Genomic DNA, 57,671 nt, shown 5'->3' on the forward strand with positions numbered 1-57,671 from the left:
CGAGCACGGCCAGATCGAAGGCCTGTTCTAAGCCGCATCCGAGTGCGCCGCGGGCCGCCTGCCCGCAGCCACCGCAATCATCAACGCCGCGCGGACATCTCCGCGCGGCGTTTCTTTTTGCTTGGCGACGCATGCGCCTCGCACAGATTTCTCTCTGAGGTCGCGCCGAAACGTCTTCAATATGCCGGCAAGGAGCTCGCGGCCGGGATAATACCCAAGGATCGCCGGAAGACGGGCGTAGTAAGGCCACAATTGCCGATGAATGTGCAGGCCCAGTGGGTGCGGGGGAACTTGCCGAACATCGCAAGCGCACCTTGGTTCGCAGCATGGAATTCCTCGCGAATACGAGTAGGTAAGCGTCGGTTGTTCCAGGCAAGTTTTGTGCGTGGAGTACATCCCTTTGAAAGCTACCAGACTCGCTGATGCCCCCAATGACGCAGGCTCGCTCGAGCAGGAGCTCTGGCTGAGCGTCTCTAATTCGACCAGCCAGCCGACGCCTGCAGCGACGCCGCCCGAAAAGGCCGCCGAGCAGCGCCCGCTAGCGGCGGCGCTCAGCCGCCCGCTCCCCTCGCCTGCCAACCAGAGCACGCCGCCGGTTGCCCCGGCAGCCCAGCAGCCGCAATCCTACCAGCCGCTGTCGCCCCGTCCCGCGATGACGTCCGTCGTCATGCAGACGCTTCCGGCACAGCCGCAGTCCCTGCGCGCCGGGAGCCCGCGTCCAGAACAGCAGGCGCCTCGCGCAGAAGCGCGGCCCCTGCCGCCTTTCCCGCAGCGCCCCGTTGGCGCATCTCCGGCCGCGCAGTCGCCGCAGCTCCGGCAGCCATCTCCTCAGCCGCAGGCGCCTCGTGCCGACGCGTCACGCCCCCTGCCGCCCTTCCCGCAGCGCCCCGCCGGCGCATCCCCGGCCCCGCAAGCGCCCCAGCTTCGTCAGCCATCCGCGCAGCCGCAGATGCCCCGCGCTGACGCCCCGCGCCCGCAGTCGCCTGTCCCGCAGCGTCCCGTAACCGCAGCTCCCGGCTCGCAGGCGCCGCTTGCGCCCCGCCCGCCGGCAACCCCGGCAGCACAGCTGGCCCACAACCTGCCGCAAGGCCCCCGCGCCGAACTCCCGCGCAACCTGCCGCAGACGCCTGCTCAGGAAGCCACGGCTGACAATGCCGTCGCTGCGCGCCATTACGACTGGGATTCTTCCCAGATCATGCCGGCCCCCGAAAAGCCGAAGCTCACGCCTCCGTCCTTCCTCGACAGGGCGTTGGGTGCCACGGAGACGGCGGTGAAGGCGACGCGCGTGATCACCGACAGGACCGCCTTGCTTCGCAACATCACCCCGCGCCGCTGGGCGATCGGTGCTGCCGGTGTCGCCGGCATCGCGATCCTGGTCGGCATCGGCGGCACCCTGATGTTCGACCCGCAGCGTGGCGAGGATCCGGCCCAGGTCGCCGCAGCCGAGCCTGCGACCCCGGCAGCTGAGGCCGCTCCGGAGTCGCAGCAGGTCGCGGAAGCTCCGCAGATGCAGGCCCCAGCCGCCGAGGCACCCCAGGCCGATCAGCCGACCGCAGCCGCACCTCAGGCCGCCGAGCCCGCCACGACGGCACCTGCCGCCCCGCAGTTTCAGGCTGCCACCGACGCTCCGTCGCCCGCTCCTGCAAATGCCGGCACGTCGATGATGGACACTGAGGCATCGCCGCCTGCTTCGGCCCCGGCGACAAACCTGATTGACAGCAACAATGCGCGCTGGACGGGCGCTGGGGCGACCGCCGATGCCTCGCCCTCCCAGCCGGACCAGGCCGCGGCCGACCAGTCGTCTGACCAGGCTAACGCCGCCGCCGACCAGCCCGAGCCGCGAGCGGCCAAGCCGGACTCGTCGACGACGGCCGGCATCGCCCATGCCAAGCCGGCGAAGCCCAAGCCCGCCAAGGCAGCCCCGACGCCGACGCCCAGCGCCGGCAGTGCGGTGACCACGATGGGCGTGAAGATGCGCGCCAGCGAAGACAACAATTCCGACGTCGTGACCGTGCTTCCGGCCAAGGCCTCGGTCCAGGTCATCAGCTGCAAGGGCTGGTGCAAGATCTCCTACGACGGCAAGGAAGGCTACGTCTTCAAGCGCTTCCTCAAGCAGGACTGATCCGTTTCTAAAAGGTAAGGCGCCGTTCCCGCGGCGCCTTACCGCTCATTTTTCCGGCCCGACCGATTCCTTCCTGAAATGCATTGCTGTATTGCGGCATGAGCACTTGTCCGCATCCGCGGATTGTTCAAACATCGCATTTAAATCGTTTTATTTGCCGGATAATCAATGCCACTGCCCATTCTCGCTCTTGCCGTTGCATCCTTCTGCATCGGCACCACTGAATTCGTGATCATGGGCCTCCTGCCGGAAGTCGCGGCGGATCTCGGCGTTTCCATTCCCGCCGCCGGCTTGCTGGTCACCGGCTATGCGCTCGGCGTCGTCTTCGGCGCGCCGGTGATTGCCATCGGCACGGCGCATCTGCCGCGCAAGTCGGTTCTCATTGGCCTCGCCTCGCTCTTCGTGGTGGGCAATCTGCTTTGCGCGATCGCGCCGAACTACTGGCTGCTGATGGCCGCGCGCGTCGTCACCGCGCTGGGGCATGGCGCCTTCTTCGGCATCGGCTCCGTGGTGGCGGCAAGCCTTGTGCCGGTCAACAAGCGGGCCAGCGCGATCGCCCTGATGTTCGCGGGCCTGACTCTGGCCAACATCCTCGGCGTGCCGGGCGGCACCGCGCTCGGCGAAGCGCTGGGCTGGCGTGCAACCTTCTATGCGGTGGTGGGTATCGGCCTGCTTTCGGTCGCGGCCATTGCCTGGCTGGTCCCCTCGGGCGTCGCCCCACCCAGTGCCGGCGGCATCGCCAGCGAGGTGAAGGTGCTGGGCAAGCTGCAGGTGTGGCTCTCCATGATCATCTCGGCGCTGGCCTCGGCCAGCCTGTTTGCCGTCTTCACCTACATCAAGCCTATCCTCACCGACGTCACCGGCATTTCCATACCCGCCGTCACCTGGGTGCTTCTGTTGTTCGGCGCCGGCATGACCGTGGGCAACATCATCGGCGGCAAGCTGGCCGACTGGAAGCTGATGCCCACCGTGCTCGGCACGCTCGCGCTGCTGGCGCTGATGTTCGTCGTCATGGTCAAGATCAGCGACATGCCGTCTGCGATGATCCTCACCGTCTTCTTCTGGGGCGTGCTCACCTTCGTCATCGTGCCGCCCATGCAGATGCGCGTGGTCGAGACCGCGTCGGAGGCACCCAACCTTGCCTCGACCCTCAACCAGGGCGCCTTCAACATGGGCAATGCCGCCGGCGCTTGGTTCGGCGGCCTGGCGATCTCGTTCGGCGTGCCCTACCAGTACCTGCCGCTGGTCGGCACGGCCACTGCGGTGATCGCGCTTGGCGTGGCGTTCGTCTCGGCCCGGCTCGACCGGAGCGGCACGACGCTCGACTATGCCGATCCTCTGCGCAGCACCACCTGAGCGCGAGGAATCCTCTTGCCGACCTGCCTTATCGCCGCTATGTAAACTCCCATGATGACGATGTCGCACACGAAGCGTTGGTGGCGGGCCTGCTAAAAGCGGCCTCGTAAGCGCGTGCGCGCGAAAAACTTGGTGGCCGCAGGAGTAATCCGGGCGGCCATTTGGTTTTTTGGGCTTTCCGGATCCCTGCCGAAAAATGGGAAGGAAACGGGAAATGTCGGTCGAAACCCTGGAAGATGGTTCGGAACGCTACGTCACCGCGAGTGGCATAGCCGTCACTCGCCAACGTCATGACGCGGTCTACCGCGATGCGATTGAAGCCTATATCGATGGGCTGAACACGCGGCGCGGTGCGGTCTTCTCCTCCAATTACGAATATCCCGGCCGCTACACCCGTTGGGACACAGCCATCATCGACCCGCCGATTGCCATCAGCGCGCGCGGCCGCGCCATGCGCATCGAGGCGCTGAATGCACGCGGCGAGGCGCTGCTGGTCGTGATCGCCCCGGCAATCAAGGCGCTGCCGGAGGTCAAGGTCACCGGCGAGACCAAGCGGCTGATAACGCTTGATGTGGCCAAGGCAGACCGCCCCTTCACCGAGGAAGAGCGCTCCCGCGCGCCCTCCGTCTTCACGGTCTTACGCGCCATCACCGCCCTGTTCCGCAGCGAGCACGACAGCAATCTCGGCCTCTACGGTGCCTTCGGCTACGACCTCGCCTTCCAGTTCGATCCCATCGAGCACACGCTGAAGCGGACCGAAAGCCAGCGCGACCTGGTGCTCTATCTGCCCGACGAAATCCTGGTGGTCGACCACCACGCCGCCAAGGCCTGGCACGACCGTTACGACTATTCCGGCGAAGGCTTTTCCACCGAAGGCCTGCCGCGTTATGGCGACATCGAGCCCTTCCGCCCGTCCGACCGCATCCCGCCGCGCGGCGACCATGAGCCGGGCGAATATGCGAAGATCGTCGAGAAGGCCAAGGAAAGCTTTGAACGCGGCGACCTGTTCGAGGTCGTGCCCGGCCAGATGTTTTATGAGCGCTGCGAGACGGCGCCCTCGGAGATCTCGCGCCGGCTGAAGCGGATAAACCCCTCGCCCTATTCCTTCTTCATCAATCTGGGCGAAGGCGAATATCTGGTCGGCGCCTCGCCCGAAATGTTCGTGCGCGTCGTTGGCCGCCGGGTCGAGACCTGCCCGATCTCCGGCACCATCAAGCGCGGCGACGACGCCATTGCCGATGCCGAGCAGATCATCAAGCTGCTCAACTCCAAGAAGGACGAGTCCGAACTCACCATGTGCTCGGACGTCGACCGCAACGACAAGAGCCGCGTCTGCGAGCCGGGCTCGGTGCGCGTCATCGGCCGGCGCCAGATCGAGATGTATTCGCGCCTAATCCATACGGTCGACCACATCGAGGGCCGCCTGCGCGAGGACATGGACCCCTTCGACGCCTTCCTCAGCCATGCCTGGGCCGTTACCGTCACCGGGGCGCCGAAGCTCTGGGCCATGCGCTTCATCGAAAAGCATGAAAAGAGCCCGCGCGCCTGGTATGGCGGGGCCATCGGCATGGTGCACTTCAACGGCGACCTCAACACGGGCCTCACTTTGCGCACGATACGCATAAAGGACGGGATCGCCGAGGTACGCGCCGGTGCTACACTGTTGTTCGATTCCATCCCGGAAGAAGAAGAAGCCGAAACCGAACTGAAAGCATCCGCCATGCTCTCCGCCATCCGCGACGCCAAGGCCGGCAACATAGCCGCCACCGAACGCCAGTCCGCCCGCGTCGGCGACGGGGTGAAAATCCTGCTGGTCGACCACGAGGACTCGTTCGTCCACACGCTGGCCAATTATTTCCGCCAGACGGGCGCGGATGTGTCGACCGTGCGCGCGCCGGTGCCTGACGAGTTGTTCGACCGCCTCCAGCCCGATCTCGTCGTGCTGTCGCCCGGGCCGGGCATGCCGAAGGATTTCGACACCGCCGCCACGATCAGGAAGGCGCGTTCGCGCGACCTGCCGATCTTCGGCGTCTGCCTCGGTCTTCAGGCACTTGCCGAAGCCTATGGCGGCGAGCTGCGGCATCTGCACGTGCCCATGCACGGCAAGCCCTCGCGCATCCGCGTGTCGCAGCCCGGCATCATCTTCTCGGGTCTGCCTTCGGAGGTCACGGTCGGCCGCTATCATTCGATCTTTGCCGATCCGGCCCGACTGCCGCCGGATTTCATCGTTACCGCGGAGACGGATGACGGCGTCATCATGGCCTTCGAGCACAAGAACGAGCCGATCGCGGCGGTGCAGTTCCATCCCGAATCGATTATGACGCTCGGACAGAATGCCGGCATGCGCATGATCGAGAATGTGGTGGCCCACCTGCCGCGCAAGGCGAAGGAAAAAGCCGCCTGAACCCGCGCGGGGTCGACCCGCAAACACAATTGACTTAATGAGGCATGGTGGCTGTCGAAGGCAGCAACCATGCCTCGATTTATTTGGCGGTAGGCCGACTGATGAACGAAGCGAAGCGCACCCTGTCATCCAAGCAGAGGATCGAGCGACTGGCCGCCTGGTCGATCGTGATCGCCTTCGGAGTCATGGGGCTGAAATACGTCGCCTACCACGTGACAGGCTCGGTGGCCCTCTACTCCGACGCGCTGGAGTCGGTAGTCAACGTCATCGCGTCTGCCGCCGCGCTCTGGGCCATCCGCGTCAGCCATAAGCCGGCGGACCAGGACCACCCTTACGGCCACCACAAGGCCGAGTATTTTTCCGCCGTGCTCGAAGGCGTGCTCATCGTTCTGGCGGCGCTGCTCATCCTGCGGGAGGTGTGGTTCGCCTGGCAGGAGCCGCGCCCGCTGGAACAGCCCTGGCTGGGCCTTGCCATCAACGGGGCCGCAACGGTCATCAATGCGGGCTGGGCGATGCTGCTGATCCGCACCGGCCGGCAGCATCGTTCGCCCGCTTTGCTCGCCGATGGCCAGCACATCATGACCGACGTCGTCACCTCGGTCGGCGTCACCATCGGCCTGGTCGCGGCGGTCGTTACCGGCTGGCACTTCCTCGACCCCGCACTCGCCGTCATCGTCGCGCTCAACATCCTCTGGCAGGGCTGGCACGTCATCGGCGCCTCGCTGCAGGGCCTGATGGACGTCGCCGTCGACCACGAGGAGACGCTGCGCATCCGCGACATCATCTCGTCCAACTCCAAGGGCGCGCTGGAGGTGCACGACCTCAAGACGCGCATTGCCGGCCGCGCCGTCTTCATCGAGTTCCATCTGGTGGTCGATTCCGAGATGAGCGTGGGCGACAGCCATGTCATCTGTGACCGCATCGAGGATGCGCTGAAGGCCGAGATCCCTTCCGTGCGCATCACCATCCATGTCGAGCCGGACGACGAGGCCAAGCTGCCCAAGGGTACGGTGGCGGTACCGTTCGCCTGAACTTTACCAATCCTTCTTGAGCCCGCATTCCGAAAGCGCCATCGGGCTCAGCTTGAACATCTTGTCGTCCGAACTGGCGATGTCGAGCTTGGAACACAAATCGAGGCTCGGCAGCCCGTCGCTCGGATTTGCAAGCGTGATCGTGTCCTCGGTGCCCCGGCGCAAGAAAACCTCCCGCGTCAGCATGCTGCAGCCGGCATCGGCCGAAGCCTTGGACGTGCAGCGCCACTGATCACCCTCGGGCGAGCAGCTGTAGCGCTGCTGCACCGCGCCATTGCCGTCCCGCGTCGTCACCGACACCGAGACCGCCGCGCCCTCCGGCCATTCCTGCCGCTTGCCGGTAGCGGCCATCTCGATCGGACCGCGCAACAACCGGATCGACGTCACCTGCTGGTCCGGATGCTGATCGAGATGGGCGGCATCGTAGTCGCTGCCGTAACAGAACGGCTCGTTCTGCTTCAGCCGCTTGTGCAGCGGCTCACCAAGAGCCTTGTCAGGCTCTTCGATCTGGGCGAATTCGGCCTTGCTCAATTGAGAAAAGGCCGCGCGGCCGCCGACGAATACGGCCAGCGCGCAGACAAACGCAGTACAGATCATTGCCCTGCCAAACGACACTGGCACCTCCCAAGGTCGCACTAGGGTCACGAACCTTTCAATATGATCGAAATGGCGTCCTGCCCCTCGCCGCCAAGCCGTTTCATGCTAGAAAAATGCGCGGTGCGCGCGATTTGCGCCGCTTCCGCTTTTGGGCGAAGGAGGTTTTCATGCGTCGCAGGGAAATGTTTCGCGCGATACTGGCCGGCGCCGGCGCTGTTGTCGGCTTGCGCCAGGCAAGTGCAGCGGCAGCACCGGACACCCCGCCGCTCGTGCCAAAAGTCGCCTACCACTTGGCCGATCTCGAGAAGGTCGGCTTCGTGCTCGGCAACATCCGCAACCATTACACAGGCCTCGACGGCCGCGTCGAAATCGCCCTGGTGGTGCATGGCCCTGCATTGGCCGCCTTCCGCGGAGAGGGCCTGTCGTCCGGCCTCTCCAACCGTTTTGCCGGGCTGGTGAAGGACGGCCTGTCTCCCTTCGCCTGCGCCAACACCATGATGTCGATGGGGATGATGCTCACCGACCTCCTGCCGGGCTTTGCCAACGCCGACACCGGCGGCGTGGTGAAGCTCGCCGAGCTGCAATCGCAGGGCTACGCCTATATCAGGCCATAGCGCGGAACCCGAAATCGTGATCGAGCCGCGCGCTCTCACCGTTCGCCTGACGCGAGGAATCGCGTAAGGAGGGGCGACTTCGCGTCCCGCCGGGATGCGCCGTCATGGCGGCCAAAAGGCCGCGCCGGACGAGCTCCTCGCCCGGCCGAAGCACGGAGCATCCATGGAAACGCCAGCGCAACCCACCGCCTCGGAGCCGATGTCCGACCTGGCGCCCGGTCTGCAATGGGGTTTTATCCTGCTGCTTTCCGCCATTCTGGCCGGGGCTCTCGAACTCGGCCACCTGCCCGCAGCACTGCTGATCGGCCCGATGGTCGCGGCGATCGTCGCGGGCATCAACGGCGCCACCGTGCGCCTGCCGCGCCCGATCTTCTTCTCCGCGCAAGCCGTCATCGGCTGCCTGGTCGCCTCCTCCATCGAGTTCGAGATCTTCGTCTCCTTCGCACATGACTGGCCGCTTTTCGTCGGCGCGGTGCTGGCAACGCTGATGGCCTCGAGCTTTCTCGGCTGGCTGATCAGCCGCTGGAAGATCCTCCCCGGCACCACCGCCGTCTGGGGCACCGCACCAGGCGCCTCCACCGCCATGGTGCTGATGGCCGGCGCCTTCGGCGCGGATGCGCGGCTGGTCGCCTTCATGCAATATCTGCGCGTCATCTTCGTCTCGGTCAGCGCCGCCGTCATCGCCCGGCTCTGGGTCGACACTTCCGGCGTCCAGCTGCCGCCCGTGCCCTGGTTTCCGGCAATCCAATGGCTGCCCTTCCTGTCTACAATCGGCGTCGCGATCGTCGGCGGCCTTGTCGGCCGCTGGCTGCGCCTGCCGTCGCCCTTCTTCCTCGGCAGCATGATCTTGGGCGTGGCGCTCCATCTCGGCGGCCTGGTCACCTTCCAGCTGCCGCAATGGCTCTTGGCCATCAGCTACGCGCTGGTCGGCTGGACCGTCGGGCTGAATTTCACGCGCAGCATCCTCATCCACGCCACGCGCGCCCTGCCGCAGATCGTCATGTCGATCCTGGCGCTGATGGTCTTCTGCGGCGGACTGGCCTGGGTGCTCAGCCACTATCTCGGTATCGATCCGCTCACCGCCTATCTGGCGACCAGCCCCGGCGGCATGGACTCGGTAGCGATCATCGCCGCCGCCTCCAGCAACGTGAACCTCTCATTCATCATGGCGCTGCAGACCGCCCGCTTCCTGTTCGTGCTGATTTTCGGACCCTCGGTCGCACGCCTGGTGGCACGGCTGGTGAAGGATTGAGGCGTCAAGCCTCCAGCGCCTGGAACTCGTGCTCCAGCAGCCCCATCATGATGTCGTCGTGCCATGCGCCATTGACGAATGCCGTCTCGCGCTCCCGCCCCTCGATTCTGAAGCCGCATTTCTCATAGGCGCGGATCGCGCGCTCGTTATAGGCCAGCACCCGGATGCCAATGCGATGCAGCCCCATCGTTCCGAAGGCATGGCACAACGCAAGCCTGATTGCCTCGCTGCCCAAGCCTCGCCCGAGCGAAGCCGGATCGAAGATCCCGACCGCTATCGACGCGCGGCGGTCCAGAAAATCGACCCGGTCGAGACGAATTTCGCCGATGAACGTCTGTCCGTTCTCGATGACCCAAGCGTGGGGATGATTGCAAAGCGCCTGGAACCAGCCCAGAACTTCCTCCCTCGTGAGAGGCGAAACATCCCACGTGCTCACGCCGAACATTTCGGCGATTTCTGTATCGCGTCCTAATGCCAGCCGCGCATCGATGTCCGCTTCCTCTGGAGGCCGAAGCCTTACCGAAGCCCCCTCCAGAACTGGCAACCCGCTCATCTGCCCCCTCCAAGCGCAAGACTGCTTGCCCGGGCCACGATAGCCCTGTCGCGGTCCTAGAAAACCCCCGGCACCAACCGCCAGGTCCTGGCAAAATAGGCGTCGTATTCGGCCCCGAACTGGCTGCGCAGCATCGCCTCCTCGGCGTGGATGCGCGCGATCAGCGGCGGCACGAGCAAGATGACCAGCAGAACGCCGACGCCGGAGCGGAACGCCAGCGCCCATCCCAATGAGCTGATCAACATGCCGAGATAGCTGGGGTTGCGGACGATGCGGTAGATGCCCGTCGTCACCAGCTTGTGGTCGTGCTGGATGGCGACCAGCCCGCTGAACCTGCGCCCCAGCACGAAGACCGGCCATAGGCGCAACGCGCCGCCCACGGCAAACAGCACCACTCCCAGCCAGCGCACAGCCTCGCCGTCTATGGTCCAGAAGCCGATCCGGTCGGTATAGGCCGGCAAAAAGCCTGCGGCCACGCTGAGCACCCCAAAGGCGACGAGCACCCAGCGGTTGCCCCGGTCCTCGCGCTCGCCCGAACTGATATTACCCTCGGTGAAAAGCGCAACCCCGCTCATCACAAACGTCACCACCGTCAGCGCGACCAGTGCGGGATTGCCGAAGAAGGCGGCAAAACCGCCCTTCCCCAGGATCGCCAGGCCCAGAAAGGCCAGCGTCCCGACCAAGTTGAACAGCGCCAATCCGAAGGTCATCTTCATCACTGCCTGCCCTCATCCGAGGGTTGTCAGAATAGACCTGAAACGGGCTTCATCCAACATGAGGAAGAGGTGGCGAGCGGCCAATGTCGGTTGCGACCGAAGGACAAGACCGGACGGCCGGCAATGCAAGACGTGGATGAAATTGGGACGCATTCATTTCTAACGCATTGAAATCATTTACTCCGAACGAAATGTTCATCCCCCACCTTTGCGCCTCGCACATAATCCTCCGCATCGGCCTCACCGGGAACACGGGTCATGAACCGGATGAGCGTGGAGGGCGACGATGTCCGGGCTGGTGGCGCTGCTGGGTGATGAACCCCCAAGTCCGGGCCCAGGGTGTGGCTGGCCGCGCGAATGCGGAGGCGAACAAACCCAGGCAAGCGCATCGAACGGGCGGTCGTGGAGACCGCAGATAAATTACTAGATGAGCGCGTTTCCCGACCGCCCGTCTTCCCAGGTTCTTTGAAATGGCCAGACGGTGAAAACCGGGCGTGGCGATGAATAGGTGCGTCCTTCGAGGCTCGCCCTGCGGGCTCGCACCTCAGGATGAGGTAGGTTGGTGCCGGCACCTCAGAATGAGGCAGGTCGGTGCAGCCGCAACCTCGGGAGACGGAGGTGGGCGCCAGCATTAGCCCTCATGGTGAGGTGCGAGCGTAGCGAGCCTCGAACCACGAGGGCGGGATGAAGCGCGCCAACCCTGCCCTCCGCCATTGCTCCGGGCGTTCGTCGTGCGAAAAGCCAAACCGTTGGCTCTTCGTGGCCCCGCCCACCACTCCCCACCCCTTGCAACCGTAGCGCGGCTCCTATATGAAACCCGGCATGACCTCGCGTCCGAACAAGCCCGCTGCCCGTCCGACCGCTTTCGCGGCCGAGACCGCGCGCGCGCTTTCGGCAACGCTTCTTCTTCTCGGCCTTATCGGCGATCGCCGGGCTCGTTGAAGGAGCGTCCGGCGGTCGAAATTGCCGCCAGGCAGTTGCTCCTTTTGCTCTTCACAACCGAACTAAAATTCTGGTTTAAGACCGCCTGACGAAGCGCGCTTGCGCATGGCGGCAGAGAGAACGAGACCGAGATGAACAAGATGACTTCCGAACCTGGTGTATCGATCCGCCACGGCATGCCGACGGCCGGCGCCAAGTACGAGCCCTATCCCAAGGTCGATCTGCCTGACCGCACCTGGCCCTCCAAGACCATCGACAAGGCGCCGATCTGGTGCTCGGTCGACCTGCGCGACGGCAACCAGTCCCTGGTCGACCCGATGGGCCACGACCGCAAGGTGCGCATGTTCAAGCTGCTGCTCGACATGGGCTTCAAGGAAATCGAAGTCGGCTTCCCGTCCGCCTCGCAGACCGATTTCGACTTCAACCGCTGGTGCATCGAGGAAGGCAACGTCCCCGAGGACGTGTCCTTGCAGGTGCTGGTGCAGTGCCGGCCGGAGCTGATCACCCGCACCTTCGAAGCGCTGCAGGGCGCGCATCGGCCGATCGTGCATTTCTACAACTCCACCAGTGAGTTGCAGCGCCGCGTCGTCTTCGCCAAGGATGTCGCCGGCATCAAGCAGATCGCCACTGACGCTGCCAAGATGATCACCGACATGGCCGCCAAGGCAGGCGGCGGCTATCGCTTCCAGTATTCGCCCGAGAGCTTTACCGGCACCGAGCTGGAAGTGGCGCTGGAGATCTGCAACGCGGTCACCGAGATCGTGAAGCCGACGCCGGACAACAAGCTGATCCTCAACTTGCCCTCCACCGTCGAGATGGCGACGCCCAACACCTATGCCGACCGTATCGAGTGGATGATCCGGCATCTCGACAACCGCGAGAACCTGATCATCTCCCTGCATCCGCACAACGACCGCGGCACGGGCGTTGCGGCCACGGAACTGGCGCTGATGGCCGGCGCCGACCGCGTCGAGGGCACGCTGTTCGGCAATGGCGAGCGCACCGGCAATGTCGACATCGTCAACCTGGCGCTGAACATGTACACGCAGGGCGTCGATCCCGAACTGGACTGCTCCGACATCAACCGGATGAAGGACGTCTACGAATACTGCAACCAGCTGAAGATCGCCGAGCGTCACCCTTACGTCGGCGAACTGGTCTACACCGCCTTCTCCGGCTCCCACCAGGACGCCATCAACAAGGGCATGAAGGCGATCAAGACCGCCAACAAGCCGCTGTGGGAAGTGCCCTACCTGCCGATCGACCCGCAGGACGTCGGCCGTTCCTACGAGGCGATCATTCGCATCAACTCGCAGTCCGGCAAGGGCGGCATCGCCTATGTGCTGCAGGCCGACTATGGCCTCAACCTGCCGCGCAGCCTGCAGGTCGAGTTCAGCCAGGACATCCAGGCGATCACCGACTCGGAAGGCAAGGAAGTCTCGCCCAAGCGCATCCATGAGCGTTTCATCGAGCGCTATGTGGAGCAGCCCGGCGCGCGACTGAAGTTCGTCGACCACCACACCTATCCCGATACCGCCAACAAGGGCCAGCGCGTGGTTGAGGGAACCATCATCGACAACGGCAAGGAAGTGACCATCACCGGCACTGGCAACGGCCCGGTCGACGGCTTCGTCGATGCACTTTCGCGCCACATCGGCGTGCCGCTCTCGGTGCTCGACTACTCCGAGCACTCGATCCAGCGCGGCTCGAACGCCTCTGCCGTCTGCTACATGGAGATCGAGCATCCGGGCGGTCGCGCCTTCGGCGTCGGCATCAACACCAATATCGTGGCCGCATCGCTCGAGGCGGTGATCTCTGCCGCCAATCGTATCGTCGGCTAAGCAGTACGCTGTTAACCATATCAGGCCCAGCGCTCAAATTGAGGGCTGGGCCTGTTGACAATCAGGCGTTGACTGCTTGTGCAGGACCGCCGGAGCGTTATGATCGGGCTTCCCTAGGCGCCGCTCTCGAAAGGTCCGACGCTTGCTGCACAACAAGCCTGCCGCCCCCGCAGTGCTAGACACGCTGAAGAGAGTCCTGGCTAGCAGGACCTTTGGCCGGTCCGAACGTGCCCGCAAATTGCTGCGTTATTTGGTCGAGCAGGAGCAGGCCGGACAGGCCGAGCGTCTCAAGGGTTTTACCATTGCAGTAGACGTCTTCGGCCGTGACGCCGACTTCGATTCCTCCGCCGATGCTGTCGTGCGCGTGCAGGCCGGGCGCCTGCGCGAACTTCTGGCCCAATATTTCGCCACCGAGGGCGCTTCCGAGCCGATCCGCATCAGCATTCCGCGCGGCAGCTACATTCCCAGTTACGAATTCGTCGGTGTGACGAACGTCCCGCCTCTGGCCGCGGCAGGTCCGGACGAAATCGTCCTGCCGCTGCAGGAGCAGCCGGCGAGCATCGCGGCGAATGCGCCGGCACCTGCCTCTCCGCTGGTTACAGAGGCGCGAATGATGCGCCACCTGCGGTTTTTCTGGGCGACGATGTTGGTCGTCATTACGATGCTGGGCTTCGTGATCCTCCGCATCCTGACGCCCGGGACGGTCGGCGACGTCACCGATCCTACGGAAGTTTCCGCCAGCTCCAGCGAAACGGTTTCGCCGTCAGCACTTGCGATGCCACCCGTCTATGTGAAGGCCGAAGCGAAGGACGACAACGTCACGCGCGTCGCCGCCGTAATACGGATAGCGCTGTCCGGTTTCGACACCGTCGACCTGATCGCGCGCGAGCCAACGCCGCGAATAAACGCATTCGTCGATCCGTTGCAATTCGTATTCGAAGTGGCTCCCGGACCGGCCGAGGGAACCGTCGCGATCAATCTCACCAACAGCGCCACCGGCAAGGTGCTGGTGTCTCGCGTGCTCCTGCCCAACGATCTCGATACGCAAACGCTGGACGATCGCATTGCCAACCTGCTCAGCTCGACGATCCCGGCTTCTGGCGCGATCTACGGCTATATCGAGCAGAACAAGCTTGCCTCCGGCCTGGTCAACTGCCTGATCCTCAATGACCGATACTATCTCGACCCGACCTCGGAGAAGCATGAGGCCGCCTATCGCTGCTTCGCCGACATGGCAGACCGTGGCGGCAAGTCTCCGCTGATCTTTGCCGAGCTCGCGTCTCTGCACCTCAAAGCCCTCACCGAGGGCCACCCTTACCCGCTCAACCCGAGCGCCGAACAGGCATTGTCGATGGCGTATCGGGCGGTGCTGGCCGGCCCGACCAGCCCTTACGCACACCGCGCCTACGGCTTTCTGAATTCGCGGGTCGGCGACGTGTCCGAATCCATTCGCTTCATGCGCAAGGCCTACGAGCTCAACACCTACGACCTCAGCATGGCGGCCGCATATGGCTACGCACTGATCTTCGCCGGCGACTACGCCACCGGCGCGCCGATCATGGAGCGCGCCGTCGAAGCTTCGAGCGCGCATCCGAGCTGGTGGGACTACGGGCTGTTCGTCGCCAAATTCATGACCGGCGACGAGGATCGCGCCGCGCGCGCTACCGAAGCGCTTGCTTCGACGAAGAAGTCCCACTACCTCGCCGCCCGCTTGATCGTCGCCGACCGCGTCGGCAACCAGGAACTGGCCAAAGCTCTTATCGCCGAGATCGAGCAGGAATTTCCCGCATTCGCAGCCAACCCGCGCGTGGTGTTCGCCCGCTCCAACTATCCGCCGGACATGGTCGACAAGCTGGTGACCGCCCTGCACAAGGCCGGTCTGATACAGCCGATCTGATCAGAGTGCGGCGAAACATGAAGGGTCCCAAGCGCCGGATGAGAAAAGAGGTTGTGAAATGATCTTCGCTCGCGTCCATGGCGGCAGCTCTCCCGCGATCGTGCTTTTGCATGGGTTCGGAGCATTCTCCGGCGTCTGGGACGCAATCGCCGCGGACCTCGGCACGCAGCACCGGGTCATCGCCTACGACCTGCCGGGACATGGGCAATCACTTGACTGGCCGGAGACACCCTCCCCCAAGTCAGCGGCGCGCGCCGTTCTCGCCGACCTCGAGACGCGCGGCGTCGAGAAGGCCCATTTCGTCGGTCATTCGATGGGCGGCGCGATAGCCACGCTCGCAGCACTGTCCAGCCCCGAAAGGGTTGCCTCGCTCATGCTGCTTGCGCCAGGCGGCTTTGGCGAGGAAATCAACGCTCCCCTGCTCCGCCGCTACGGAGCGGCCACTTCGGCGGAAGAGCTTCGCAACTGCCTGGTCGCGATGTCGACACCGGATTTTTCGCCGCCGCCCGAAGCCGTTGACGCGCTCGCTGCGATGCGGGCTCAGGCGGGACAAAAGGAGATGCTGGCGAAGATCGCCGACGCCATCGCCCGGGATGGCAGGCAGGGTGTTATCCCGCAGGACTGGCTGGCCACGCTCTCCATACCGGTGACAGTCGTCTGGGGGACGGAAGATCCGATGCTGCCCTTTTCCCAGACCAGCAACCTGCCGCCGTTTTTCAAATTGCACCCGGTGCCGGCCGCCGGCCACATGCTGGTCGAGGAACGGCCGGGCCTCGTCGCCGACCTGATCCGCCAAGCGATCGGCCCAGCGTAATCGCCACGCGTTTGCGCCGACCGTTGCCTCTAGGGCAGGTGCATTGACGACCCTGCTATGTTAAGAGCTTCTTAACGTACGCATTCGGGTTGGAGTGTCCTGCCATGAGTGATGCAGGTGAAAATGTAACGCCGATAGATCCGTCGCGACGCTTGGCCGATGCCATTCGCGACGTGAAGAACGCAGTGGCGGACCGTGACGATGTGGTGGTGGAACTGCGCGAAGCCAGCCGCATGCGGCTCGATCTCCTGGCGCAGGAGCTGGCTCCCGTATTCGCCGAAGTGCCGGCCGACATCGACATGTTCGATTTTGCGGTCTCCTCGGGCCTGCAGCCGCGCCTCTGGATCGACGCCATCAGCCACGTTTCGCTGGGGCGCGACCGTCGCACCTACCGCTTCCTGAAGGACACCCGCATTGGCCGCGTGGTCCTGGCAGAATCCACCGACATAAAGCCGGTGGCCGATCAGGTCACCCGCTACATCGCCGAGCGCATCGTGGAGCGCCAGCGCATGATGGATGGCGGCGTCGACCGCGCCTTCGGGCGCGAGACTGCGGTTCCGGAAGCCGTCGCAGCCCTCCAGGCACCGCACTCCAATGGCTGGCAAAGCTTCTTTGCCGGTTTCGGCCTCTTTGCAGCCGGTGCGATCGTTGGCTTTGCCCTGACGATGGCATGGCTGCGCGACGGCCTGTCCGCGCTGAAATTATTCGATTTCTGATCAGCCCGCTGCTTGCGAAACCCGCGCCGAATAGGGCGTCAGGTCCATCTCGATGAGCTTGGACGGCGGTGCGTTGACCTTCGTCAGGCCGTACCGCGCCAGATGAATCTGCCAGGCACCGGCCTGCCCGCTGATCTCCAGAAGATTGTATTGGGCCGCCGGATTGCGGCCGCCTATGCCCTGCCCTGCCGCAGAGACCCCCACAGCCGGTACCGGCTTTTTAGCCGTGCCGATCCAGAAAAGCGAGGGCAGGTGCGAATGCCCGTGCAGGATCAGTTCCGCGCCGTGGCGTTCGATCACGCGCTGGAAGCGGCTGATGCCGAACAGGCGCTTGTGCTGGGCAACCGCGCCGCGCACCGGCGGATGATGGATCATGATCACCCGGCAATGGCCCCGCTCGGCCGTCTCGTCGAGCAATCGGCCAAGGCGCCGTGCCTGGCCCTCGAGGAAAAAGCCGTTGGCCATGAATGGAGCGGTGGCGCGCGCCGTGGAAACGCCGATCAGCGCCACATCGCCGCGAACCCTGAGATAGGGAAAGGAATGGCGACCAACGGGAATGGTTTGTTCATCGCCCTTCATCCAGGCCGCCCAGGCCATGCAGATCTTGTCGAAAGCGCCGGGCACATAGGCGTCGTGATTTCCGGGCACGACCGAAACATCAGCGGGATTGCCGAGCGATTCCAGCCAGAGCCGCGCCAGTTCGATCTCGCCGTTAAGTGCCAGATTGACCAGATCCCCAGTCACTGCGAGGTGATCGGGCTTGGCCGCCTGCAGGTCGGCCACGATCGTGTCGAGGGCGCCTTCATGCAGGAAATGCCGCCGGTTGCGCTGCCAGTTGACATACCCCGTGACACGCTTGGAGGCGAGTTCGCGATAGGTTACAGGAGGCAGGGGCCCCAGATGGACGTCGGAAATATGCGCAAGCCTGAACATGGTTCTCTTGTAGGACACGCGACCTCGGCTTTCCACCCATCGGCTGCTGTCATATGAGCGCGGGCAGCACACGTGACCGCTTTCGCCAGAACGGCTGGCCGTGGCTGCGGTCCAAGCTTTTCCATGCCTATTTCCTGCTGCAACGGCCGATGACGCTTGGCGTGCGCGGGCTCGTCTACGACAGGGCGAACAATTCCGTCTTCCTCATCCGCCACACCTATGTTCCCGGCTGGCAGATTCCAGGCGGCGGGGTCGAAACCGGCGAGACTGTGCTGGAGGCCCTCGAGCATGAGATGCTTGAAGAAGGCAACATCACCTTCACCGCGCCGCCGCAGCTCAAATCCATCCATTTCAACCGGCAGGCCAGCCGCCGCGACCACGTTGCATTTTACCTGATCGAGGCGTTCCAGCAGACGTCACCGAAACAGCCGGATCATGAAATCGCCGAATCCGGCTTCTTTCCGCTGGATACACTCCCGAAGGATACCACACCCGCAACGTTGAGGCGCATTGCCGAAGCACTCGACGGCGTGCCGCCCTCGCCAGACTGGTAATCAGGCGGCCTTCTTGAAGCGGTCGCGGTCATGCGACGCCGAATAGTTCAGCTGGGGGCCGACCGGCACGATGCGCGTCGGATTGATGGTGACGTGGCTGCCGTAATAGTGCGACTTGATGTGCAGCATGTTCACCGTGCCTGCAACGCCCGGTATCTGGTAGAGCTCGCGCAGATAGTTCGACAGGTTCGGGTAGTCGGCAATCCGCCTGAGGTTGCACTTGAAGTGCCCCACATAGACGGGGTCGAAGCGCACCAGCGTCGTGAACAGGCGCCAGTCGGCCTCCGTCAGCCTGTCGCCCACCAGATAGCGCTGCCGCGACAGGCGGTCCTCCAGCGTATCGAGCGCACCGAAAAGCTCCTTGAAAGCCTCCTCATAGGCCGCCTGCGTGGTGGCGAAACCGGCGCGGTAAACGCCGTTGTTGATCGACGGATAGACCATCTCGTTGACCGCATCGATTTCCTGCCGCAACCCCTCGGGATAGAAATCCAACGATGCGTCGCCCCATTCGTCGAAGGCCGAATTCAGCATGCGGATGATTTCGGACGATTCGTTGGAAACGATCGTCTGCTCCTTCTTGTCCCACAGCACCGGCACCGTCACACGGCCGGAATAGTGCGGATCGGCCTTGGTGTAGATCTGGTGGAGATAGTCGCGGCCGTAGAGCGTATCGCCCGTGGCGCCGTCCTCCTGGAGGAAGGTCCAGCCGTTCTCGCCCATGTAGTGGTGCACGACAGACACCGAGATTATGCCTTCGAGCTTCTTCAAGGCCCGGAAGATCAAGGTGCGGTGCGCCCAGGGACATGCCCAGGAAACATAGAGATGATAGCGCCCCGGCTCGGCCCTGAAGCCGCGCGTCTTGCCCGGCGCCGGCGTGCCGTCGGGGCTGACCCAGTCGCGCCACTGCGACTGCGAGCGAACGAAACGGCCACCCGTATCCTTTGTGTCGTACCAGCGATCCACCCACTTACCGTCGACCAGCAATCCCATGGCAGGCTCCTTCGTGTTTCACCTTATTTAGGCGTGGAGAGGCGCAAGCGGAAACCCCAAAGGGCTGAACACTTCGTCAATCTGCCGTCACCAGCGAAATGCATGATGGACGCCGCACCAAAACGATGCTAGCGGGGTGATCAATGGCAACTGTCTTTGCACATATCCGGTTCGACCGACGACGAATCAGCGACCGCGCCTAAGCTGCGCGGACCGCCACCGTTGCGCCATGCGCAGCGGTTAGTCTTTCTCGACCGGAATACAAAGACGATGACCCTTGCCGTGACCTATCTGCCGGAAATGCCGGCGCATGACTCCGAAATCGAGCTGATCAACGAAGAGGCCTTCGGCCCCGGACGGTTCACGCGTGCGGCCTACAAGATCCGCGAAGGCGGACCGCATGATCGCAAGCTTTCCTTCGTCGCCACGCATGACGGCATCGTCATCGCCTCGGTGCGGATGACCTGGATCGCCGCCGGCCAGGGTCGCGCCTTGCTGCTCGGGCCGCTGGCCGTTCGCCCCGCCTTCAAGAACCTCGGCATCGGCCGCAAGCTGGTAGCAATGGCCATCGATGCGTCCCGGCAGGCAGGCGCCGCTTCCGTGGTTCTGGTGGGCGACGAGCCCTATTACGGCCCCCTTGGCTTCAAGAAGATTCCGCATGGCCAGATCACCATGCCCCGTCCGGTCGACCCCAACCGCCTGCTCGCCGTTGAACTGAAGGCCGGCGGCGTGGCCTCGCTTACCGGCGATGTCCACCACGCCTACCAGGTGGACGGCAAGCTCAGCCAAGAGCCAGGTTGCGAACCCGCGCAAGCATCCGTAGCATGACGTAAACAGCCCGGGAGAAGCGCCATGAACCCCAAGGACCAGATCGCAATCGTTACTGGCGGCGGCTCGGGCCTGGGTGAGGCCACCGCGCGCGCGCTGGCCGCCCGCGGCGTCAAAGTCGGCGTTCTCGACATCGGCATCGACCGCGCCCACAAGGTGGCGGACGATATCGGCGGCGTGGCCGTCAAATGCGACGTGGCGAGTGCCGAAGGCGCCGAAAGCGCGATCGCCGAGGTGGTCGAGAAGCTCGGAACGCCGCGCATCCTCGTCAATTGCGCAGGCATTGCCGTCGGCATGAAGACCATCGGCAAGGATGGACCCCACCCGCTCGACGTCTACCGCACGGTAATCGAGGTCAACCTCCTCGGCACCTTCAACATGATCCGCCTTGCGGCCGACCGCATGGCCAAGCTCGACCCGCTGGAAGGCGGAGAGCGTGGCGTCATCGTCAACACGGCTTCGGTTGCGGCTTTCGACGGACAGATCGGCCAGGCCGCCTATTCGGCTTCCAAGGGCGGCGTAGTGGGCATGACGCTTCCCATCGCCCGCGACCTCGCCCGTTCCGGCATCCGCGTGATGACGATCGCACCCGGCATCTTCAAGACGCCGATGATGTCGGCCATGCCGCAGGAGGTGCAGGATTCGCTCGGCGCTGCGGTGCCCTTCCCGCCGCGACTGGGCGAGCCCTCGGAATATGCCGCGCTGGCCCTGCATATCGTCGAGAACCAGATGCTGAACGGCGAGACAATCCGCCTCGACGGCGCGATCCGCATGGCGCCGAAATAGGCTTCGCGCCATGACTATCGCACCGGCCGGCAACCCCGGAAAGGGTCCGCTCGTCGGGCTGACGGTCGTGGAAATGGCCGGCCTTGGGCCGGTGCCGCTTGCGGGCCTCATGCTGGCCGAGATGGGCGCGCGGGTCGTCCGGATCGAACGGCCGAGCAACGACCGCGTCTTCATGCGCGTATCACCGCAATATGATCTCGACCGCCATGGTCGCGAAATCCTCACCATCGATTTGAAACGCCCCGAAGGGGCCGAACTCGTGCTGCGCCTGCTCGATCGGGCGGACGTGCTGATTGAAGGTTTTCGCCCCGGCGTCATGGAACGCCTTGGCCTCGGGCCTGATGTCGCCTGCTCGGGCAATCCCGCCCTGATCTACGGCCGCCTGACCGGCTACGGCCAGACGGGGCCGCTTGCAGAGCGCGCGGGGCACGACCTGACCTATCTGGCCTATACCGGCGCCCTCAACGCCATCGGCCACAAGGGCGACCGGCCGGTGCCGCCGCTCAATCTCGTTGCCGACTATGGCGGCGGCACGATGATGCTGATGACCGGCCTGCTCGCCGCGCTGTTCGAGCGCTCTCGCTCGGGTAAGGGGCAAGTGATCGACGCCTCGATGGTCGAAGGCGCCTCGATGCTGGCCGCCCCCTATTTCAGCTTCCTGGCGGATGGAACGTGGAACGAGCAGCGCGGCGACAATCTGCTCGATTCGGGCACGCCGTTCTACGACACCTACGAGACCGCCGATGGCAGGTACATCGTGGTCGCATGCCTCGAGCCCCGCTTCTTCGCCGAGCTCGCGCGCCTGCTGCCGCTCGACGCACGCTTCGCAGCGGCGCAGTATGACCGCAGCACCTGGGACGACATGCGGGCAGCGATAGCTGAACGGGTGCGTCAGAAGAGCCGGGATGAGTGGACCGCCCTCTTTGAAGGCACGGAGGCCTGCGTCGCGCCGGTCCTGTCCTTCAGTGAGGCTGCGGCGCATCCGCACAACCGGGAGAGGCAAAGCCACGTCAACGCAGGCGGCTTTACCCGCCCTCGCCCGGCGCCGCGTTTTTCGCGGACCGAGTCTGCGCTCGTGGGCGTACCGTCTGCAGTAGCCTGCGACCCGGCGTCTATCCTGGCCCGCTTCGGTTTCTCGGAGGCCGAGGCGGAAGCCCTTGCAAAGGACGGAATAGTCGGGCGATAAGCTGACAATCTTAATCATGATTTTGTGAGGCCGCGTCGTGGAAAAGGTTGAAAAGAAGAAGGACGGCGTCCTGGAGACCACGCAGGATGCAATCACGCTCGGCAAGACGCTGCTGCGCACCGCGCGCTATGCCGCGATAGCCGTTCTCGAGCCGCAGACCGGCGCGCCGCTGGCAAGCCGGGTCGGCACGGCCACCGATATCGACGGCACCCCGCTGATCCTGATTTCCATGTTGGCGGCTCACACGCCGGCACTGCTTGCCGATCCGCGCTGCTCGCTACTTCTGGGTGATCCAGGTAAGGGCGATCCGTTGGCACACCCCCGCCTCTCCCTCGCTTGCCGAGCGGCAAAACTTGAACGCGACACGCCCGAGCACGCGCGCGCCCAGCGCCGCTATCTCAACCGCAATCCGAAGGCCCAGCTCTATGTCGGCCTGGGCGATTTCTCCTTCTTCCGCCTCGAAATTCAGGGCGCCAGCCTGAACGGCGGCTTCGGCCGCGCCTACAATCTGACCCGCAACGACCTGATTTCGGAGGGTCCGGCGTTGGAAGCGTTGGCAGAGAGCGAGCAGTCGGCGCTTGACCACATGAACGCCGATCACCGCGACGCCATTGCCGTCTACGCACATCACTTTGCCAAGGCCGAAGGCAACGACTGGACCCTGACCGGCCTCGACCTCGAAGGCATGGATCTCGCCTCTGGCGACACAATCAGGCGTATATTTTTCCCGCGCAAGTTGACGGATGCCGGGGAATTTAGAAAAATACTAATAGAAATGGCCAGAATCGGAAAAACAGCGGAATAGGCCCAGGCCAAGCTCCGCTGGTTTCCCCTGGTGCAGGATGCGGGCGTTAACGGGGATGCTCCGGCTGAGTCCGAGCTGAACGCAAGCTTCCTGCGCGTGCCATGTGGGTGCAGGCGGACCGCACGACGTTATTTGCCCCCATAACGTCTGCGGAGCGAATTTGTAGGGGACCAATGGTTTCGCGGCCAATCATTCGGAATGCCAACGCAGCAGCAACATTGCTGTCTCTGTTGGGCAATGAAAAGCGGCTGGTCATAGTCAGCCATCTGCTGGAAGGTGAGATGTCGGTCGGCGCTATTGCCGAGAAGGTGGATCTCAGCCAATCGGCACTGTCGCAGCATCTGGCAAAGCTGCGCAGCGTCGATCTTGTCGAGACGCGTCGTGATCGGCAGATGATCTACTATTCCTGCAACTCCGACGCAGTGCGGCAGCTGCTCGGCACGCTGGATGGTATCTTCACGGCTGCTTGACGCCAGCCGCCGGCTACAAGCTGATCTGATGTGATGGTACCGAACGTGACCGTCAGCGATGTGTCGGCAGTTCCGATGGATGACGACCTGCTGCGGTCTTGACCGCGGCACAGGCTCCGTCCTTTAACGGAGTCTGACGATCACCGATTTCAGGCGCCTTGCAGTGCAACCCATTCGCATCGACGATGCGGCCGACCCGCGCGTCGCCGCCTATATGGATATCCGCGAACGCGACCTCGCGGGGCGGCAGGGGCGCTTCGTCGCCGAGGGCAAGGTAGTTCTCAACGTGCTGTTTTCGGCGCGGCGCTTCGAGGTCGAATCCGTGCTGCTGCTTGAAAACCGCCTTGCCGGCATGGCTGATACGCTCAGCCTCGCCCCGGCAGGCGTCCCGGTCTATGTCACTTCGGGTGAGGCGCTGGATCGGATTTCCGGTTTCCACATGCACCGCGGCGTGCTGGCGATTGGTCGCAAGCGTCCCGCCGAGGACGTCGAGACTTTGCTAGCCGCCCTCCCCCAGCACGCACTGGTGGTTGTGCTGGTCGGCATCTCCAACCACGACAATATGGGTTCGATCTTCCGCAATGCTGCAGCCTTCGGCGCCGATGCCGTGCTGCTGGACGAAACCTGCTGCGACCCGCTCTATCGCAAGGCGATCCGCGTTTCGGTGGGCGCGGCGCTGAAAGTGCCATTCGTGACCGCCGGCGGGGCGGCCGGACTAGTCGAGACGCTTGCGGCGCATGGCTTCGACCAGATCGCCTTGTCGCCCGGAGGCGCCATGGACTGTCGCGACATGGCGCGGCCGGAACGGCTGGCCCTCTATTTCGGAACGGAAGGTGATGGCCTGCCCGACGCATTGCTCGGCCGGTTGAAGACGGTGCGAATTGCGATGGCCGAAGGTTTTGACAGCCTGAATGTCGCCGCGGCTTCGGCGATCACCCTGCACCACTTTTCCAATCGGATTTCCTCAGTCGGTTGAGGAAGCCTTCTGCAAGGCCCGTATCCTGTCGGCCAGGCTGAGGGCCTTGCCGGCGTGCTCGCCATCGACGCCCATTTCGGCCAGCACCTTGTGGATCGGCGAGTTCGGGCCGTCGAGCATGGCCGCAAGGTTCACCACTTCGGCCGCCAATTCGTTCATCTGTTCGCGCAGCTGCGCATCACCGCCATTTGCGGCGGGGCCTCCTGCGGCGGCCTTTTCCTTGAGGCGTTTGTTTTCGCGGGCAAGCGCGGTCAACCGCTCTTCAAGCCGCTCGCGATCGGCCGAGAGCTTTGCCAGCGCCTCGTCGATACTGGCCTGTGCCGCAACGACCTTGGGCGCCGAGGTGATCGGTCCAGACCTTTCCGCCTGGGCCACAGGTGCCCCGCGCAACCGCTCGATCTCCGCGTTCCGGCGCTCGATAAGATCTTCGCGGTCGGCCAACTTCGAGGTGGCCTGCGCAAGCTTCCGTTCGGCCTCGTTTGCCCGCTTCCGCTCGGCCTTGGTCTCGTCCCGGACGGCTCTTGCCTCCAGCGACAGGGCCTGGGCGCGCGCATCGGCGTCCTTGCGCTTCGATTTCAATTGGGTCACCTCATTGGCGAGCTTTTCGAGCTCGCTTTCGCGCGCCACCAGTTCGATCTGCCGGCTGCTGGCAGAGAAGCTGGCCTCGTCATACATGGCGCCAAGCTTTTCCATTTCCTTGGCATGGACCGCCTTGGCGCCTTCGGTCTCTTCGAGGCGTTCGGAAACGCGCTGCAGCTCTTCCTCGCACCTGGCAAGGTCGGCGCTCAGCGTGCCGACCTGCGCTTCCAGCATCGCGATCGTCTTGGCCTTGGCATCACCGTCGGCGCCGAGCGCCTTGATCTGCTCCAGCCCCCGGCTGATATCGATCAGCTGGGTCGTCGCCTTCTCGCGCAGCGCCGAAGCGTTCACCTCCAGCTTTCGGATCGACATGGCCGCCTCGGCGCGGATCCGGTCCTTGTCTGCTTCGATCTCGGCCCGCGTGAGTGGCATCGATGCCTCGACCCGCCGCCGCGCCAGATTGGCTGCCCGCCGCAAGACGGCAGGCGCGACCAGCAGCGCGATGAAGCCTGCAACGAGAAAGCCGAGGGCAAAGAACAGGATGGACTGGATCACGTCACACTATCCGTTGCGGGATCGGCCCGCCTACCCGCTCTTCTCTGCCACAGCCCCGCAAGCGGGACAATGTTCGATGCCAGACGCAGTAAACGAGAGCGGGTGCGGCGGCCGATATAACGGCCCAGAACGCCGCACCCCGTGTGCTAGTTCCGAAACAACGATTGAGGCCGCCGCCGGCCGACCTCAGAACGGGTTCCAGGTCGGTTGCTGCGTGAGCTTCAGATAGCCGAGATTGACGCCCAACCGCGCGCCAACGCCCGTCCGCACCGGCACGAGCAACATATTGCCGTTTCTCATCACGTTGAAGCCGACGCCCGCGATCACATAGGCAGAACCCGAAACGCCGCCGAACCGGTCATAGAGATTGGACACGTCGTCCAGATTGTAGACCAGCATCATGGTGCGCGAGCCCTGGCCGCCGAAATCCCAGCCAAGCGACGGCCCCTGCCAGAAGACTTTGTGGTCGCCGGCGTTCTTCGTGTAGAGCGTGCCTTCGCCGTAGGTCAGGCCGCCGATCAGGGCGCCGGAGCCTTCCTCGCCGAGAATGTAGCCGTTCGGCAGCCCATAAGAGGAGAAGATCTTCTCTATCGCCGAGGCCAGCCCACCGGAGGTGGCGCCAAAGAAGCGATGGCCGGAATCGACAATCTCCTGTGCGGTATATTCCTGCGCCCGCAGCGCCGATGATGAGAATGCCATGATGCTCGACACGGCAAACATCACTGCGATCATCCGGAAAAGGGTCCGGTCCAAAAGTCGGAAAAGCATACTTCCAATTTCTCCGTCCGCGAGCACACCCGCCGACGCCTCTGCCCTTCGCGGCTCTTGTTCGGCCGCTTCTAAGGCGTTTCCTGCAAACTATGTCGTAATCCTTTTTCAACCATTAAGCTCTCACATGAAGATGGCCGATCGAAGGCTGGCAGAGACCCTTGCCGCTGGTTTTTCGGGCTTGCGACCTGGTTGAGGGATGGTCGGGAAATACCGCCATCCCGGTTCAGGCTGTATCATGGCGGCGAAATGATTCGTCAGGACCGGGCGACAAACCGACCGGCCCGTTTTTTGATTTTGGGGACTAAATTCCATGGCTGAAACTTTTGCCCTGTCAGCGCCCGACCTTGCCGCCCTTCTGTGCAGCCGGGTTTGCCACGACATCATCTCGCCCGTCGGCGCGATCAACAACGGCCTGGAATTGCTCGACGAAGGCGGCGCCGACGAAGACGCCATGAACCTGATCCGCACCAGCGCCCGCAATGCCTCGGCGAGGCTGCAATTCGCCCGCATCGCTTTCGGCGCGGCGGGTTCGGCCGGCATGCTGATCGACACCGGCGACGCCGAGGCGGTCGCCACCGCTTTCCTCAAGAATGAAAAGCCGGAACTCGTCTGGAACGGACGCCGTGCGCTGCTGCCCAAGAACAAGGTGAAGCTGCTGCTGAACATGGTTCTGGTGGCCAATGCCGCCATTCCGCGCGGCGGCAAGATCGACGTGACGCTTGATGACGTTGACACCGAGCCCAAGTTCCTGATCCGGAGCAGCGGCCCGATGCTCCGCGTCCCGCCAAAGTTCCTCGAGCTCCACTCCGGGAACAAGCCGGAGGAAGCCATCGACGCGCATGCCATCCAGCCTTACTACACGCTGCTTCTGGCGCGCGAGGCCGGCATGACCATCTCGATCCACGCAACGCCCGAGGAAATCACTTTCACTGCTGCAACGGCCAGCACCGAATCCGCTAGCACTGAATCCGCCGGCACCGAATCCGCCAACTGATTCCTCGCTTCCAAGCCGGCTAAGACCGCGTCTGACAAGAAGAGCCCCTGTTTTTCAGGGGCTTTTTTATGCGCTTGCTTTCGCCAGAACGGCCTGGTCGGCGTACGAGACGCCCCCAAACTCAGTATTTTACTGAAACTTTACCTAACCGGTTTCCCGGTTTTTTACGTCACCCGGCTAAAGTGCAGTCAATACCACCCGACACTCTCGGCTCAGGCAGGGAAGGCAAGGAGAACGGGACATGAAACGCTGCATGTTCGTCGATGATTCAAGCGTCGTACGTAAAGTCGCCAAGCGCATACTTGGCGGCCCGGACATGGTCGTGATCGAAGCCGCGAGCGGCGCCGAAGCGATCGACATGTGCAGCATCCAGATGCCGGAGATCATCGTGATCGACGGTGCCCTGCCCGACATGCCCACCGAAGACGTGATTCGGCGCATTCGTTCCATTCCGAGCCTGATCAAGCCGCGGATCGCGATCTGTCTGATCGAGTTTGATCTTGGTGCCATCATGCGCGCCAAGCGCGCCGGTGCGCAGGACTATCTGCTGAAGCCGTTCGACCGTTCCCAGCTTCTCGCCCGTTTCCGGAACCTCGACGCCGCCTGAGGCAGCCCCAAAAGCAAAAGACCCGGCAAAGCCGGGTCTTTAAAAGGGGAAAATCTGTTTTTGTGCGAAGCGTTAGGCGCTTTCGCGGATTTCCTCGGGCTCGCGCAGCACATAGCCGCGGCCCCAAACCGTCTCGATGTAGTTCTGGCCGCCGGAGGCAACGTCGAGCTTCTTGCGCAGCTTGCAGATGAAGACGTCGATGATCTTCAGCTCCGGCTCGTCCATGCCACCGTAGAGGTGGTTGAGGAACATTTCCTTGGTCAGAGTGGTGCCCTTGCGCAGCGAGAGCAGCTCCAGCATCTGGTATTCCTTGCCGGTCAGGTGCACGCGCTGGCCGCCGACCTCTACCGTCTTGGCGTCGAGATTGACGATCAGGTCGCCCGTCGAGATGACCGACTGGGCATGGCCCTTGGAACGGCGAACGATTGCGTGGATGCGGGCAACCAACTCATCCTTGTGGAAGGGCTTGGTCATGTAGTCGTCGGCGCCGAAGCCGAGACCGCGCACCTTGTCCTCGATGCCGGCCATGCCGGACAGGATCAGGATCGGCGTCTTCACCTTGGACAGGCGCAGCGTCCGCAGAACCTCGTAACCCGACATATCGGGGAGGTTCAGGTCCAGGAGGATGATGTCGTAGTCGTAGAGTTTGCCGAGATCGACGCCCTCTTCGCCGAGATCCGTCGTGTAGACGTTAAAACTTTCAGACTTAAGCATCAATTCGATGCTCTGTGCGGTCGCACTATCGTCTTCAATCAGCAGAACGCGCATTTCAATCCCCTTTTCTGCCGCCAGACCGTCTCGCCAACCCCGGGGCAGTGATTGCCTGGCCAACAGGCTGCCATCTAATGGTTAACAAAACCTAATTTCGCTTCGCAAGCCATATCAGATTTTTTAACCCTTAGATACACCCTCTTGAATCTAATAATGAATCTCAGAGCCGAACTCTTAACGCGCTACCTTAACAAATGGCAATAAGCGATTCATTCGATTCCGCTTACGGTCGTTAGCTTTCGAAGCTGAATTTTTACCGGCCCTTAAGCCCTGGGCCGTATGATTAACAATGCCCGTAAACGAATGGTTACCGACGCGAATAATCTTTAGGAATTTGTTTCCTTTCGCGACGGTAGCAGGGCCTATCGCGAACGGTCGGGCCTACTGGGCCGAATGAAGCGGTTTGTTTGGAGTGTATGCGTGCCCGGGAGTGTCGAAGCATGAAGTCACGTGAGAACCTCGTTAGGCTTAAGCAGTTTCAGGTGAGCGAAAAACGCCGCCAGCTGATGCAACTCGACATGATGATCGCCGAATTCGACCGCATGGCCGGCGAGCTTGATGCGCAAATCGTTGCCGAGGAGAAAAAGGCCGGTATCACCGATATCAACCATTTCGCCTATCCAACCTTCGCCAAGGCAGCGCGCTTGCGCCGCGACAATCTCAAGAATTCGCAAGCCGACCTGATGCAGCAGAGGGCCGTCGCCGAATCATTACTCGCTGAGGCTGAAGCGGAGCTTTCCAAAGCGGAGCTGCTGGAGTCGCGCGACTCAAAGAATCGCGACGCTCCCGACACTCGCAGCGCCATGATCGGCTGACTAAGCACGATCCGATCGCGACTCGCATTCCCCCTGCCCGGAACCACGGCTCCATGGTCGAGCATTCATTTGGTTTCGGGGCAGGCAGTGGAGTCGCACATCGCGGCGGCAACCTGGCCGCCTGCGGCTTTCCACCAAGGAAAGCCCGATCCCCGAGAAAATAAGCTAGACCAATTGCGCCTTGAGCGGGAGGAACCGCTCAAGGCGCAATTGCTATGGGCATGCCGAAGCTTCCGAGCAGCAGAACGGCTGAACTCAGCCCGTGCGGACAAAATCCACACACGACACGCGATGTAGTGGCTGGTTGGGGCATGAAAAGCCCGGCCGGCGGCGGGAGCCTGAAACGGCAGCGGCCGGACTAAAAGCCCGGCCGGATGCTCTTTTGTTGGATCTGCCGAAGGGCCGTTTTGGCCTTTAGTGGCGATATTGCTGAATGCGGGTCGTCCGCAGCCCGGCCAGGCCGTATTCGTCGATCGACGCTTGCCAGGAAAGGAATTCTTCGGTGGTCAGCTTATAGCGCTGGCAGGCTTCGTCGAGGCTGAGAAGGCCGCCTCTCACGGCCGCCACGACCTCTGCTTTACGTCTGATAACCCAGCGCCTCGTGTTCGAGGGTGGAAGATCGGCAATCGTAAGCGGGCTGCCGTCAGGCCCAATAACGTATTTGACACGCGGTCTAACCAGATCGGTCATAGTACTCTCTACACAAAACTCAAAGACCCAATCGGGACCACCTTACCGCCCCAGCTTTAAAAATTGCCTAAACCCGCAACAAGGCTTGATTAATAAACGTAAACCTTTCGTTCACCATAATTCCGCCCCTCAAGGCCCCCATTCGGTGGGCCGAGCTGTGCCGGACGAGCGCCCGGAACTGGCCCGATCGGCGGCGGTGGTACTTTGCCGTCGCTTGACCTATATTCGGCGCGTTGGCATGAAACGCCCGAAAAAGCTGAAACGGACTACCTTCAATGAACAGCCTGGACCTGCCCGGACGGCCTGAAGACACCCGCGTCGTGGTTGCGATGTCGGGCGGCGTCGATTCTTCCGTCGTCGCCGGCATTCTGAAGCGCGAGGGCTATGACGTCGTCGGCGTAACGCTGCAGCTCTATGATCACGGCGCAGCCACTCATCGCGCCGGCTCTTGCTGCGCGGGCCAGGATATCGATGATGCACGGCGCGTCTCGGAAACCCTCGGCATTCCGCATTATGTGCTGAACTATGAGAAGCGGTTTCGCGAGGCGGTGATCGACCCCTTTGCTGCCAGCTACATGTCGGGCGAGACGCCGATCCCCTGCGTTTCCTGCAACCAGACGGTCAAGTTCGCCGATCTGCTCGAGACCGCGCGCGAACTCGGCGCCGATGCGCTGGCAACCGGTCACTACATCCGCAGCCGAGCCAATGGCGCGCACCGCGCCCTTTATCGCCCGGTCGATTCCGACCGCGACCAGAGCTATTTCCTGTTTGCCACCACGCAGGAGCAGATCGACTATCTGCGCTTTCCGCTCGGCGGGATGTCCAAGCCCGAAGTTCGCGCCATTGCGGAGGAGCTTGGCCTTTCCGTTGCCAACAAGCAGGACAGCCAGGACATCTGTTTCGTGCCGCAGGGCAAGTATTCCGACATCATTGCCAAGCTGAAGCCGACTGCCGCCAATCCCGGCGACATCGTCCACATTGATGGCCGCGTGCTCGGCCGGCATGACGGCATCCTGCGCTATACGATCGGCCAGCGTCGCGGCATCGGCGTCGCCTCCGGCGAGCCGCTTTATGTGGTGCATCTGGATGCCGAGCGCGCCCGGGTCATCGTCGGCCCGCGCGAGGCACTGGAAACCCACAAGATTTTCCTGCGCAACATCAACTGGCTGGGCGACACGCCCATCGGCGAGATTGGACCGGAAGGCATCGAGTTGTTCGCGAAGGTTCGCTCGACGCGCCCCCCTCGCCCGGCAATGCTGCACAATCGCGACGGCGTCACCTGGGTCGAGCTCGGCGACGGTGAGTCGGGCATCGCGCCGGGGCAGGCCTGCGTTCTCTATGAAGACGACGGCAATGACGCCCGCGTGCTGGGCGGCGGTTTTATCGAGCGCTCGGAGCGGGGCGCCGAAGCCGAGGCCATGCTGTCGAGGCTTGCAGCGACTTCAGGCCCGGTCGCCGCGGAATAACCGCCAGCAACCGAGCGACATGCTCTATCCAGTTTTGGTAGGTTTCTGCCCCGCTCTCGCGCGGGGCTTTTGCCGTTCAGCCGTGCCCGATCGAACCGGCGGTCAGGATGCCCAGCACCGTGATGGCTTCTTCGCCGCTAGTTCGCGGTGTCGCACGCGTCTGGATGCAGGAAATAAAATGCTCCAGTTCCCGCGTCAGCGGCATGCCTTCGCCAACGGGCACGTAGGTCGGCTCGTTGGCGGTGAAGGCCCAATGGCCGCTGTCCTGCCAGACGGCATGGCGATAGACGGCCAGCTTGCGCTCCCACGGCTCGACATCGTCGAACACGGCCATCGCCTTGGTGCCAACGACGGTGAGACGCCGCTCGCGATAGGGATTGAGCCGCGAAGCAAACAAATGGCTGCGCAGGCCGTTGGGGAATCGCATGTGCAGATGCGCAAAATCGCTGAGATGGTCGAGGACCGCAGCCCCCTCGCCGCGCGTCTCGATCGGCGCCTGGCCGGTAATCGCGAGGATCATCGACAGATCGTGCGGCGCAAGATCCCACAGCGCATCGTTCTCGGTATGGAACTTGCCGAGGCCAAGACGGTGCGAGTGAATGTATTTCACCTCGCCGAGTTCGCCCTGGTCGATCAGTTCCTTCAGCTTTTCGAAAGCCGGATGGAAGCGCAGCACATGGCCGACCATGAAGACGCGATCATTGGCTTCCGCCGCAGCTACCGCGCGCTTGGCATCGGGCACGGTAAGCGCGATCGGCTTTTCGACCAGCACATCCTTGCCGTTCTCGACGGCCTTGATTGCGCTCTCGGCATGATATTGCGGCGGCAACGCCATCACGATGGCATCGACATCCGGCCGCGTGAAAAGCACATCGGGGTCGATTGCCAGGCATTCTTGTTCGCTCGCAAAGCCCTCGGCGCGCGCGCGGTTGGCGTCGGAAACCGCATACAGGGCTCCCAGGCCCTTCAGGGTGCGGATATGGTTCGAGCCCCAGTATCCACATCCCAGGACGGCAATTCGCGGCTTCATCAGACTTTTGAACTCAACAGATAGCTGGCGGAGACATAAAGGCACGCAGGTTGGAACTCAACCCCGGCGCCCGTTGGAAACCGTCAAACATGGCCGTTTTTCGGCTGCTGTGATTTCTTTCCACGGACATGCGCTCTGCGCTTGACAGGCCCGGCATCGCAACCTTATATCCGCCCGACCTTAGCGAAGCGCTTCGAAACGTCCTGCCGGTTCCGGCGAGTTTCAGTGTCTTCTGCTGTGGGGCGGAGTAGCTCAGTTGGTTAGAGCAGAGGAATCATAATCCTTGTGTCGGGGGTTCAAATCCCTCCTCCGCTACCATCAATCCCCCCGACAGGCCGGGTGCAGTAGCACAAATGGCCGGGGGTGTGGCGTTAAATGCCATCCACGGACTGCGAATCTCGACGGTCGGCTCCTTGCGCCATCCGTCGGCTTTGTGCACCACCACGCTGTCCAGAAAGAACCGGAACGCTTCTGACAGAGCGTGGTCACCTTCCATGTCGCCCCGCTCCATCATTGCGCGCAACTCTGTTGCGCAGTTCAAAACCTTCTTCAGGGCGGCAGGGTGAATATCGATCACGTTTTCCGGCTGCTCATTGCCGAGGTCGGCCAGTTTGTTCTCAATCTCCATCTTTTTCGCGTGTGCTGCTTTCACGCGCCCATCGAGCACCGCCTCAACGCCGACGCCGCGCATGAGCAGGTCAGTGAGCTTCTCGACCTCATGGTTCAATTCACCCAACTGCCGCTCCAGCTTCGACCGCTCGCTGACTTTGTCGCCCAACTCCTTCCGAGCCTCGGCCCGCGCATTCTTCAGAAGCACGTTGATGTCCTCGGGCGATGAAAAGAGCCCAATGACCATGTCGATCACCTTGCGCTCTACGACTTCGACGTAGGTCATGACCGGGTCGGGACAGCTACCGCTTTCATGGTGTCGCGAGCATTGGATGCGCATCTTTTCGGTCTTGTCGCGCCCCTTTACGGACATGCCGCCACCACAGCAGCCGCACCGCAGCAGGCCAGAAAGCAGCCGTTTGGCCCTCCGCTGTTTACTAGGAGGCACATGGGCGCACTCTTCCTTCAGCCGCTGGACCGCGTAGAACGTCTCGTCATCGACAATTTGGTAGTCAGGCTCTTCGCGGGTGACATGCTCACTCTTGTCCCGTGGCCGGATGACGCGCTTCTCAGCTTCGCCAACCACCTTCCGCAACTGATTCTTGTTCCAGGTCGGGCGGCCCACGTAGCGTGTATTGTTGAGGATACCCGTCCCCCGCGCATTCGTCCCGTTGATAGTGGAGGCATTCCAGTGACCTCCACGAGGGGCAGGAATGCCGTCCTTGTTCAGACCTTGCGCAATCTCCCGAGCCGTATGGCCTGCGAGACGCTCTGCAAAGATGCGGCGGATGACTTCCGCCTCGGCCTCGTTGACCAGAAGGCGGCCCTTATCGGACAGCTTGTCCGTAATCTCATGCTTCAAATGGTAGCCGTACGGACGCCCACCCATGTGCAGTCCGTCGCGCTCAAACTTCGGCTTCATGCCCCGATGGACTTTGCGGCCTGTCTCCTCGCGCTGTTCCTGGGCCATAACGGCATGGATACCAGCCGTCATCTTTGTGAGCCTGCCCCCGTTGTTCACAGCCCAAATCTCGAACCCGTGGAACTCGGCTTCATCCATGAGGGCCGTCATATCTGCGGCGCGGCGGCTGATGCGATCCGTATGCTCAGCCAGAAGAATGTCGATCTTCTTATCCAGGAGCGCCTGAATGGCTGCTTGGGCTCCCTTACGGCCCTTGAATGCACTCCCAGAAATGGCATCATCGCGGAACTCCTTCACGACTGTCCAATCGGGTTGGCCCGCCGCATATTTGCGGCAGTACTCGATCTGATCGTCGTTGGACCGCTCATCCGAACCGTCGTGTGAAAACCGCCCGTAAATCCCTACCCGCTTCATTATTCACCTGCCCGAGTTTGGTGCTTTTCGTGCTCTTCACGCACGATACGGGTAGCGAGGGCTTCCAAGAAGCGCTGCCAACCAGCAAGCGCTTCCGGAAACATTTGGTTTTGGTTCTGATTCTCCTGGCTGAAATTGCCAGAACATATTGTCGTCATTGAAAATGCTCAGAGGTGCACCGCCTAATGGGCGGGACCGGGGATGGCTACCCGGTCTCTGAGACTCGACGGACAGACGGCTCCGAAGCTCTACATTCATGTGTGCGGGGTCCTGACGGGATAACGAATTGCCGTTCGATGCGGGGAGAGGTGTCTGGCGCAGCCGGATGAGAGGGCTGCGCCAGAGGCTGACAGAATCTTTGGCCGATGTTCCTCAACCGGCGGACACAATTGACCGCCTCTCGGCACGAGAAAAATGCCCAGCCCAGATATCAGTTGTCGAGCCAACGGAGCTTGTAGTGGACCATCTCGCGGACTGTCTCAAACCGCAGCACCTCCACCATGATCGGCTGATCGTAGCCGTCAGGGTGAGGCACGACAATGATCGGTAGGCTGTCACACTCCACCGTCATCCCATTCTCGGTGCACCACTCCTCAATTTCGTCGCAGAGCCGGATGTACGGCCCATTATTGTCGCTGGAGATGAGGAGGTCCTCATCAGCCTCGATCAGGTGACCGAACCAGTCATCTGGAAAGAGTGATTTTCCAACTGCTGACTTAATGGAGAAATCGGCTCCGAGAATTTCAGTGTAGATTGCTTCAAATTCATCAATAGTCATAAAAATACTTTAAATTCAGTTGTAAGATAAATGATTAGTTAGATTATGTTCTTTTGTAACCTTTGCCGATGGGCACGGTCAACAGAAACCATCATGTGAGCCTCACGCCACGAACTTCAAAGTTCGTGACCGACAATACTCACACCGGTACTTCGATCCTGATCGACCGAGCGATCTTCGCACGTGGCGTCGGAGTGAAGTTCTTCCGATGAGGCTCGCGGCTGCCGACAATATTGCTGGGGCTCTCGCAGTATGACTAAATACGAGCATCGCCCCATCAGGGCACATATACCCTCTGGCGGATTATCGGGGGCCACCGCCACCCCAAACCAGTAGCTGGGACTTTACGAGGCGAGAACGGGTGATGCCGAACGCCGCAGACCGGCGCGATGAGGCAGGGGGGCCGACGAGATCGACGCTGCTCGCGACGGGTTCAACCCCGCCAAGGCGTCAAAAAGAGGATCGCTATGTCTGACAATTGACATCGATCCGTCCGCACCCGGTCGAGAGGAATTGGCTTGGTGCGGAAGCTCGTGCCGCAAGGCACGTAACCGCTGGATGGGCGCGCCGCTCATCGAGAAGGGCGAACACAAGCAGGGCTCGGGCAGCCACCTGCTCCGGATTAAAGCCGGTACGTCGCCAGTTCCCGGCTGATACTCAGCGAAGGATATGACCCTTCAACTTCTCTCCCTGCTCCTGAACGAGGACGACACCCGTGGACCGGGGTCTATATGCCTTTTCAGGAGCAGGGGGATAGAAGTGAGCCTTAATCTAGCGAATTGGATAAAGAATCATCCATCGCATGGTTGGATGGGCTGATAAGCGCCAGCTTTCAGACCAGACAACAGCCCGGCGAAACGAAGTGGAGCTTGGGCTCATGATCCCTGATCTGTAACAAGCCCGACCTTTATAGGCATAGACACGACGCGAGACGCGGCTTCATGCCTTTTGGATCACATTGGCTGGCTCATCTAAGGGCAGAGTCAGTTTGAGCGAGGCTGGGTGGAGGCGGCCATTCTCCGAAGTGCCACACGATGTCGGCTGAGCGGCGCGAAGCATTCGATGGTCAAATTTTCGACGAGCCAAGCAGTGACACTGCCGCCCGATATGATAACCCTGCACGGCATGGCAATATCTCAGAAATCCATCAAGATTCTCTGGTCAGCCGCTGGTGGGCGCTGCGCGTTCCCTGGCTGCTGGGAACGGCTCTGTTACCACGAAGCCAAGGGGGCCACGCCCTATACGCTGGGAGAGATGGCCCATATCTGCGGGGACAAGCCCGATGCCAATCGGCATGATCCAGATCAGACGGACGCCGAACGGGATGACTATCAGAACCTAGTTCTGCTTTGCCCTACACATCACACGCTTATCGACCGCAAGGAAAACGAGCCCGCCTATACAGTCGCGGTGCTGCACGAGATGAAAGCCGCGCACGAAGCACGGGTGCTGGAGCGATTGGACAAAGACGAATCTCTGACGAAGGCAGAGCTTGCCCGCACGATCCTGCCGCTGCTGGAAGAAAACAGGCAGTCCTGGGCGCAATATGGACCGATGTCCGAACTTGCGCGCACCCAGCCTCACAACGAAGCCGCGCATGCGGTTTGGCTCTCCGAGCGGCTGTCCGTCATCATACCGAACAACCGCAAGATCGCGAGCCTGATTGAAGAGCACAAAGCGCTGTTCGACACAGGCGAACAAGAAGCCGTTGCCGCATTCCTGATGCATGTGCGCAGCTACGAACAATGGGTAGAAGATTCAATACCATATGCAGCGGTGAGGCGATTCCCGCTGAATTTCGACGAACTGATCAGGGGGATTTCAGGTGGCGGCGCATAGCGCGATTTTTCCGTGGCCGAGTCATTACGGTCACTACAGATTTTTTGAAGGCCAGATAATTCGGCACGGTAAGGTTGCTTCTCTGAAGTCAGAAGGGAGCGGTGCCTATCAACTGACCCGCACGCGAGGCGACGCGCTGCGCGTATTCATCTGCGAGTGTTACGCCTTTGGAATTGCTGAATATTTCGAGACCATCGAGCAGCTTGGCCGCCTCGATGCCGTGATCATCAATTCCGCATGGTGCGGTTACTCACCCGATGCCAAACGCCATTGCCGCGATGAAAATGTCGGTCTGTTCAGCATAGGAGAGTTTATGGGGGCGCTCCACCGTGACGACCATTGGGCATACCTGACCGACAAAGAAGAAGAGTATTTTAGGAAGCAGGGTTGGCTGTGACGCGCAGCGTCACGGTCTATGGCTTTGGTTCCGCCTTCGCCGATGTCGCCGCAGCCAATGATGTCGATCTACTGATCATCCATCCAGAAACTAACGCGGCCTCTTGCGAGCTTGCTATCCGGTGCAAGCACCATTTGGCAGAGCACATCGCCCGCGTGCATGTGACCATGCTCTCGGCATCCGAAGAGGCGCATTTTCAGTTCATCAAGAGGGCGCGGGCGCTCGGCCTTGGGATAGTGCGAAATAGTCATCTACAAAAGGATTTCGAAGCTTTGCTCGTTGAAATCCAAAAGCGCTCGGCGCAGAGCCTAGTCCGAACTATGTAAACGACATTTCCGTTTTCCGGGTATTCGGCTTCTGACGGGCTGCCGACATCAAGCCGGGTTACCTGTCGAAGTCCATGAAGAGAGAGTTCGCACCCCGACGAACTCGAAAATCCAAGAACTGCTGGAGCGCCTTTCGTGATTGAGACACCTTCATCTTTTCACGTATGCCTAGCTTCGCGGAAATCTCCGCGTAGGTAGCACCGTCATATCCATCAGGCGCAAAGATGGTGTCCCAGTAAAACTCTCGACCACCTCTTGGCTTGTCTGCAATTGCGCCCTCCGTATCTCCAGTGAAGATGTGTACGCACATCCCATCGCAGTAACCGATGACTGCCCTGGCGACTGCCCGCTCACCAGCCGCCGATATACGACGCACGAAATCCTCGGCACCAAGCGCGTCCATCATCGGCTGCGTCAAGCCGCCGGGGTAGCCTGAATTGGCGTGATCGAGGAGAATTAGGCCAGCGTGCTCGACAATGCACGGCATGAGCAGTGATTTGTAAGCAGAAACCGCCTTGTGGCGGACCATTGTCGCAAGATCGACCTCAAGAGGCTCATCGGTTTTTACGTCGGAGAAGACGAACTTGAACCTTTCCCCGACCAATTGGTCCGTGGCGTCCTCCGCTTTATAAGTAGTGGCCTCTTCGATTGCAGCGATCTCTTGTTTCTTAAATTCACTCCGGGTGGCGTAGTAAATGCTGATCTTGTTCATGACGCCATATCGGTCAGGATTTCGGCGGCAGCCGCTGTGCGGTCATTGCCATAGGCCGGGATAACTTCGATGTTGCGCTGGTGGAACAGCCTGTTTTCGAAGTCAGATGGATTTTGGACGATTATGTAGGCACGTCTGCCCGAGAAGCTGTTTGGTAGCTGTTGGAACGTCTCGTTTACAGTCTGGAATAGATGAGCAATGTTAATATCACGGAAGCTATATCCGATGAACAACACGGCTCTTCCGAAGAGGTCTGAGCGCAGCTTCAAGTCCATAGGTCCATCCAGCCTCATCCTTCTGTAATAATGACCTTCCGACATGACCATTTCGTCCGGGTGATTTAGGTCGCCATGAAACTTGATAACTTGAGTATCTGTACTGTTGAACCCCATATCCTCTTCGGTCGCTATGACATGAGCAGGTCTCCCGAGCGCAGAAAACGACCTTTCTAAGAAATCATCATAATTTGTAGTGTAAAAAATTGGACAACTCGAAAGCGCGGCAAGCGTCCTATGTAGAATTGAATCTTTCAAGACACTTTCTGGCGTATCAAGTTGCTTTACCATCCAGTTTATTAGGGGTGCAAAATTTTTCTTCCTGACCCTGAAATACTCTAGGATTTGTAAATCCGTGCCACGCATGCGGATAAGCTCAGGGTCGTCATAGCCAAGAATGCGGGCCGCTTCGTTGACCATCTCGCTCCAGCTTGGCCCCCTCAGAGGATTGCCTGCCCCGTCGTTCCAAGACACAGACATAGAAACTCCGGCCCCCACGAAGGGCAGCACGCGGCTCTGGCGGTAGAGGCGCTTCAATTCTGCGGGACAGGTGTGCGGCATCACGGCTTTCTGGCAATGATTCTGGTTAGTGAGTGGTGGTGCGGAATTCCGTTATGCGGATGCGCCTCATGAAGGTCCGAATCCGATGCGTGGGAGAGGCTCCAACGAGCGTACCTAGAGACATACCAAGTGTGCGGCAGGAGTGTTGGACAGAACCCAGGGTGGGCCGAGAGATCGTGAGAGCGGTCATTAAACGCGCAAACAATATTGAGGCCACCCTTTCGCGTGGCATCTTGCACGCGGGCAATTATGCTTTCTATGCTGGAGGCAGCGCGAAGGCAGTGAAAAAGCCCGTAACAGATGACGACATCATACCGCTCGCGCCCACAAACAAAGTCAAGCACATCTTGGTTGAACCACCTGATCTGCGCGTCAGCGAAGGCGTTTCTTCCATTAGTGATCGCAGGTAATGAGCAATCGACTGCATCGACCTCGCATCCCGCGCGTGCAAAGGCAGCAGAGTTCTTCCCCTCTCCGCAACCTAAGTCCAGCACCTTCGTTGATGATCCGAAATTGCCAGTTGAAAGCACTTCCTGGACGAGAGAACCCGGCTGAGTACCCCAAAGGCATGGCACAGCCATATATCCGTCGTCATACCCTCCGCCATGTAATTCCTGCTTCACATCATAGCCCAAGTTCTGCAATGAGCCTTTCGACAACAAGCTCATAGTCATCCAATCCGAACCAGTTATATATTACTGCATCAGCGTCTTGAATCAGGAGCCTAACTTCCGATTCGACTGGTGCATTATATATTCGCATAAACTCCGATAAAGACATTCCAGGAGAATTTGCTTCCCTTATACTATACAACTTGTATGCGACATCTGGCGGCGTATATACAAAAATCGTAGAAACCGTCCGCGTAGAAATATCCTTTAAACGTTCGAGGGTTTCAAGCTGTCTAACTCCATCTATTATGATGCGCGGCTCTTGCATGGCAGCCACGTCATCGAGGATGGCTTCCGCAAGTCTACGAGGACCGTTTTGCTGTGTAATGAAGTCGTATGCCTTGACTTGAAACTCGGAACGGGGAGTGATCGGGACGGGAGGAATGTCGAGCAACCTTGCTAAGACCTGTCCTGTATTGACTTGCCGGTATCCAGCCCGTTCGCACAGACGGTTAGTCGTGATTGACTTTCCAGACCCAATGGAGCCTGCGACACATAGGATATGAGGTTCTCGAAACGCATTTGGGCGAAGCACCTTCAACGAGGGGCGACTGATCACAACTCCCTGGAAAAAGGTTCGCAAAACAAGCTGTGACCAGTACTCAAAGTCGAGAAGGTCTATCTCGGAGCCGACAGTTTTCATCCAGCGAAGCTGATTTATGGACGCTTCGCCTCTCTGAGGGTTTTTCCACTCTGGAGTTTCAGGAGCCCAATATCTGAGGACAACCGCGACATGGCGTATACCGATATCTGACGAGTCGTCGTTTAAGAAACCAAGTACCTCGATCTCGTCTGGGTCAACCTCTGGCCTATCGGACCCAAGCTTTAGCTCTTCCGAAATCTCGCGCGCGGCGTTGGCCTTAATGCCACGGTCGGAGAACGTCAGAATGCTGAGGTCGTCCTCGGTAACATGTCCGCCAAATCCAACACATCGAGCGCCACGCAGGAAGGAGGCTGCACGATTATACTGTCCCCTCCGGAACGAGAGGATTTTGTCCCGCTGCTGGATGATTGTGTAGGTGACAAACTGCTTAAATTCCGAATTTACCTCAGCCTCAGTTCTTGGCAGGTGCGTAAGTCGGCCCGATGAGATGAGGCGCTCCAGGATGGCGTTGTAGTTTACGTCAATACCCTGGAAATCAAGGACATGTCTGTATGCGTCCTTTGGAACAACCAGAACTTGCTCTGATGCGGGAGCAGGCGCGCGACGGATCGCGGTGTATTCCTTCAAAGCCACCTCAACATTCGGATCGGCTTTGGGTGTCTGTAATAATTCCCTTAGATAAAATTTGCCGGGTTCGGTGCGAAGGAACCGCGAAGCCTCTCCTCTCTTCAGAATTTCCATACTGAGGCGGGCCTGCATAGACTTTTGCGGTGTTCGGCTGATGTCCTTATCGGCAAATAGCCCGTCATCCAGTCCGAATGTCACAATCTGTCGTGCCGTGAGTGGGCGGCGATGCCGCCGGAGGACAGCTTCGGCCACCCACAGGTACGTAGTGTGTTCGACTGCCCCCGTCTCCACTTAGCCCTCAGCACCTACAGTTCCGTACGCAATCAACTCCACTACCGGGTACCTGTCCACCGCTGGGCCGAATTCTCCACTGCAATTGCTTCGTGAACAGCCAAATGCCTGGGCTTATTGACGACCAGTCGCATTGCGTGTTCTGATTTCCGAAGAAATCAGCACGGATATCGCGATGAAAGCCAAGCAGGCCAAGGGAAAGCGCCTAGAAGAAATGACTAAGGCCGTGGCGTATTTTCGCACGTCGAGCGCCGCGAATGTCGGCCCCGACAAGGACAGCGAGCGCCGTCAGCGTGATGCCGTTCAGTCGTTCGCGAAACGCGCTGGTTTCGTCATCGAGGACGAGTTCTATGACGCGTCCATAAGCGGTGCCGACCCTATCGAGAGCCGTCCCGGCTTCATGGCGCTCCTCGACCGGATCGAGTCCAATGGTGTCAGGGTCGTCCTAGTTGAGGACGCCTCGCGGTTCGCACGACAACTCGTCGTACAAGAGGCGGGCATTCTCGCCCTGGTGGATCGTGGAGTGCGTGTCCTGACAGCTTCCGGCGACGATCTCACCGAAACCGATGACCCATACAAGGTTGCGATGCGGCAGATTGCAGGCGTTTTCTCCCAACTCGAAAAGGCTCGCCTCGTCCTGAAGCTCAGGGCTGCACGAGAGCGTAAGAAGCGCGAGACTGGACGCAAGGTCGAGGGTAGGAAACGCGTAGCCGAAAGGAAGGACGGCGCTGAGATCGTTACCGAGGCCAAACGTCTCCGTCGCCGGTCGCCAAAAACTGGACGACGGTGCTCCCTGCGCGAAATCGCGAAACAACTTGCAGGCCAGGGCTATGTCAGCGCCAGCGGTCGCCCGTTCTCGTCATCCGTCATCAAGGCAATGGTCGAAAGCTGACCTGGGTAGTGATGAGGTAGGTAGCCCTCGGTGCGTACGAAGCATCGTCAGGCTCGGCTGCGGCAACAATCTCTTTAGGCTCTACCTACATGCCTTTTTCAAGCGCTTCAGGACAGCGCCAGCCTTAGCAGGGAAGCTGAACTTCGTGTCATAGCCATCCGCCTGAATTGTGCCACCCGTCGAGAGGAAATCGAAGACGGAATCATTTCTTTCAACGGTGACTGACCACTGCCAGCCAGCGGGCTCGTCGTTTTCCGTGTACGGCGTGGCGTCCCCGGCGATGGGCATTTCCTCATTCTGCTTGGTGAGCCCCAGGACGACTTGGTTCCATGGGTTGGCGAGATCGTAAATCTCCGCGCGCGTATATGGCTTGGACGCGTAAGAGGGAATCTCCAGGGTTATCTCGCCCTTCCGTTCACCGCAGGTGATGCGAACCAGCACATCATCCGTTTCCGGCGTGCCATAGAATGCGGCTTTGACTTCGTCACTGTAATGCCATTGGCGACCGTCGGCCAGGGTAGGCGACGTGAGCCCTAAAAACGTGAGCAAAATTAGGAAGATTCGCATTATGGCCTCGATGTTTCATCCAAGACCGCATTGGCCGTGGCTCGTGTAATAGACGGGATTTCCATTACCGTCAGGAGTTGTACAGAGCCTTAAGAGGCTAGGATTTGCCAGTCAGCCGAAGCTTGTTCGGCGGAGAAGGTTGCGCGTTTACTGGCGCAGGCAGACTGACCTCAAAGAAGTGGGCTCCGGTTAGCGAATAGCCCCCCCGAACGACCGCATCATGAACGCGAAGATAAATAGGGATACAATGTACATCCACTTCGCAAGATGAAGACCACTACGAAAGTTATCGAATCACCAGAAACATCACCATCGCTCCGGCGCAAATTGCAGATGTGTGGCAGCAAGACCACCAACGGACATTGGCATTGGTGCCGTTCCCCGTCATGTAACCGCTGCCGGAAGTTCCGCGCCCGCATCATTGCCGATGCGGTGTCAGATTGGGCCGAAAGTCAGTCGAGCTATCGGCTGCATAGAGTCCGGATCGAGATGCCCTCATATTCCGATCCAGACACCCTCCTGGCAGGCATCCATGGTATGCGCCGACGCCTACGGGGCATCTGTGATCGTCACCAACGCCAGAACAACCGGTGGGCGTCCATGCAATTTTACGGATCGTTCTCGCCCAGGTGTGAGAATGGCAACTGGAGCGCCGTTCTCCTGGGCGTCGTTCATCTGGGTCGGATACACGAACTCACGTTTTTGAATGCCTTCGAGAAATTGCTCTCGATCCACTTGGAACCGTTCCAGAAGGACGTGCTGAAAATCGACGTTCATTCATACGTTCACTACGCCATAGACAACATGCGCGGCCTGCGTGGGTGCTCAGCTACAGAGCTTTCTTGGTACTTCAACGCGGTGAATACTTCGGCAGGCTTCAAGTGCACGGTCTTCCGTCGAGGGTTCCAGGCATGAAACCCAGAAAGCCCCGCAAGCCGATTGGCCCCGGCGATGCCTACGGAGAAATCCAGCGCACCGCTACGGTCAGGCAGCAACAGGCCGAGGAGCGTGATCGACACCGTTCGGCGTTGAGTGGCTTCCTCTTGCAACGCCAGAAAGCTGCATTGCACAAAGACCCGTCCGAGCGTTCGATAGAGCTTGCCCGCATCTCCCAGAAGGAGACCGACGAATACAAACGCCATCGTTCCAAAATGGCTGCACTGAACTCTCGTATCCACAAGAAACCATGATGCCATTATTCGACATTACTGCGCTTAGGGCGCGGATAGCTGCACGACGTAAGCCAACCGATCCTGTTAATCACCGATTGCCGTATGTCGTGACCCTTCCTGCTCCGACGAGCTTCCGGGAGGAGTTCGGCAGTTGGGATGAGCCGCAGAACTGGTGCCGAGACAACGTGGACCACAGCCTCGGCCATCAATGGAGTAGGTGCCGTATCTGCGACACAGGTGAGATCAGGTTCGGATTCTCGCACCTGCCGACCGGCACCATATTTGCGCTGAAGTTCAGATAGGCCGATGGGCGAGCATCCAGATCGAGAGCCTTGTTTAAGGATTGTGCTTAGCGGCTACCCGAACTGTCGCGTAGAGGTAACGTGTTCAGCACTGTCTCATGATGCAGTGAGGCATTTAGATACCGGACCGAGTTAGACGAAAGGCGGTCGGCTCACGGAGCCACGCATCAATGTCCCAGCCGAGCAGCCACTCCACATTGCCCCCGGAACCAGAAAAGACACCGCTATTCTCGGACAGCCGGATGCTCGACACGATGATGAGGCCGGTATTTCCCTTCTCACTCATATGAAGTTCGACTTCGTTGGCCGTCATGAAAATGCCGTCAGCACGGTCGCTGGTCGTGCCTTTGACCTCGACCTTTATTTGTTTCCCGCTCAACGTCGCCTCGAAATCGAAAGGGTTCGAGGCCGATGTGTCTCGAACTGCATAGCCCTTGGAGCGCAGAAATTGCGCAGCTACGTCCATGGCTCTCTGCTCCACGGCCTTTCTTGCTGGTGCCGATAGCCCGTATCCCTGTCGCCCGGAGGGTCGATGAAGCGGGTTCAGCGCGGCACTGATTTCCAACTCACGTTGATCCGCATCTGTAAGGTCGCGCCCGCTGGCTTGCGCCGTATAGATGGGCCGGAGCCGCTGAGCGGCTTGATGAAACAGGTCGTCGAAGTCGCTAGCACTGATATCGGAATATGCAACGCGGTGGGATATGGCAGTAGCTCGCTGAAACGAAAGCGGAAGGGGCCGTCGTGCTCCGAACTCGGCGGGATCGTCGAACGGGGCCAAGGTTCCGAACTCCTCCAGAACTACCCCGCGCGCCCATTCAGTTTGCGCGTCTAGCTCATGATCTGGAAGCGGCACCGAACTTCCCTTGTGAAAGCGCGAGGAGCCGCACCCGACAGTGATGTGCACGGCTGATCCATCGGTCGAAAAGTGCGTGACGCAATAGAAGCCCTCGGTCGGATTTGGCGACATGTTGCGCGAGCAGAACCTCACCCACGGAAGCTCCGTCTTTCGGCCAATCCCGTCCGAGGCTTCCGAAAGGAAATCGCGACCGAATGAACCCAAAGCCGCAGCCAACCGAGGGCGAAGCCCTTCAATCTCCGATTTTAGATCGCTCCTCACCAACCGCCCTCGCTCCTGCATGGCGGGTGTGTTTTCTGGAGAATATTCAGGTTGAAGCTCACAGATACGTGCCAGTGTTTCCCGCATCGGTCCCCCTTGTTCGTGCAGCCCCATTATTGATGGTGCTGTCTATCCATGAAAATTCTCCGAAAAGAAGCAATTGATGGCATTCAATGCCGACATACAGAAGCTACCGAACCGGGCTTGCTCAGTCGATGTTCTTACGGAGGAGTTTGGTTCATCGCGAACTTCGACCATCACGAGATGGGTCCACTTGGTGGGGCGCGCGGCGTGATGAAGTGATAGGGTAGCTCACCACCGGACGAGGATGCCATGCCAAACGATAAGCCCGCAGTAAACCACGAGGGACAGCCTGAAGGAAAGCCTGAGCCCGATAAGGACGACACTCCCCGTCAGGATAATCCGAGCCGTTTCGCCAGCTTCCGAGGCCATGCTGGCGGGGGCATAACCACCGACGAACTCATGGCTCTTACGCGCGGCGAATAGGCGGTGTGACATAGAAGACACGTTTCCTCGGAGAAACTGAAAAGGCCCGGAGCAATCCGGGCCTTTGCTTTCTCGGCGCGTGAAATTACTCCCTGGGAGTAAAATCACCCACCGGGGAGTGAAATCATTCCCCGGAGAATGAAACCGGTTGGGCTCACTAAGGCGACCCTACGAGTGGGTGTTGCCCGAAAGACACGTTTCACCGGTGAAACTGAAAAGGCTCGGAGCGATCCGGGCCTTGCTTTTTGCCTCCGGGGAACGAAATCACTCGCCGATGGCCTCCCTCTGCGATGCCGGTTGTGCTCAGCCCCTTCTCTTTTGCCTCACACAATCGCTTCGCGCGGCTGCTGGGGACCAGCGCGTTCCATGTCACAGGAAATCGCACAAGGAGTGGCTGACCTAAGCGATCTCTAGTTTGATCTGTAGGAAAACAAGGCAATTGCCTGTCGGGGGGACTGAGCGTAGCGGACCTCCGCTACCACTTATCCCCACCGGAACTTCGAACAATTGATGCGCGTGGGTTTTCTCGCGTATCGCGCCTCCGCCACCAGCGATACGGCTCTCTGGATCCTTGCTCCAGTTGTCTTCTAGCTCCGATCAATAGATCCTGAGCCTAGCGGACCTTTCTCCGACCGACGTTGGCAGGAACTCTTTTACACAGAGCGACGTTTTGACGGTTCGGCCGGCGACGAGCAGCGTCTTTGCGCTGGCTCGCGATTGCCGCATCTCGATCTCATATGACTTCAATTCGCGTGGAGCGCGCGCAGTGCATTGCCTGCAATAGCCGAGTCGAATCGCAAATCTGGTTGCGACCATTTGTGGAGACTGCACGATGGCTAGGATCAAGACCTCCGACAATATCGACCAGGATCGCCGCCGCTTTCTGAGTGCTGCGGCCATGACCGTCGCTGCAGCCGAACTCCTCAAAGTCGGTCCGGCGGAAGCGCAGACCGCCGGAGGAAGTGTGTCGGGTTCGCCGGCACCGGGGACGAATGCGTCCTTTAATTCGGCGAAGCAGATCAATGCCGGCGAGCTGAACGTCGGATATGTTGAGGCCGGTCCGGCCGACGGCCCCGCGGTCATTCTTCTGCACGGCTGGCCCTACGACATTTACAGCTTTGTGGACGTGGTGCCCATTCTGGCTTCGGCCGGATATCGGGTGATCGTCCCCTATCTGCGCGGCTATGGCTCGACCCGGTTTCTTTCAGATGAAACGTTCCGGAACGGTCAGCCGTCCGTGTTTGCCGTCGATACCATTGCCCTTATGGACGGTCTCCATATCCAGAAAGCAACCCTGGCTGGTTTTGACTGGGGTGCGCGAACGGCCAACATCGTCGCGGCAGTTTGGCCGGAGCGCTGCAAGGCAATGGTTTCGGTGAGCGGTTACCTGATCGGCAGCCAGGAAGGCGGCAAGAAGCCATTGCCGCCCAAGGCCGAGCTCCAATGGTGGTACCAATTCTATTTTGCAACCGACCGCGGTCGGGCCGGCTACGACCAAAACCGGCGGGATTTTGCCAAGCTCATTTGGCAGCTCGCTTCGCCGCAATGGAAGTTCGACGATGCCACGTTCGACCGTAGCGCGGTGTCCCTGACCAATCCCGACCACGTCGCCATCGTCATCCACAATTACCGCTGGCGACTCGGCCTGGCCTCCGGCGACCCGAAATACGACGATTTGGAAGCAAGGCTTGCCAAGGCTCCGGTCATCACCGTGCCGACCATTACCATGGAAGGCGACGCCAATGGCGCGCCACACCCTGAGGCCAGTTCCTATGCCGACAAATTCACCGGCAAATACGAACACCGGCTGATCACGGGTGGCATAGGGCACAATCTGCCGCAGGAAGCGCCGCAGGCCTTCGCCCAAGCAGTGATCGACGCCGACCGCCATTGATCGACGTCATCTTGCCGAATGTGACCAGTCGGTTCTGACGCGGGCCAATCGGCTTGGCCCCCAAATGCGGCCATGCTGCCTTTACGTTAGCTTTAGTGACCGGCTTCCCACACCCCAGACAGAAGTTTACGACTACCCCCTCAAAGTTCAGCCTGGTGTCACGATTTTGCCGTAGAGGGCTGGCGAGAGGTGCGGAGTGAATGTCGATCTTTGATCTGGAGCGAAGGGGTTCGCCCTGAGGGGACAGTGAACGAGCTGGGCGACCGCAATGGTCTTTCCCAACGGTCATGTTGCTTCGAAAAGCACGAGCTTTTCTTTTACGAAGGCTTTGGCTATTCCGCTTTGACAAGGAGAGGTCAGTCGCAAAAGCGGTGCATGTTCAGCCGATAGACAACGCCTGCCCCAAGACATGGCATGACGCCGCAGAGATATGCTCCGCGACGCTCGACTTATAACTAGAGAGAGTGGAAATGGATCACGGTGTTGATGGCGCCAAGCTCGACAAGGGCGCGGCGACCAACCAGCAGGGGGCTGCAGTCGAGACCGGCGGTACGGCAGAAAGCGCCGCCTCAACTACGATTGGGCGCCCTCAGATTCTGACAGGGGCTGATTTTGCTCGAATTGGGCAACCGGACGAACGCCTCGACAGATTCTTCGAGCAGCTTGCCGAGAAGTTCGGCCCCTCGCCTGCCGTGATCTCGGACGGGCGTGCGTGGACGTACCGGGAGATCGATAAGCGCGCAAACCAGTTGGCGCATCTGCTTGCCGACCGTGGCGTCCGGCCGGGGGACCGGGTGGGATTGCTGCTCGACCGATCCGCCGAGACCTACATCGCCGTGCTCGCGGTGATGAAGGCCGGCGCCGCATTCGTCCCGCTCGCCACCGCATTCCCCGAAGAGCGCATGACGCTCATCATCGAGGACGCCAGCGTCGGGCTGGTCATCACCATTTCGAACTACGCGGCACGTGCCGAACGGATGCCCGTTCCACACGTGCTGATCGACAGCGCTTCCGTCGAAATCTCGGCCCGGCCGGACACGCCGCTGCGTCCCGACACCTCCGGCGACGACACCTGCTACATCCTCTACACGTCGGGCACCACGGGCAGGCCCAAGGGCGTGGCGGTAAAGCACCAGAGCTTCTGCAATTTCGTGCGGGTCGCGGCGGAATCCTACGGCTATCGGCCGAGCGACCGCATCTATCAGGGCATGACCATCGCCTTTGACTTCTCCTCAGAGGAGATTTGGGTGCCCTTTGCCGCCGGCGCGACTGTCGTACCCGCGCCCGGCCAGCAGCCGCTGGTGGGCGAGGAACTCGCGGACTTCCTGCGCGCCAACGAAGTCACCTGCATGGCCTGCAGCCCGACGCTTTTGTCCTCCATCGAGAGCGAAGTGCCGAACCTGCGGGCGATCCTGGTGGGAGGCGAGGCCTGTCCGCACAATCTGGTTGTGCGCTGGGACAAGCCGGGCCGGCAGATCCTCAACACCTATGGCCCCACCGAGGCCACCGTCACGGCGACGATGGGGCTTCTGACCGCGGACAAGCCGGTGACCATCGGCGCGCCGCTGCCCACCTATTCCATAGTCATCCTCGACCCGGAGAAACCAGAGGTTACTCCGCCCGGCGAACTGGGCGAGATCGGCATCGCCGGCATGGGCGTCGCCGTCGGCTACCTCAACCGGCCGGACCTGACCGAGCAGAAATTCATTCACGATTTCCTCGATCTGCCGAACAATCCCTCGAAGCGCATCTACCGGACCGGCGACCTTGGCCGCATCAACGATGACGGCAAGATCGAATATCGCGGGCGCATCGACACGCAGGTCAAGATTCGCGGCTATCGCATCGAGCTTGGCGAGATCGAGGCCGTGCTGCTGGACCAGCCGGCAATCGCGCAGGCCGCCGTCACGACCTGGGAGGTGGAGCCCGGCCGTGTGGAACTCGTTGCCTACTATGCGTCCAAACAGGGCCTGCCGCCGATTTCCCGCTCCGACATCGTCGCGGACATGAGGCGGCGACTGCCTGACTACATGGTGCCGTCTTATCTGGAGGAAGTGCCGGCGATCCCGATGACGGTCTCGAACAAGGCCGATCTGCGCAAGTTGCCGAAACCCACCAGCCTGCGGCTTTCGACCGATCGGACGATCGTGCCGCCCAGCAACGACGATGAACGCTTCCTCGTTGCGGCCCTGGCCGAGGTGCTGAAAATCGAAGAGGTGTCGGTGGAGGACAACTTCTTCGACGATCTCGGCGCCAACTCCCTGTTGATGGCTCGCTTCTGCGCGCGCGTTCGTACCCGGCCGGAATGGGCGACGACATCGATGCGCGACATCTACCTCCTCCCCACCATCGCGCGCCTCGCGCAGCACCTGAAGGTGCCGGAAAAGGCAAGTGCGGCCACCTTCGAGCCGGTTCTCACGCACCGGGCATCCAATTTCGCCTATTGGGTCTCTGGCCTGGCGCAATTGTTGTTCTACGGCGTCTACAGCTACGTCAGCCTGTGGGTCTTCAATTACGGCCTCAACTGGGTCTACGACAAGCTCGACGAGCCGGTACAGCTCTACCTTCGCTGCGTGCTGCTGTCCGCCGGCGCCTTCTTCGGCATGTCCGGCTTCGCCATCATCGCAAAATGGCTGCTTGTGGGCCGCTGGAAGCCGGAAGCCTTCCCCATCTGGGGATGGCGCTACTATCGCTTCTGGGTGGTGCAGACATTGATCCGCACCGCGCCGGTGGTTCTGTTCCGAGGCAACCCACTCTACAGCATCTATCTGCGGCTTCTCGGCGCCAAGCTCGGGCACAACACGGTGATCGAGTGCCGCACGGTGCCCGTCTGCACCGACCTCATTTCGATCGGCGACAACACGATCCTGCGCAAGGAATCGATGATTCTCGGCTATCGCGCACAGTCCGGCTATATCCATACCGGACCGCTGACCATCGGCCGCGGCGCCTTCGTGGGCGTCGGGAGCACGATCGATATCGACACCAGCATGGGCGACAACTCCCAGCTTGGTCATGCCTCTTCGCTCCAGCGCGGACAGAGCATCCCGGCTGGCGAGCACTGGCACGGATCGCCGGCCGTCCCCACTTCGGCGGACTATTGCAAGGTGCGCAATGTCAACGCTTCCAATATCCGGCGCATCCTCTTCGAGGCAGCCCAGCTTGTCGTGCTGCTGACCGTCGTCACTCCGCTGCCGCTTCTGTTCCACAGCTATTGGCAGAACGTCAGCGACGATTATCAGGAGACGATCGGCATCGTCGCTTACGGCACCGCGATCACGGTGCTCGGCTATATCGTCGTGGCCTTCTTGGCTGCTACCATTCTGCCGCGTTTGATCAGAGTGATCCTGAAGCCCGGCCGCGCGTATACCCTTTACGGGTTCCGCTACTGGCTGCAGACCGTCGTCGAATTCAGCAGCAATTCGCGCGTTCTCAACCTCCTGTTCGGAGACAGCTCGGCGATCGTCCACTACATCCGCAGCATCGGCTGGAACCTCAACAACGTGGTGCAAACCGGTTCCAACTTCGGCAGCAACCAGCAGCACGAAAATCCGCTTCTGTGCGAGATCGGCTCCGGTACGATGGTGTCGGACGGACTGTTCATGATCAACATGCACAAATCCGCCTCCGCCTTCCGCCTCGAGCACACGAAAATCGGCGACTACAACTTCCTGGGCAACAACATCTATTATCCGCCGGATGGCCGGACGGGCCGAAACTGCCTGCTCGGCACGAAGGTGATGGTGCCCATCGATGGACCGGTGCGGGAGAACACGGGCCTTCTCGGCTCGCCGTCCTTCGAAATCCCGCGCATCGTGAACCGCGACAAGGAGCTTATCGCCGGTATCAGTGAGGACGAGCGCCGCGCCCGCCTGAAGTACAAGAACCGCTACAACACGGTGACCGCGCTTCTGTTCCTGGCGGCGCAATGGTTCATGCTGTTCGCCACCGTGGCGATCTGGGACCGCGCGCTTAACTATTACACCGACTGGGCTGAGATCGCGCTCTTCGTCGCAGTGCTCCTGACCTCGGCGATCACCATTCCGTTCTATATGCTGATCGAACGTGCGAGCCTTGGCTTCGGCAAGCTGAAGCCGCAGATGACGACCATCTACGACCCCACGTTCTGGCACCATGAGCGGCATTGGAAACTGTCGGATTCGCCGATTACCCGCCTGTTTGCGGGCACGCCGTTCCGGCCGATGATCCTGCGGATGCTGGGCGTGAAGGTGGGCCGGCGTGTTTATGACGGCGGCGCCAACCTCACCGAGCGTTCGCTGGTGGAGATCGGCGACGATGCGACCCTCAACGAAGGTTGCGTTCTTCAGGCCCATTCCCTGGAAGAAGGCGCGTTCAAGTCGGACTATATCCGCATCGGCAAGGGCTGTACGATCGGACCGGCTGCCTTCATCCACTATGGCGTGGTGATGGGCGAAAACTCGGTGGCCGATGTGGACTCCTTCGTGATGAAGGGCGAGGTGCTGGAGCCCAACTCCATCTGGCGCGCCAACCCGGCCAAGCCGCACGGCTTCGTAAAGCCGAACCGAGTCGGGAGCTCACACAAACGGTCTGGCGTCCGTCCATCCGCGCCGGAAAAAGCCGTTGCCGCGCCCGCGGCCTACGAGGAGGTAGCTTGACGGCGAATGCCGGCAAAGAGGTGGCGATCCGCCTGGCACCCGTGACCGAGGCCAACCGGGCCTTGGTCCTGGCTTTGCAGCTTTCGCCGGATCAGATCGACTTCGTCGCCAGCAACGCGGACTCTCTGGAAGAAGCCGAACAGGACAGCGACGCGCGCCCGCGCGTTGTCATGATGGAAGATCGCGTTGTCGGGTTTCTCATGTACGAGGCGCCGGACGACGACGACGAAGCCCGCATCTATCGCTTCATGATCGACCGCACATATCAGGGCAGAGGCTATGGCAGAGCTGCCCTCCGTCAGGCTCTGGACGAGATCAGGGGCCTCGGCCACGTGCGGCACGTTTCGATCTGCTATGCCCCCGAAAATGAAGGAGCACGGCACCTCTATCGCTCCGCCGGTTTCGTAGAACAAGGACTGGATGAGGACGGCGAGATGATTGCCGACCTCGTCCTGCGGGCATAGATGGGCGATCTGTGACGCAATTGCTCCGCACGCCTGCAAGTTCGTCAGGGGATACATCCCTGTTGCTGGCGATGAAGGCCATTGCACCGGACGGTGTTCGGGTCGGATGCCGGACTATACGCGATGGGGACGAAACCCATCTGCTCCCCGAAGAAGCTCGCTCCATTCCGACGCGCCGTCTGGAAATGCGGCGGGCGAGCGGTGCAGCCAGATGGGTCGCGCGCGGGCTGCTTGCGGATTTCAGGATAAACGACTTCGCCATCCTGCGCGAGCCATCCGGCGCGCCGGTCTGGCCCATGGGCATCACGGGTTCGCTAGCTCACGACGACGAAATGGCCGTCGCAGCGGTGGCGCCCGTCTCTCAGATCAGGTCGCTCGGCATCGACGTCGAGCCTGCCGAGCCCCTCTCGGACGATATTTCCGCGCTCGTGACCATCGATGCGGATGTGGCGAGTGTAGCGATAGATCCGCGGCTCGCCGGTCGCCTTCTCTTTTCCGCGAAAGAGGCGGTCTACAAAGCGGTGTACCCGCTGGATCGCGAGGTCCTGGGCTATGAAGACATCGCCGTAGACCTGACCACCGGCTACGCCACGACGAGGACGGGCCGCAGGGCCTGGCTCACCTACTGCGTGTCCCCGCGCATCATCGTATTGGCCCTTGTATCCGCCTGACTGGCTCCGACGTCGCGCCGCCACTTACGGGCCACGCAGTTGTCATATTGAGCGGCGATTCCCGTGCTAGTCCTGCGTTTTTCGGATATAGCCGATATCGTCAGGACAGGAGGTCTATATGAGTGCTGCTTGCACGGAAGGCGTGGATACTGGCTTCGTAGCCTTAGGCGCGGCGAAGGTCGCCTTTCTGGGCATCGTGCAGGGGATCACCGAACTGATGCCGATTTCCTCCACCGCGCATATGCGGCTGGTGCCGGCGCTGCTCGGCTGGCAGGATCCCGGTTCGGCCTTCTCGGCGGCGATGCAGCTTGCCGCCCTCAGCGCCGTGCTCTGTTACTTCTGGACGGACATCCGCTCCATTGCGGGCGGATCGATCGCCGCCATACGGACCGGGGATTGGTTCTCGCCGAAGTTTCGCCTTGCGGTAGGTGTCGTGCTGGGCACGGTGCCGATCGTGATCGCAGGCCTGCTGCTTGCGCCGCTGCTCAATCGTTGCGACAGCCCACTGCGGACCCTGCCGGTGATCGGCATCTCTTGCCTAGTCATGGGCGGCCTCCTCGCCATCGCCGAACTGGCAGCCCGGCATGAGCGCCGGGTCGAGGACATGCGCCTGCGCGACGCGCTGATCGTCGGACTTGCCCAGGTGGGCGCGCTTATTCCCGGCGTCTCGCGCTCGGGTTCGACCCTCACGGCAGCGCTGTGCCGCAGCTTCACCCGCGAGGAAGCCGCAAAGTTCTCGTTCCTGCTCGGTATTCCCGCCATCGCGCTGGCCGGGGTGCATGAGATTGGCACCCTTGTTCATGCTCATCTCGATCTGCAGGGCTGGATGATCCTGCTGGTCGGCCTGGTTGCCGGTGCCCTGTCGTCCTTTGCGGCGCTCTGGGTCCTGATGCGCATTCTTGAGCGCTTCTCGGCCTGGCCCTTCATCTTCTACCGCGTCCTGCTCGGCGCGATCGTGCTGTGGGTCGCCTTCAGCTAAGCACAGCTAGCTTCATCCAACCGGCGCCGTCGGAACGCCGCCGGTCGGATCAACAAGATCAGGCAATGATGACGTCGGTCTTGGCGAACTTCGTCACGTCGATCAGGCCCATGTCGGAAATCCGCAGTTCCGGAATGACGACAAGCGCCAGCAGCGAGTGCTGCATATAGGCGTTGTTCAGCTCGCAACCGCATTCGCGCATGGCTTCGACCAGTCGCCCTGCCTTCACAGCCACCGCTTCCGCGCGCTCGTCGGACATCAGCCCGGCAACCGGCAATTCGACCAGCGCAAGCTCCCTGCCCTCGGAGATCATGACGATGCCGCCGCCGACTTCCTGCAGGCGGTTTGCCGCCTGCGCCATATCGGCCTTGTTGGTGCCCACCACGATCATGTGGTGGCTGTCATGGGCCACGGTCGAGGCCATGGCGCAGTCCTTCGTGTAGCCGAAGCCGGAGACGAAGGCGTTCACCACCTCGCCCGTAGCGCGATGACGCTCGACCAGCGCGATCTGGCAGACGTCGTTGACGCGATCCATCTGCACCAGTCCGTTTTCGACCTGCAACTTGCGCTCCAGTGCCTTGGTCGGCGCCTGGTTTTCCACCACGCCGATCACGCGCACATTCACCTCGGATGCGCCCGGAGCAGCGATGTCGAAATCGGTGGCGGTCAGCTTCTTGCCGAGCTTCACCGTATTCTTGGCGCTGTCCGGATAGTCGTAAGCCGGAATGTCGGTGGAAAGCTTGCCGCCTTCCGCCAACAGCTTGCCGCGCGCGAACACCATTTCGATCGGCAGTTCTGCGAGGTGCGAGGTGATGATGAGATCGGCGCGACGGCCCGGTGCGATCGACCCAAGCTCGCGCTCGAGCCCGAAATGCTGGGCGGTGTTTAGTGTCGCCATCTGGATTGCCGTAATCGGCTTCAGGCCCTGCGCGATGGCATGGCGCACCACGCGGTTCATGTGGCCGTCATTGACCAGCGTGCCGGAATGGCTGTCGTCGGTGCAGAGCACGAAATTGCGCGAGTCGACGCCGCGTTCGGTAATCGCTTTCACCTGAGCGGCAACGTCGTACCAGGCCGAGCCAAGGCGCAGCATGGCGCGCATGCCCTGCCGGACGCGGGCAATGGCATCGTCCACCGTGGTGCCTTCGTGGTCGTCGGCCGGCCCGCCGGCAGCATAGGCATGGAAGGCGCGGCCGAGATCCGGCGAGGCGTAGTGCCCTCCCACCGTCAGGCGAGCGGCCTGCGTGGCAGAGATTTCGGCCGTCATCTTGGGATCGTTGGAGGCGACGCCGGGGAAGTTCATCATCTCGCCGAGGCCGATGATGTTGGGCCAGCTCAGCGCCTGCCGCACGTCATCGGCGCTGAGTTCCGCGCCCGCTCGCTCCAGCCCCGGAGCGCTTGGCACGCAGCTCGGTACCTGCACGAGAATGTTGATGGGCAGGCTCTGCGCCTCGTCATTCATCAGCTTCACGCCGGCAAGGCCGAGCACGTTGGCGATCTCGTGCGGATCGATGAACATGGAGGTGGTGCCGTGCGGAATGACGGCGCGGGCGAACTCGGTCACCGTGACCAGGCCGCTTTCGACATGCATGTGGGCGTCGCACAGGCCCGGCACGAGATAGCGCCCGGCGGCATCGACAACTTGCGTGCCCTCGCCGATCGTATGGCTGGCGTCCGGCCCGACATAGGCGAAGCGACCGGCGGAGACGGCGATATCGGTGTTGGGCACGATCTCGCCGGAATAGACATTGACCCACCGGCCATTGCGGATCACCAGATCGGCCGGCGTGCGCCCCATCGCCACGTCGACCAGACGCGGGGCGGTTTCAAACCATGGCTGCAGCATATCCTGCATGTCCTTTCAATTTTCGGATACAATAAGGGCGGGCATCGCCAACGCGACCCCGCCCTTCGTGGTCAGTATTGGACCTGCATCACCAGGATGGCGGCGAGCAGCGCCACGAACCACATGACCGGCTTCACCTCGCGCGCCTTGCCGGCCACCAGCTTCAGCACGACAAAGCCGATGATCGCGAGCGACAGGCCGAGCGTGATGGAGAAGGTGAGCGGGATCAGCACGATCGCCAGGAAGGCGGGGATGGCATCCTCGATGCTCGACCAGTTGATGCGGCCCATGGGCTCGGACATGAACAGGCCGGTCAGGATCAGCACCGGTGCGGTGGCGATCGCCGGTACCAGCGAGAGCAGCGGCGACAGGAACAGGAAGGGCAGGAACAGGAGGCCGGAGACGAGAGCCACCAGGCCTGTGCGTCCACCCTGCTGGATGCCCGCGCCCGATTCCAGATAGACGGTTGCAGGGCTGGTGCCAAGCGGTGCCGAGATCAGCGCGGCGACGGCATCGACATGCATCGATTCCTTCACGTTGCGCGGCATGCCGTCCTCGTCCTTGAGGTTGGCGGCTTCAGCCAGACCGAGGAACGTCGACAGCGCCTCGACGAAATTCGTGAACAGGAACACGAAGATAAACGGCGCATAGGCAACCTGCAGCGCGCCCATCACGTCGATTTTGCCGACGAAGCTGAAGTCCGGCGCGGCCAAAAGCCCATCCCAGTTGACCAGCGTGTGCAGGTCCGGCGTATCCGGCCAGAAGGCGCTGCCATCGCCCCACAAGCGGCCGATCGGAATGGCAAGCAGCGTGGTGATGACCATGCCGGCCATCATGGCGCCGGGCACGCGGCGCACCACCAGCGCAACGGTGATGATGAAGCCCGCGATGAAGGTCATCGTGACGGGGTTGAAGTTTGTCAGCCCGACGATCGTG

Annotated in this window: 52 protein-coding genes, 1 tRNA gene and 1 pseudogene (1 of these 54 running past the window's edge); 33 read left to right on the top strand and 21 right to left on the bottom strand. The window is 61.3% G+C overall.

Annotated features, from left to right (window positions below; genetic code table 11):
* Positions 1-400: 400 nt before the first annotated feature.
* The 4 genes from M2281_RS27315 to M2281_RS27330 all read left to right on the top strand — a co-directional run bounded on the left by M2281_RS27315 (position 401) and on the right by M2281_RS27330 (position 6,913).
* Complete coding sequence (locus M2281_RS27315; protein ID WP_280824363.1) at positions 401-2,122, top strand: SH3 domain-containing protein; 1,722 nt, start codon at positions 401-403, stop codon at positions 2,120-2,122.
* 168 nt (positions 2,123-2,290) lie between these two features.
* Positions 2,291-3,478, top strand: a complete 1,188-nt coding sequence (locus M2281_RS27320; RefSeq protein ID WP_280824364.1) for an MFS transporter — start codon at positions 2,291-2,293, stop codon at positions 3,476-3,478.
* Positions 3,479-3,692: 214 nt separating this feature from the next.
* Positions 3,693-5,882 carry an anthranilate synthase gene (locus M2281_RS27325; protein WP_280824365.1) on the top strand — a complete coding sequence of 730 codons (2,190 nt, stop codon included), beginning with the start codon at positions 3,693-3,695 and terminating at the stop codon, positions 5,880-5,882.
* A 101-nt stretch (positions 5,883-5,983) separates the two neighbouring features.
* The gene (locus M2281_RS27330) at positions 5,984-6,913 is read left to right on the top strand and encodes a cation diffusion facilitator family transporter (RefSeq protein ID WP_425537815.1); all 930 of its coding nucleotides are present in this window, start codon (positions 5,984-5,986) and stop codon (positions 6,911-6,913) included.
* Positions 6,914-6,916: 3 nt separating this feature from the next.
* Here M2281_RS27330 and M2281_RS27335 read toward each other — a convergent pair whose 3' ends face one another.
* Positions 6,917-7,528: a hypothetical protein gene (locus M2281_RS27335; protein ID WP_280824366.1), complete on the bottom strand. Its 612-nt coding sequence runs from the start codon at positions 7,526-7,528 to the stop codon at positions 6,917-6,919.
* A 149-nt stretch (positions 7,529-7,677) separates the two neighbouring features.
* Here M2281_RS27335 and M2281_RS27340 point away from each other — a divergent pair, with 149 nt between their 5' ends.
* Positions 7,678-8,124 carry a DsrE family protein gene (locus M2281_RS27340; RefSeq protein WP_280824367.1) on the top strand — a complete coding sequence of 149 codons (447 nt, stop codon included), beginning with the start codon at positions 7,678-7,680 and terminating at the stop codon, positions 8,122-8,124.
* Between the two features lie 163 nt (positions 8,125-8,287).
* Entirely contained in the window at positions 8,288-9,376 is a 1,089-nt protein-coding gene (locus M2281_RS27345) for an AbrB family transcriptional regulator (protein ID WP_280824368.1), read from the top strand.
* Positions 9,377-9,380: 4 nt separating this feature from the next.
* Here the strand turns inward: M2281_RS27345 and M2281_RS27350 are convergent, their stop codons facing one another.
* Both M2281_RS27350 and M2281_RS27355 read right to left on the bottom strand, forming a co-directional pair.
* The gene (locus M2281_RS27350; protein WP_280824369.1) at positions 9,381-9,929 is read right to left on the bottom strand and encodes a GNAT family N-acetyltransferase; all 549 of its coding nucleotides are present in this window, start codon (positions 9,927-9,929) and stop codon (positions 9,381-9,383) included.
* Positions 9,930-9,985: 56 nt separating this feature from the next.
* Complete coding sequence (locus M2281_RS27355; RefSeq protein WP_280824447.1) at positions 9,986-10,645, bottom strand: methyltransferase family protein; 660 nt, start codon at positions 10,643-10,645, stop codon at positions 9,986-9,988.
* Between the two features lie 1,073 nt (positions 10,646-11,718).
* On the opposite strand from M2281_RS27355, the gene leuA reads away from it, so the two are divergent.
* The 4 genes from leuA to M2281_RS27375 all read left to right on the top strand — a co-directional run bounded on the left by leuA (position 11,719) and on the right by M2281_RS27375 (position 16,855).
* A complete protein-coding gene (leuA, locus tag M2281_RS27360; RefSeq protein ID WP_425537816.1) occupies positions 11,719-13,428 on the top strand; it encodes a 2-isopropylmalate synthase in 1,710 nt (569 codons plus the stop codon).
* A gap of 238 nt (positions 13,429-13,666) precedes the next feature.
* Entirely contained in the window at positions 13,667-15,325 is a 1,659-nt protein-coding gene (locus M2281_RS27365; protein WP_342394309.1) for a tetratricopeptide repeat protein, read from the top strand.
* A gap of 58 nt (positions 15,326-15,383) precedes the next feature.
* Entirely contained in the window at positions 15,384-16,139 is a 756-nt protein-coding gene (locus M2281_RS27370; protein ID WP_280824371.1) for an alpha/beta fold hydrolase, read from the top strand.
* A gap of 104 nt (positions 16,140-16,243) precedes the next feature.
* Positions 16,244-16,855, top strand: coding sequence for a hypothetical protein (locus M2281_RS27375; RefSeq protein WP_280824372.1), 612 nt, complete (start codon positions 16,244-16,246; stop codon positions 16,853-16,855).
* Here the strand turns inward: M2281_RS27375 and M2281_RS27380 are convergent, their stop codons facing one another.
* Positions 16,856-17,788: a metallophosphoesterase family protein gene (locus M2281_RS27380; RefSeq protein WP_280824450.1), complete on the bottom strand. Its 933-nt coding sequence runs from the start codon at positions 17,786-17,788 to the stop codon at positions 16,856-16,858.
* Positions 17,789-17,841: 53 nt separating this feature from the next.
* Between M2281_RS27380 and M2281_RS27385 the strand changes: the two genes are divergently transcribed.
* Positions 17,842-18,342 carry an NUDIX domain-containing protein gene (locus tag M2281_RS27385; protein ID WP_280824373.1) on the top strand — a complete coding sequence of 167 codons (501 nt, stop codon included), beginning with the start codon at positions 17,842-17,844 and terminating at the stop codon, positions 18,340-18,342.
* On the opposite strand, the gene M2281_RS27390 is transcribed toward M2281_RS27385, so the two are convergent.
* Positions 18,343-19,332: a glutathione S-transferase family protein gene (locus M2281_RS27390; protein ID WP_280824374.1), complete on the bottom strand. Its 990-nt coding sequence runs from the start codon at positions 19,330-19,332 to the stop codon at positions 18,343-18,345.
* Positions 19,333-19,602: 270 nt separating this feature from the next.
* Between M2281_RS27390 and M2281_RS27395 the strand changes: the two genes are divergently transcribed.
* The 6 genes from M2281_RS27395 (at position 19,603) to M2281_RS27420 (ending at position 24,383) form a co-directional block, all read left to right on the top strand.
* Positions 19,603-20,160 carry a GNAT family N-acetyltransferase gene (locus tag M2281_RS27395; protein ID WP_280824375.1) on the top strand — a complete coding sequence of 186 codons (558 nt, stop codon included), beginning with the start codon at positions 19,603-19,605 and terminating at the stop codon, positions 20,158-20,160.
* Positions 20,161-20,184: 24 nt separating this feature from the next.
* Complete coding sequence (locus tag M2281_RS27400) at positions 20,185-20,946, top strand: 3-hydroxyacyl-CoA dehydrogenase (RefSeq protein WP_280824376.1); 762 nt, start codon at positions 20,185-20,187, stop codon at positions 20,944-20,946.
* A gap of 10 nt (positions 20,947-20,956) precedes the next feature.
* A complete protein-coding gene (locus M2281_RS27405) occupies positions 20,957-22,132 on the top strand; it encodes a CaiB/BaiF CoA transferase family protein (RefSeq protein ID WP_280824377.1) in 1,176 nt (391 codons plus the stop codon).
* 37 nt (positions 22,133-22,169) lie between these two features.
* Positions 22,170-22,937 (top strand): HugZ family protein, encoded by a 768-nt coding sequence (locus M2281_RS27410; protein WP_280824378.1) that lies wholly within the window; start codon positions 22,170-22,172, stop codon positions 22,935-22,937.
* A gap of 173 nt (positions 22,938-23,110) precedes the next feature.
* Entirely contained in the window at positions 23,111-23,407 is a 297-nt protein-coding gene (locus tag M2281_RS27415) for an ArsR/SmtB family transcription factor (RefSeq protein WP_280824379.1), read from the top strand.
* Positions 23,408-23,570: 163 nt separating this feature from the next.
* Entirely contained in the window at positions 23,571-24,383 is an 813-nt protein-coding gene (locus M2281_RS27420; protein WP_280824380.1) for a TrmH family RNA methyltransferase, read from the top strand.
* Here the strand turns inward: M2281_RS27420 and M2281_RS27425 are convergent.
* Complete coding sequence (locus tag M2281_RS27425; RefSeq protein ID WP_280824381.1) at positions 24,372-25,517, bottom strand: hypothetical protein; 1,146 nt, start codon at positions 25,515-25,517, stop codon at positions 24,372-24,374. The genes M2281_RS27420 and M2281_RS27425 overlap by 12 nt on opposite strands.
* A gap of 186 nt (positions 25,518-25,703) precedes the next feature.
* A complete protein-coding gene (locus tag M2281_RS27430) occupies positions 25,704-26,249 on the bottom strand; it encodes a DUF1134 domain-containing protein (RefSeq protein WP_280824382.1) in 546 nt (181 codons plus the stop codon).
* A 349-nt stretch (positions 26,250-26,598) separates the two neighbouring features.
* Here M2281_RS27430 and chpT point away from each other — a divergent pair, with 349 nt between their 5' ends.
* Together chpT and M2281_RS27440 are read left to right on the top strand one after the other, a co-directional pair.
* The gene (chpT, locus tag M2281_RS27435; RefSeq protein WP_280824383.1) at positions 26,599-27,282 is read left to right on the top strand and encodes a histidine phosphotransferase ChpT; all 684 of its coding nucleotides are present in this window, start codon (positions 26,599-26,601) and stop codon (positions 27,280-27,282) included.
* A 241-nt stretch (positions 27,283-27,523) separates the two neighbouring features.
* Complete coding sequence (locus tag M2281_RS27440) at positions 27,524-27,889, top strand: response regulator (protein WP_280824384.1); 366 nt, start codon at positions 27,524-27,526, stop codon at positions 27,887-27,889.
* A 72-nt stretch (positions 27,890-27,961) separates the two neighbouring features.
* Here M2281_RS27440 and ctrA read toward each other — a convergent pair whose 3' ends face one another.
* Positions 27,962-28,657, bottom strand: coding sequence for a response regulator transcription factor CtrA (gene ctrA, locus M2281_RS27445; RefSeq protein ID WP_280824385.1), 696 nt, complete (start codon positions 28,655-28,657; stop codon positions 27,962-27,964).
* A 443-nt stretch (positions 28,658-29,100) separates the two neighbouring features.
* Between ctrA and M2281_RS27450 the strand changes: the two genes are divergently transcribed.
* Entirely contained in the window at positions 29,101-29,475 is a 375-nt protein-coding gene (locus M2281_RS27450; protein ID WP_280824386.1) for a flagellar export protein FliJ, read from the top strand.
* 414 nt (positions 29,476-29,889) lie between these two features.
* On the opposite strand, the gene M2281_RS27455 is transcribed toward M2281_RS27450, so the two are convergent.
* Positions 29,890-30,165, bottom strand: coding sequence for a DUF1153 domain-containing protein (locus M2281_RS27455; RefSeq protein WP_019173843.1), 276 nt, complete (start codon positions 30,163-30,165; stop codon positions 29,890-29,892).
* Between the two features lie 275 nt (positions 30,166-30,440).
* Here M2281_RS27455 and mnmA point away from each other — a divergent pair, with 275 nt between their 5' ends.
* Positions 30,441-31,631 (top strand): tRNA 2-thiouridine(34) synthase MnmA, encoded by a 1,191-nt coding sequence (gene mnmA / locus M2281_RS27460; protein WP_280824387.1) that lies wholly within the window; start codon positions 30,441-30,443, stop codon positions 31,629-31,631.
* A gap of 76 nt (positions 31,632-31,707) precedes the next feature.
* On the opposite strand, the gene M2281_RS27465 is transcribed toward mnmA, so the two are convergent.
* Entirely contained in the window at positions 31,708-32,661 is a 954-nt protein-coding gene (locus M2281_RS27465) for a Gfo/Idh/MocA family protein (RefSeq protein WP_280824388.1), read from the bottom strand.
* Positions 32,662-32,902: 241 nt separating this feature from the next.
* Between M2281_RS27465 and M2281_RS27470 the strand changes: the two genes are divergently transcribed.
* Both M2281_RS27470 and M2281_RS27475 read left to right on the top strand, forming a co-directional pair.
* A tRNA-Met gene (locus M2281_RS27470) sits at positions 32,903-32,979 on the top strand.
* Positions 32,980-33,223: 244 nt separating this feature from the next.
* Positions 33,224-33,499: a hypothetical protein gene (locus M2281_RS27475; RefSeq protein ID WP_280824389.1), complete on the top strand. Its 276-nt coding sequence runs from the start codon at positions 33,224-33,226 to the stop codon at positions 33,497-33,499.
* 24 nt (positions 33,500-33,523) lie between these two features.
* Here the strand turns inward: M2281_RS27475 and M2281_RS29295 are convergent.
* Positions 33,524-34,606 (bottom strand): annotated as a pseudogene (locus M2281_RS29295) (recombinase family protein); the annotation flags it as partial.
* Positions 34,607-35,036: 430 nt separating this feature from the next.
* Positions 35,037-35,384, bottom strand: coding sequence for a hypothetical protein (locus M2281_RS27485; RefSeq protein ID WP_280824391.1), 348 nt, complete (start codon positions 35,382-35,384; stop codon positions 35,037-35,039).
* A gap of 1,062 nt (positions 35,385-36,446) precedes the next feature.
* On the opposite strand from M2281_RS27485, the gene M2281_RS27490 reads away from it, so the two are divergent.
* The 3 genes from M2281_RS27490 to M2281_RS27500 are packed head-to-tail and all read left to right on the top strand — an operon-like array spanning position 36,447 to position 37,946.
* Positions 36,447-37,223: an HNH endonuclease signature motif containing protein gene (locus tag M2281_RS27490; protein WP_280824392.1), complete on the top strand. Its 777-nt coding sequence runs from the start codon at positions 36,447-36,449 to the stop codon at positions 37,221-37,223.
* Positions 37,210-37,620 carry a hypothetical protein gene (locus tag M2281_RS27495; protein WP_280824393.1) on the top strand — a complete coding sequence of 137 codons (411 nt, stop codon included), beginning with the start codon at positions 37,210-37,212 and terminating at the stop codon, positions 37,618-37,620. The genes M2281_RS27490 and M2281_RS27495 overlap by 14 nt, the downstream gene beginning before the upstream one ends.
* Positions 37,611-37,946, top strand: a complete 336-nt coding sequence (locus M2281_RS27500) for a hypothetical protein (protein WP_280824394.1) — start codon at positions 37,611-37,613, stop codon at positions 37,944-37,946. Before M2281_RS27495 ends, M2281_RS27500 begins: the two co-directional genes overlap by 10 nt.
* Positions 37,947-38,004: 58 nt before the next feature.
* Here M2281_RS27500 and M2281_RS27505 read toward each other — a convergent pair whose 3' ends face one another.
* From M2281_RS27505 to M2281_RS27520, 4 genes are read right to left on the bottom strand one after another with little or no spacing between them, the layout of a single operon-like run.
* Positions 38,005-38,658: a non-canonical purine NTP pyrophosphatase gene (locus M2281_RS27505; protein WP_280824395.1), complete on the bottom strand. Its 654-nt coding sequence runs from the start codon at positions 38,656-38,658 to the stop codon at positions 38,005-38,007.
* Positions 38,655-39,494 carry an SIR2 family protein gene (locus tag M2281_RS27510; RefSeq protein WP_280824396.1) on the bottom strand — a complete coding sequence of 280 codons (840 nt, stop codon included), beginning with the start codon at positions 39,492-39,494 and terminating at the stop codon, positions 38,655-38,657. The genes M2281_RS27505 and M2281_RS27510 overlap by 4 nt, the downstream gene beginning before the upstream one ends.
* Positions 39,494-40,168: a class I SAM-dependent methyltransferase gene (locus tag M2281_RS27515; RefSeq protein ID WP_342394310.1), complete on the bottom strand. Its 675-nt coding sequence runs from the start codon at positions 40,166-40,168 to the stop codon at positions 39,494-39,496. Before M2281_RS27515 ends, M2281_RS27510 begins: the two co-directional genes overlap by 1 nt.
* A complete protein-coding gene (locus tag M2281_RS27520) occupies positions 40,119-41,687 on the bottom strand; it encodes an HTH domain-containing protein (RefSeq protein ID WP_342394311.1) in 1,569 nt (522 codons plus the stop codon). Before M2281_RS27520 ends, M2281_RS27515 begins: the two co-directional genes overlap by 50 nt.
* A gap of 133 nt (positions 41,688-41,820) precedes the next feature.
* On the opposite strand from M2281_RS27520, the gene M2281_RS27525 reads away from it, so the two are divergent.
* Positions 41,821-42,579 (top strand): recombinase family protein, encoded by a 759-nt coding sequence (locus M2281_RS27525; protein ID WP_280824397.1) that lies wholly within the window; start codon positions 41,821-41,823, stop codon positions 42,577-42,579.
* Positions 42,580-42,660: 81 nt separating this feature from the next.
* Here the strand turns inward: M2281_RS27525 and M2281_RS27530 are convergent, their stop codons facing one another.
* Both M2281_RS27530 and M2281_RS27535 read right to left on the bottom strand, forming a co-directional pair.
* Positions 42,661-43,146 (bottom strand): hypothetical protein, encoded by a 486-nt coding sequence (locus tag M2281_RS27530; protein WP_280824398.1) that lies wholly within the window; start codon positions 43,144-43,146, stop codon positions 42,661-42,663.
* Positions 43,147-43,695: 549 nt separating this feature from the next.
* Positions 43,696-43,923, bottom strand: a complete 228-nt coding sequence (locus M2281_RS27535; RefSeq protein ID WP_280824399.1) for a hypothetical protein — start codon at positions 43,921-43,923, stop codon at positions 43,696-43,698.
* A 134-nt stretch (positions 43,924-44,057) separates the two neighbouring features.
* Between M2281_RS27535 and M2281_RS27540 the strand changes: the two genes are divergently transcribed.
* Positions 44,058-44,336: a hypothetical protein gene (locus M2281_RS27540; protein WP_280824400.1), complete on the top strand. Its 279-nt coding sequence runs from the start codon at positions 44,058-44,060 to the stop codon at positions 44,334-44,336.
* 399 nt (positions 44,337-44,735) lie between these two features.
* Here the strand turns inward: M2281_RS27540 and M2281_RS27545 are convergent, their stop codons facing one another.
* Positions 44,736-45,824, bottom strand: a complete 1,089-nt coding sequence (locus M2281_RS27545; RefSeq protein ID WP_280824401.1) for an MrcB family domain-containing protein — start codon at positions 45,822-45,824, stop codon at positions 44,736-44,738.
* Between the two features lie 1,252 nt (positions 45,825-47,076).
* Here M2281_RS27545 and M2281_RS27550 point away from each other — a divergent pair.
* The 5 genes from M2281_RS27550 to M2281_RS27570 all read left to right on the top strand — a co-directional run bounded on the left by M2281_RS27550 (position 47,077) and on the right by M2281_RS27570 (position 54,889).
* A complete protein-coding gene (locus M2281_RS27550; protein WP_280824402.1) occupies positions 47,077-48,138 on the top strand; it encodes an alpha/beta fold hydrolase in 1,062 nt (353 codons plus the stop codon).
* A 470-nt stretch (positions 48,139-48,608) separates the two neighbouring features.
* Entirely contained in the window at positions 48,609-52,775 is a 4,167-nt protein-coding gene (locus M2281_RS27555; protein ID WP_280824403.1) for a Pls/PosA family non-ribosomal peptide synthetase, read from the top strand.
* Positions 52,772-53,239, top strand: coding sequence for a GNAT family N-acetyltransferase (locus tag M2281_RS27560; protein WP_280824404.1), 468 nt, complete (start codon positions 52,772-52,774; stop codon positions 53,237-53,239). Before M2281_RS27555 ends, M2281_RS27560 begins: the two co-directional genes overlap by 4 nt.
* A 71-nt stretch (positions 53,240-53,310) precedes the next feature.
* Positions 53,311-53,910, top strand: coding sequence for a 4'-phosphopantetheinyl transferase family protein (locus tag M2281_RS27565; RefSeq protein WP_280824453.1), 600 nt, complete (start codon positions 53,311-53,313; stop codon positions 53,908-53,910).
* Positions 53,911-54,028: 118 nt separating this feature from the next.
* Positions 54,029-54,889 carry an undecaprenyl-diphosphate phosphatase gene (locus tag M2281_RS27570; RefSeq protein WP_280824405.1) on the top strand — a complete coding sequence of 287 codons (861 nt, stop codon included), beginning with the start codon at positions 54,029-54,031 and terminating at the stop codon, positions 54,887-54,889.
* Positions 54,890-54,947: 58 nt separating this feature from the next.
* Here M2281_RS27570 and ade read toward each other — a convergent pair whose 3' ends face one another.
* Both ade and M2281_RS27580 read right to left on the bottom strand, forming a co-directional pair.
* A complete protein-coding gene (gene ade / locus M2281_RS27575) occupies positions 54,948-56,735 on the bottom strand; it encodes an adenine deaminase (RefSeq protein WP_280824454.1) in 1,788 nt (595 codons plus the stop codon).
* Between the two features lie 71 nt (positions 56,736-56,806).
* On the bottom strand, positions 56,807-57,671 hold the 3' portion of the coding sequence (locus M2281_RS27580; RefSeq protein WP_280824406.1) for an NCS2 family permease. It continues 539 nt past the right edge of the window; only the last 865 of its 1,404 coding nucleotides appear in the window; its start codon lies beyond the right edge, outside the window; it ends in the stop codon at positions 56,807-56,809.

This window comes from Pseudaminobacter soli (ex Li et al. 2025), from assembly GCF_029892515.1.
GTDB lineage: Bacteria > Pseudomonadota > Alphaproteobacteria > Rhizobiales > Rhizobiaceae > Pseudaminobacter > Pseudaminobacter soli_A.

Coding starts and splice junctions, on each gene's coding strand:
- M2281_RS27320 (WP_280824364.1), top strand. CDS start 2,291: ATGCCACTGCCCATTCTCGCTCTTGCCGTTGCATCCTTCTGCATCGGC.
- M2281_RS27325 (WP_280824365.1), top strand. CDS start 3,693: ATGTCGGTCGAAACCCTGGAAGATGGTTCGGAACGCTACGTCACCGCG.
- M2281_RS27330 (WP_425537815.1), top strand. CDS start 5,984: ATGAACGAAGCGAAGCGCACCCTGTCATCCAAGCAGAGGATCGAGCGA.
- M2281_RS27340 (WP_280824367.1), top strand. CDS start 7,678: ATGCGTCGCAGGGAAATGTTTCGCGCGATACTGGCCGGCGCCGGCGCT.
- M2281_RS27345 (WP_280824368.1), top strand. CDS start 8,288: ATGGAAACGCCAGCGCAACCCACCGCCTCGGAGCCGATGTCCGACCTG.
- M2281_RS27350 (WP_280824369.1), bottom strand. CDS start 9,929: ATGAGCGGGTTGCCAGTTCTGGAGGGGGCTTCGGTAAGGCTTCGGCCT.
- M2281_RS27355 (WP_280824447.1), bottom strand. CDS start 10,645: ATGAAGATGACCTTCGGATTGGCGCTGTTCAACTTGGTCGGGACGCTG.
- leuA (WP_425537816.1), top strand. CDS start 11,719: ATGAACAAGATGACTTCCGAACCTGGTGTATCGATCCGCCACGGCATG.
- M2281_RS27370 (WP_280824371.1), top strand. CDS start 15,384: ATGATCTTCGCTCGCGTCCATGGCGGCAGCTCTCCCGCGATCGTGCTT.
- M2281_RS27375 (WP_280824372.1), top strand. CDS start 16,244: ATGAGTGATGCAGGTGAAAATGTAACGCCGATAGATCCGTCGCGACGC.
- M2281_RS27380 (WP_280824450.1), bottom strand. CDS start 17,788: ATGTTCAGGCTTGCGCATATTTCCGACGTCCATCTGGGGCCCCTGCCT.
- M2281_RS27385 (WP_280824373.1), top strand. CDS start 17,842: ATGAGCGCGGGCAGCACACGTGACCGCTTTCGCCAGAACGGCTGGCCG.
- M2281_RS27390 (WP_280824374.1), bottom strand. CDS start 19,332: ATGGGATTGCTGGTCGACGGTAAGTGGGTGGATCGCTGGTACGACACA.
- M2281_RS27395 (WP_280824375.1), top strand. CDS start 19,603: ATGACCCTTGCCGTGACCTATCTGCCGGAAATGCCGGCGCATGACTCC.
- M2281_RS27400 (WP_280824376.1), top strand. CDS start 20,185: ATGAACCCCAAGGACCAGATCGCAATCGTTACTGGCGGCGGCTCGGGC.
- M2281_RS27405 (WP_280824377.1), top strand. CDS start 20,957: ATGACTATCGCACCGGCCGGCAACCCCGGAAAGGGTCCGCTCGTCGGG.
- M2281_RS27415 (WP_280824379.1), top strand. CDS start 23,111: ATGGTTTCGCGGCCAATCATTCGGAATGCCAACGCAGCAGCAACATTG.
- M2281_RS27430 (WP_280824382.1), bottom strand. CDS start 26,249: ATGATCGCAGTGATGTTTGCCGTGTCGAGCATCATGGCATTCTCATCA.
- chpT (WP_280824383.1), top strand. CDS start 26,599: ATGGCTGAAACTTTTGCCCTGTCAGCGCCCGACCTTGCCGCCCTTCTG.
- M2281_RS27440 (WP_280824384.1), top strand. CDS start 27,524: ATGAAACGCTGCATGTTCGTCGATGATTCAAGCGTCGTACGTAAAGTC.
- ctrA (WP_280824385.1), bottom strand. CDS start 28,657: ATGCGCGTTCTGCTGATTGAAGACGATAGTGCGACCGCACAGAGCATC.
- M2281_RS27450 (WP_280824386.1), top strand. CDS start 29,101: ATGAAGTCACGTGAGAACCTCGTTAGGCTTAAGCAGTTTCAGGTGAGC.
- M2281_RS27455 (WP_019173843.1), bottom strand. CDS start 30,165: ATGACCGATCTGGTTAGACCGCGTGTCAAATACGTTATTGGGCCTGAC.
- mnmA (WP_280824387.1), top strand. CDS start 30,441: ATGAACAGCCTGGACCTGCCCGGACGGCCTGAAGACACCCGCGTCGTG.
- M2281_RS27465 (WP_280824388.1), bottom strand. CDS start 32,661: ATGAAGCCGCGAATTGCCGTCCTGGGATGTGGATACTGGGGCTCGAAC.
- M2281_RS27485 (WP_280824391.1), bottom strand. CDS start 35,384: ATGACTATTGATGAATTTGAAGCAATCTACACTGAAATTCTCGGAGCC.
- M2281_RS27490 (WP_280824392.1), top strand. CDS start 36,447: ATGGTCAAATTTTCGACGAGCCAAGCAGTGACACTGCCGCCCGATATG.
- M2281_RS27505 (WP_280824395.1), bottom strand. CDS start 38,658: ATGAACAAGATCAGCATTTACTACGCCACCCGGAGTGAATTTAAGAAA.
- M2281_RS27510 (WP_280824396.1), bottom strand. CDS start 39,494: ATGCCGCACACCTGTCCCGCAGAATTGAAGCGCCTCTACCGCCAGAGC.
- M2281_RS27515 (WP_342394310.1), bottom strand. CDS start 40,168: ATGACTATGAGCTTGTTGTCGAAAGGCTCATTGCAGAACTTGGGCTAT.
- M2281_RS27530 (WP_280824398.1), bottom strand. CDS start 43,146: ATGCGAATCTTCCTAATTTTGCTCACGTTTTTAGGGCTCACGTCGCCT.
- M2281_RS27535 (WP_280824399.1), bottom strand. CDS start 43,923: ATGAACGTCGATTTTCAGCACGTCCTTCTGGAACGGTTCCAAGTGGAT.
- M2281_RS27540 (WP_280824400.1), top strand. CDS start 44,058: ATGAAACCCAGAAAGCCCCGCAAGCCGATTGGCCCCGGCGATGCCTAC.
- M2281_RS27545 (WP_280824401.1), bottom strand. CDS start 45,824: ATGCGGGAAACACTGGCACGTATCTGTGAGCTTCAACCTGAATATTCT.
- M2281_RS27550 (WP_280824402.1), top strand. CDS start 47,077: ATGGCTAGGATCAAGACCTCCGACAATATCGACCAGGATCGCCGCCGC.
- M2281_RS27555 (WP_280824403.1), top strand. CDS start 48,609: ATGGATCACGGTGTTGATGGCGCCAAGCTCGACAAGGGCGCGGCGACC.
- M2281_RS27565 (WP_280824453.1), top strand. CDS start 53,311: ATGAAGGCCATTGCACCGGACGGTGTTCGGGTCGGATGCCGGACTATA.
- M2281_RS27570 (WP_280824405.1), top strand. CDS start 54,029: ATGAGTGCTGCTTGCACGGAAGGCGTGGATACTGGCTTCGTAGCCTTA.
- ade (WP_280824454.1), bottom strand. CDS start 56,735: ATGCTGCAGCCATGGTTTGAAACCGCCCCGCGTCTGGTCGACGTGGCG.